This is a genomic window from Variovorax sp. Soil_C_17, from assembly GCF_057657265.1.
Genome location: NZ_JBDGIT010000014.1, coordinates 1 through 53,498, shown reverse-complemented (window position 1 = coordinate 53,498; position 53,498 = coordinate 1). Strand labels below are relative to the sequence as shown.

Here is a 53,498-nt window from a genome sequence, read left to right as displayed (position 1 = left end):
CTGGATGTTCATATATGGCAAGAGTTCATGGAGCGACCGCAGCGAAAGTCAGGTCTTGGCCGGCTGCGGCCCGCCGCGGTAACAACGAACCTGCCTGCCATCGAGGACCTGCGCTCGACATCGGCTCCCGCACGGTCTTGTCGCCGCGATGCAACTGGGACGCGTCGTCGGCCAACAGCGCACGCGGTGGTTTCGACACGGCGTGGAAGAAACCTGCAAAGCCCCGCATTCATGTCATCGTCTCGTCCGCAACCACCTGCATCGGGAAAGCTTGGAGAGGAGGCCAGCTTGAGCATTTGCCGACAAGGAGCGCGCATGCTTCAGGTAGGCAGAACGTTGCACGATCAACTCTGCTGCAAGCGCCCCGAGATTGTGGTCGTTGTACTCCCAGACGGCATGGACAACGAAGTTTCCTGGCCTCTTTGAGTCAGGCCTCGGAGTCATCTGCAGGTTTGTCGCTCCCATGCGCTCCAGCAAGTCCATTCTTGACTGGGCGACCTTCAAGCCGTTGCCGTGCATCTCTACCTCACGCGTCAGGGTGAAGTAGATGGCCTGCACGCTTGGGAAACGCTCCGCAAGAAACGCCGTGATCTCGACCAGCATCAGGGGAGCGAAGTGGCGCCGCCGGTTCTTCACGGCCGGGGACGGCGAGAAATGTCCGACGTGCACTTGGGCCCCATCATCGCTGAGTTCGACCGGCGCCAGTGTTCCCAGGAACAGCGTCCGATCGTGGATCAGCATCGGCTCGCCGAGGCTGTAGACCGGCCCAACAGGGCCGGAGATTCGCAGCTTTTCGAAGGGCAATTGGATCGTAGGTTTGTATGCTTGCCGGCGTCGGATCTGAACGCGGTCGCGGCCTGGCTCGCTGTTCGCCCCCATTGTTGAACGGCACCGTCTCCGGCTTGGACTGTCCTCATTGTCTCCCGGGCGCCGGTATCGCAATTCGAGGAACAGGTGCGAAAAGGTGTCGCTTCTCTGCGCACCGGAAGCCCACGGCAGTCGCTCGTAGCGTCCTTGTGCCCAGCGGGTTTCGACGGACAGGTTGCGGCATCCGACATGGCCGAGCTCGCGCAGCCCTTTGCGGGCGGTTCGGTTCTGGGTGCGCAGGATCATGGGTCGGCGGCCAACACCGAGACAGCCCACGCCCCTTGGCCGGCGGCGCCCGCAACTGCGCTCCCAACGGCTCGGCTAAAGCCCCGAGCGCAGTGACGATCACTGCACGCCGCGGCAACGCGATCGGGGCTGGGCGGCTCGGGAGGCGCAGCGGTGCTCTGCTCATGCAACCTTGGCTCGTCCTCGAGTAGGTCAGGCGCCTCCATCGATCCAGAGCCGATCGTGCACCGGCTTCAACGCTTGAACCTCTCTGGCGGGATCGCTCCCTGCCGCTTGATCTTGACCCAGTCTCTCGAGCGAATGCCAAGCAGATAGATGCTGTCTACGCGTTTCGCCACCAGGCCCTCGAGCTTCAGCTGCTTGGCCATCTCGAACAGCTGTTTTCCGTGCTCGGCGTCCACATGGCTCATCGGCAGGATGAAGGGAAGGCCGGCCAACCGCTTCATCATCCTGGCCTTTCGCTTCAGCAGGGGTAGCCGCGTCAGGTCCTTGCCGCCTTCCTCCAGCAAATCGAAGACGCAATAGGTTACGGGGTCTGCGCCTTCGTACCACCTGCGGCGACGGGCTCTGTCCTGCAGCAGATCGAAGTTGCTGCGGCCGAGGTCGTCCAGCACGCACATCTCACCGTCGCATATGTGCGGCCCGCCCTTCACGCTTGCCAGGCTCTTGGCCACCTCGGGGAACCAAGATGTGCAATCGGCACCGTTGCGCGTCTTCATCTGGACAGAGCCCCTGCCAAACTCTGCCAGTACGCGGTAGCCATCGAATTTCAGTTCATAGACCCACTCCTCCTGGCTCCAAGGAAGGAACCGCTCGTCCAGGAGCATCGGGTGGAGGGTGGCGAGCGCCATGGTCATGCCCCGACTGTGCCATGTGAAAACAAAAGTACACAATTCGTAGAAGCCCACGGACCGCAAGTGATGACGCAGGCTTACAGGTCCCTCGCCTGTGCGCGGCGAGCTTGGGCTTTCCGATTGGGAGACACCATGTCCGACGCCCCTATCAAGACGGGCAGAGTTCGAAAGCTGATTTCGCTCAAGCAGCAACAGGAGCGCAGCGACTGGGCCCGCAGCCTGGGCTGCACTGAAGACGAGGTGCAAGAGGCAGTGAGAACTGTCGGCAGATCTGCAGAAGCGGTCCGGCTGTACCTGGTTGCGCGGCGCGGCGGAACCGGTTGAGAGGCCATGTTCGCAGGGTGTGGCGCCCGGACGCTCCTCCAATTGATGGGAAAGGTCCTTGTAGAGGGGATGTTCCCGACGGCGGTGCCCCTGTCGCTGCCGCGCACGCCTTCAGTGCCGGGAGCGAGAAGTCGAGGTCCGTGATTTGAAGGAGAACTCCCATGGTGCTCGGCCGGCCTGTTGAGCTTGGCCGTCAGGCGGTGTGCCGCGACCCACGCGGAAGCGCACACGATCGCTGCCTTTCCGCCACCAAGATTGCGCGAGACTTGGCGAGGCGCATACTGTCGGTCGATCGACGGCCGCAAGGAGGCGACGGTGTTTGATCTTGAAGCGGCCTTGCACCTCGCTCGCCGCCACGTCGCGGATGGTTCTCGACTCGTTGATGAGCAGTCTGCGCGGGTTGCGCGAATGGCCCCCAACGGCGACGAAATAGGGCTCGCCAACGAGTTGCTGGAAACTATGAAATCGATGTTGGCCATGTTTGTTGCCGACTTGGCGCGCCTACAGGCAAAAGCCACCTGAAGGCATTCGAGCTTCCTGGAGCCTAGGCCCGGCGGGCCTACGGTTAGTCAAGACGGTTTCGTGGCACGCACCGCGAGGTGTAGCAGCTGTCGGCTGACGTGACAACAAATCGGGGAGACAAGCCTACAGCCCACGCGCGCTCGCGGCTGCAGATTGGCCACCATGTCGAACCCAACACTGGAGACCTGAATGGCAGACGACAAGACCAAGGTGGGCGGCCAGGATCGCGCCCGTATCAACATCAACGAGGACTACGAGGTCAGGGACTGGTGCAAGTCCCTTGGCGTCACGGAGGACGAGTTGCGCAAGGCGGTCGCGGCCGTCGGCGACCGTGCCGACAAGGTGCGCGAGCACCTGGGCAAGACGTAGTGTCCGACGCCTCGCCCATGGGTTGCGTGATCTGCGCTGGGTCCGGGTGGGTTTGCGAAAACCACACCGACCGGCCTTCGGAGGTGACGACCGAAGGAGGCTGCGACTGCGGGGGCGCAGCGGCGCCTTGCTCATGCAACCCGCACGCGATTTTTGAGTTCGCGGCAGTGGTCGCGTCCGCTGATCCTGAGTCGGTCAACGTCTGGCTGCAATAGCGAAGTGTCGCCCTGCGCCCTGGTGCCAGACAGCTGCCACTCGGACTGTGGCGCCTTGCCAATGGCGTGCCCGGGGCCGTCGACCAAAAAATGGCACACGGTCTCGGCAACACCCTGTGCGGCACTCCGAGACTGCGAGGGCCCTCCGGACGAACGAAAGTTGACGGAGGGCCCTTCGTTATGCAACACCGGCGCTACGCCTCTGGCCGCTAAAAGAGCGAAGGCTGGTCTGCCTCCGGCGGCGTCTTCGGCTTGGCCCGCTCCGGCTTTGGCTTCGGCGGCCTTGGCGGGTCGGGCGGCGCCGGGCCGGCGTCGAAGAGTTCGGCTGGCGCGAGCTTGAGCAGCAGCTGCGCCTGCTCCACGGTGCCCCCCAGCCATTGGTCGAAATCAGCAGCCTCGATCGGGATGACCGATCGCTTGTCCTGCAGCTCCAGCGGCAGCTTCTGCTTCGTCTTCGGGTCCACCTCGGGCTTGTGCATGCGGCCCATGAGCGGGTGCGCGTCCGCGTTGATCGTGAGTAGGGTGTAGCTCTCGTGCGCCTCGCCCGTGGTCTTGTCGGTCCAGATGCTCCACAGGCCGGCCAGCCCCCAGGGTTGCCCGTCGGCGCGGCGGAAGCGCCACCACTCGCACCTGGGGAGCGGCCGCTCGTAAGGCCCCCAGTACGGCTCGTCGAAGCTCACCGCCGGGATGATGCAGCGCTGGCCCCGTTTCCACGGGTCCTGGTAGCTGGCCTTGTCGAGCAACTCCTCGCTGCGGGCGTTGTTGGTCGGGTACGTGAGCTTCGGTTCCTTGGCGAACCAGGGGATCAGCCCCCACTGTCCGACCACGAGTTCGCGCTCGTAGCCTGTGGCGTCGCGCCGCCGACGGATGAAGGGCCCAGGTGTCCGGGGGAAGATGTCGCGCGCGCACGGCGGGGCTTGGCGCGCGCCGACGTGCCAGAAGCGCTCGATCTCCTTGATCTGCGGACTCTCGTACCGATTGCACATGGCCGGAATGTAGCGGCTCAAAAAGGCAGCGGGCGAACCGGCCCGAGCCAGGCCACGGCTGCGGCGTCCGGCGGCATGGATCGCAGCCGCTCGTCGCGTTGCAGAGGGTCCACGGTGCGCCACTGTTGCTGCAACCGGTGCGCGCAGGCGGCGATCCAGAGCTCAGGAGGCGTCTCGTCCATGCCCCGAATCATAGTAGAAAGCTGTATATTTAACCAGTGTTCTACGACGTGACGTTCCTTCGCCGACAAGGCCTTCGCCTGAAGCGCTCCGATCTGGAGCCGCCCCTGCGCGGCACCCTGCGCATCACCGAGATGGACCGCGCCACCAACAACAGCAAACGCAACCTGCTGAGGGTCACTCTCTGGGCGGCCTTCGAGACCAGCCGCATGCGCAACCGGGCGTCCATGAGTGACCCCGTCCTGCTCCCGACGTGGGTGACGGCCTGCTCATTGCCGGCATTGAGCTCCAGTCCAAGGGTGACAAGATCTGGGAGCATCGCCAGATCTGGCTGTGCCGACCCACCATCGAACCGGAGCGGCCCTGACGCCGTTTCCCCAATCATGAATCACGATCTATTTGGCGACGCATCGTCCCTGCTGCGCGTGCCCTCCTGGCTCGGCCGCGAGGTCGCGGAGGAGATTCAGCTGCCGTTCATGCCGGGTGACTACATAGTGATCCCAGGTGACGATCGCTGGACAGTCACCTGCCTCAAGACCGGAGAGACCATCTACCGCGGCATCGGACCCGTCGAAGTCTTGCGTTCGCCCGGGCCGTGTTGAGAAGGAGGAAAGGCAATGCGACCCAATGCGCCGGCCACAGCCTGCGGCCAGCAGCTCTTGCACAGCCAGCAATGGCGGTTGGCCTTCACCAACGAATGGTGTCGCCTGGCCGAGGGCCGTGCGGATCTTGAGCAGACCGCCGACGCCGCGCTCGAGCTCTACACCGCCCACGGCGCGCGCAACCCCGAGGAGGTCGCTCGCGAGGAATGGGGCATGCCTGGCTGATCACGACCACTGCCCGCTCAACGATTCTCCGCCGCGGCATCGGCGTCCCCCGCCCCTGTCCCGATTTGATCGTGGCGCGTCGCTGACGGCTCTTCGAGTGGCTGCCGGAATGTCTGGTGGTGAACTCGCCAGCCGGGCACAGATTCGCGATCATTGTTGTCTCGCGTCGAGCACGGCCTCGTCACTCCGTCGATCGGACTGCTTGCACTGGAAGGAGACTTTCCCCGTGACCCTGGAACCCCCTCAAGCCGGTCCCTTCGACGATCCCGAGCCGGCCGAGCCGTTGCGTCATCCGCTACGACAGATCCTGCTGAACGAACTCACACGGCCATCTGCCCTCGAACAAGCGTCCGCGGCCTGGAGCCCCGTTCTTTCCAAGCTCCTGTCCGGCGCGGCACCTTCGGCTTTGGAGGCTCTCCTCCAGCAAGGCTGCAAGGCAGCCACTGCGGCGTCCAGCCGTCCTTGGGTGGTGGCGCATGAGCATTTCGCACTGCTGTTCGCCGAAGCACCTTTCGTCAAGGGGATGCCAGCGAAAGAGCACCAGGCGGCCGAACTGCTGATGGGGGCGCACCTGGCCGAGTTCGCAACGTTTTTCCCGAATGTGTTCTTTGCCTACAAGGGCGCTGGCGACGCCAGGGAATAGAGCTCGCCGCTCCCTCTTCGCGCGAACTCGGTCGTCGTCGTGAACCGGATGTCTCCGAAGGCGGAGGCGGTGCGACGGGCCGTGTCGTCAATGTCGGCTGAGGAGATATCGACATCGAAGTGGGCGTCATGCGGTTCACACAGCGTGTGTTCGAACGGATCAAGGGCTATCGGATCAACTTCGGCGGCGTGCTGGTCAGCTCCGACTTGCGGCGTGGTGCTTGACGCTCATCTATCCAGTGGGTGCCAGGGCCGAACACTTGAGTTGCGGCATCGACAAGCACGTTGAGGTTCATCCGATTTTCGCGAGTGTTGGGCATCCAAGGCCCGCAGCCACCACTCGCGTGGTCCGTACGGTCGACCCTCGTCGGGTCCCATCGCAGGCGGATCTCCTTCATGTGCCTGATTCTTGCACTCACAAGTAATGTCAACCTGCGCCAGCACGGCTGGGCAAGTCGCTTCAGCAAGCACGGCCCCGCGGTGCCGCCCATCAGCGCGAGGGCTCCTTCTCCGCGCGACCGGAATATTAATAAGCTAACGGAATCCCCACTAGTAATTGCCTGCATTCCCAACACCCCATCGCATCCAAAAAGTCTCCAAACACTCCCCGTTCGCCGTTAGCGTGTTTTATGCTTCGGGCATGGCACCCCGCAGTTCTTCTCTTCCCCTGTTCGATGACTCGCGCCCTTCCGGGCATGTGGCCGCCTTTCAGCAGGCCTTCGAATCGTGGTTAGCCGATCAGCGCGGCACGGGATCGCTGCGACAGGCCGGCTCGATCTCCGTCTACCGCGACATGTGGGAGGCCTTCGCGGCCTGGTGCCTGGGCCAGTCGCCGGCGGTGACCCTGGCCTCCCTGGGCCTGGAGGACTTGCAAGCCTTCCAGGCGGCGCGCTTCGGGCGCAAGACCTCCGATCTGTCGCTCACACCCCGCTACGCCCTGCGCCTGATGCGTCTGATCGATCGGGTGCTGCGCCACCATGCGGCGCAGACCGATGCCGTGGCCAACACCGCCGCGGCCGACTGGATCTCGGTCAATCCCGAGGTGCGCTATGCCGATGCAGCGCACTCGGATCCCCTGCCCGAGTACCTCTCGGTGGCCGAGACCAGGCAGCTGATCGCTTTCCTCTCGGCAGCGCGGCCGCGCCCGGGTGCTGCACGGCGGGATGCGCAACCGACCCTCACCTGGCAGGAGGTGCGCAACCGGGCCTCTGTGGCGCTGCAGCTCGGCGCCGGGCTGACACCGGGAGACGTGCGGGCGCTGACCTTGGATTCGCCGATTTCCCAGGATGGACGGGTCCGCGAGCGACCCTGGAAGATTCATGTTCCGGGCGACGGCACCTCCCCGGCGCGCGAGACACCGGTGGCACCCTGGGCGGCCGAGCTGTTGCAGCACTGGCTCACCGTGAGGAGGGAGGCCGGCATCGCAGGCCAGTTCCTGTTTCCCTCGACCCGCGCCGGCAAGCCGTGGCTCAAGGACTCACAGTACCAGTGCGCCAGGCGCGTGCTCGAGGAAGCCGGTGTCGATTCGCGCGAGGGCGGATCGTTTCGCCTGCGGCACACCTTCGCCCTGCGGCAGCTGCGCCGCGGGACGCCACCGGACCAGGTGGCGCGCTGGCTCGGCATCGAGCCCGAAAAGATGAAGCGCTATGAGCGGCTCGTGGCGGCACCGGCGGAGGTGGTTTGACAGGTTCAGGGGATGAACCCGATCAATTCGGTGTGAGACCGCAGGGGCGTGAATGCGGGGGCCCTGGTGGCCATCATGGGTAACCGCCAGCGACTCAGCAAGGTCTTCAGCGAGACCTCGCTCGGCTCGCAACCGGCTCGGCGTTGATCCCATTCAAAGACTGTTGAGGCGTTATCGCGGAATCCACCTTCCTCGCCGCAGCCTTCCCCCGAGCATAGGCCGTGGGCTCGTTTGCCGAAGGCCCGCGCGTGCGGGCAGGCTGGAGTTTGCTGGAAGTCTCCAACGTACGAACGCTGCGAGCCATGTCGCCCGACTCTGAACCATTCCCGAGGCGATGGCGACGCGCCTCGTCCAGTGCTTCCCGTTCCGCCAGCGGCTGCCTCCACCCGTTCCCATCCCGACGATTTGAGTAGACCAGCCGGTCGGCGCCGTCAACGACGGCCGCGCGTTCGTTCGGCTGCGTGCTGCGCGACGAGGCGGACGCCATGAACCCTTGCGCAGCGCCAACGGTAACCTGTCCTCCGGCCGACGCGCGTCGCCGCCGCCTGTCGGGTTCAGACAAGAGCTCAGCATCGCGTCGAGCAGGCTCGGCGCCCTGCCCTGCCCTGCGCCCTGTGGGGCTGTTGGCCAGTGACGGCTCGACAGCGTAGGGCTCAAGCGGCCGCTGCTTCGGCTGATCGGATGCCATCGGATTCGCTAGCCCGATCCTCTGCACCGACCAGGTCCGTGCGCAAGGTGTTGAGCATGCCGGCGACGTCCGCCATGGAGACATCCGTGCGCAGGCCGATGGCCACGTCCTGGAGCACGCGCTCGATGGAAGCCATGCCCTTCGCGGCGCATGTAATGGAATCGACCCGGGGTGCCCTTCGGAGCATCTTCAACTCATCGACGCGGATCTCGATGCCGCGCTGCTCCCGGCCATCCTTGTCGGTCCAGCGCGTCGTGCGTTGCCGGCCTTCGATGTAGACCTCGCTGCCCTTGGTCAGGAACTCGAGCGCGATCTCTGCGAGCCGGTCGAAGCACACGAGCTGATGCCATTCGGTGTGTTCGACCAGTTCACCCGATCCTCGGTCCGTCCAATACTCGTTGGTGGCTAGGCTGAAATTCGCATAGGCGCCTTTGGCGCCCTGTCCGCCTTCCGGGTCGCGGCCGAGCCGCCCGATCAGCTGTGTCCTGTTCATGACGTTTTTCCTTTCGTCATCAACCGGGCCACTTCAGCATGGCCCGGATGCTTGCGCTGATTGACTTCCTACCGCACGACCGACAGCGCATACATCGGGTCGTAGTAGATCGCCGGCACATGCCGTCCCAGCTCCCGATCGAATACCAGTTGCACCACGACATGCACCAGCGTGTGCAGTAGCCGCATGATCTCGTCGAGCGCCAAGCTCCTGCCTTCATCCGACGCCTTGATCAGCAGCGCGATGCGCACGAACGCCTCCTGCGGCGAGTTCGCATGCACCGTCGTGATCCCGCCGGGATGGCCCGAGTTGAGAACGTTCTGCACGTAGTAGAAGGTCTCGTCACCGCGAAGCTCGGCCAGCAGCACGCGATTCGGTGTCTTGCGCATCACGGCCTGCAGCACCTGCTTGGCCGTGGCGCCCACCACGCGTTCGCCGGCGTGCGCGTCGCGCCGATAGAAAAGCGCCTGCGAGTTCGGGTGGTTGCGAAGCGGCAACTCCGGCGTGTCCTCGACGGTGATGAGCCGCTCCCAGGCCGGGATCAACTCGATCAGGGCCCGGATGAAGGAGGTCTTGCCGCTACCGGTGGCACCGGAGACGACCAGATTCTGGCGCTCCGTCACGACCTGAGAGAGAAACGCCGGCCAGTCGCCGGACCGGCAGAGATCCCAGAGTGCCCCCTGCGCCGGCTCCAGCTGCGCGCACAGCCGCCCGCGCTCCTCCTCGGTGAGTGAGGCCGAGTGCACATGCCGCGTGCGCTCGAAGTAGTGCTGCTCGACGAACTGGCACAGCTCGAAGGACTGGCTCGTGTGCTTGCGCAGGTTGAGATAGATCATCCCGCGCGCGGCCGTCGGCGGCATCGTCATTTCGATCCGCTCGCCCCCCGGCAGATAGGCCGACAGGATCGGATCCCCTTCGTCGAAGGGCTTCTGCGAGAGGTTTGCTAGGAAACTGCCGAGCGCCTGCAGGTACGCGAAGGTGATTGCCGGTGCATCCACCTGCTCCCACACGCCCCGCTTCCAGAGCTGCAGGACACCCGGCGCGTTCACCGCCACCTCGTTGACGAGCGGGTCGGCCAGCCAGGCTTCGAACGCGCGAAGGTGCGCCAGGATCGAAACGTACTTGTCCGTCGCGCCCATATCAATTCGTCGGTGTGGCCGGGCGCAGCTCGTAGACGGTGGAGAAATCGACGTCGCGCGCCACGAAGATCTTGATGATCTCGCCCTGGTTCTTGTACAGGCTCGGGCGCAGCTGGCTGCCCTGCTTGAGCATTTCCTCCACGATCGACTTGGTCGTGCTGCCTGTGCTGTTCAGTTGCGAGAGCGTCCCTTGCGTTCCGATGTTGAAGGTATCGCCGAAGTTGGCACCGGCGGAACGCGATGCGCGCGCATCGTCTCTGGCGATGTAGATCTGCTTGGCGTCCTCGAACAGCGAGAAGAACACCGCCCCGGCAAAGCGCTCGAACCATTTGTTGTCGACATAGCCCGAGGTGCCCGCGCGGCCGAGGGCATCGGTGCCCGGCGAGTTGAGCTGGACCGAGACGAAGTTCGGCGTCACGGCGCGCGACCACAGCGTGAAGATCGCGTTCTGACCCGCCTGGAGGCCCTGCGCGTACTCGCCCTCCATGGTGGTGCCGGCTTCCATCAGCACCACCTTGCCGTCCATCGACATCACCGGCGCACTGAGAATGCATTTGAGAAAACCAGGCTGGTCGGTCAGGATGGCGGTCAGCAGGGTGCAGTCCGGCAGTGTGCCCTTGGCCAGGGTCATGGACGGATTCCGGTTGATGGTGGCGCTGGTGCCGGGAGTGATCGTGGCTGACAGCGCGCTCGCCAAGGCATTCGTGCCGCCCTGCGGCGTCGATGCGCCCGGCAAGCCCGGCGCTGCAGCCGCCGCAAGACCCAACTGCGCAGCAGCGGCTGACGCCGGTTGCGTCACGGCCAGATTGATCGCGCTCTTGCGCCGACGCTCGCGCACGCGCTCTTCTTCCGAAACTCCGCTCGGACCACCGGAGGGCGCGGCATCGCTCTTCTTCTCCGGCTCGGGGCAGTTCAACCCGATCGGAAGCCGCAAGCCACCGGGGCACTCCACGTAGGAAGGCGGCGCCGCCGTCGGCCCGAGGGCCAGCGGGACCTTGACTTCGGGTGCAGCAAGGGGACGCGCATCAAGCTTGGGCTCGCCTTTAGGTGTCGCCTCTGGACCGAAGAGACCGAAGTAGTTGTTCCTGCTGGCGATCCCGAACAGGATCAGCAGCGCCGCCACGGTCGACGTCGCGACCAGAATCAGCTTCTGTCCGGGCGCGACGGCCCGCCTGCGTTCAACCAGGCCTTCACGCTCTTCCTCGGCAACCGGTGCTTCCCGCTTCTGCTCGAACATGGCTAGCCTCCTGGTTCCCGGATCTCACGCTGAACCTTGCCGCTGGCGGTTCCTGTTGGCGAGGACTGGATCGGCACGCTCGGCGACCGGTTGGTAATGCCGGCCACCAGCGCGCCGCGGCGCAGGATGATCCGCTGCACGACACGGTGCAGCACCATGGTGTCCTCCTCGACGTGGTAGTCGACCAAGCTCTCGGTGCCGTCCGGCTCGATCACGAAGGCTGCAGGCAGCGGATTGGCCGCGGAGAACAGCATGAAGGTCTGGCGGCCGTTGTCGTGCATAGAAAGAGGTTGCAGTTCCTTCGGTCCCACGATCCAGTAGTCGTAGTTGAGCGTGCCTTCCTGGGACGATGCCTTCAGGTCCGCCTTGATCTGCCTGCGCTCGGCCTCCTGCCTGGCCAGCGCAACGGACTCGGGCGTGCCGGCCTCCTGTTCCGGGTACTGCAGGCGAACCCAGTAGGCAACATTGCGCGCGGTGCGACTGGTCGTCTTGAGCTGGAACAGGTACGAGCGCCGGTTGGTGAAGATGGTGAGGTTCGTGTCGGCCTTGACGTCCTTGGGCTTGAGGACGAACAGGTTGCCGTTGATGGCCGCGTGCCAGGCATCGCGGTCGCCCATGGCGAAATCCTTGATCTCCTCCTTTTTGCTGAGCTCGATCGTGGTGACCACGCCTTCGGCCGCCGCGATGCGGATGATGTTGTCGCCGATGAACTTCACGGTCTGGATGCGCGCGTCGCCCGCGGACGGCACGGTGCCGATCTCAGCGCGTGCGAGCGCCGCCGAAAGCATCACCACAGCAGCGAGGAGACAAACCGAGCAGTTCATCTGGGAGTCTGTGGCATGCCGAAGTTAGCCGGCGTAATGGAAGCCGCACTCGGGGCCGAGTCGGTTGCCTGTGCTGTAGGCGGCGCTCCGAGCACCTGCGGCACACCCTCCTGGTCGCGGCGATAGTTCATTGCACAGAATCCGAAGGCGTTGACGTGCAGGTCCCGGATCTGGGACGGGACGTTGGACTTGTCGTAGCGAATCGTGAGGGTCGCGATGTATCGAGTTCGCACTGGGGGCGCCACGCCGCGCGTCACGGTCTTCTCGAACCGCACTTGCGCCACGCGCAGCTCGTCCTGGTCCGTGGGCAGAAAGGTGATGCTCTGGATCTCGGCGCGCTCGGAGTCGGTCGGTGTCATCGTCTTCACCGGCGACTGGGCGTTGATCTCAGGATTGAAATAGTTTTCCCAATCGGTGCGCACGGGCCCGCAGGACATGAGGTAAGCCGTCTTGTAGTTGGCCTCTGCTTCCCCGCGCGTAAAGCCCTCGCGGGCGAGCACGTAGCGTGCGACGTCGGACTGCACGATCTTCTGATCCCGATCGCGCCCGATCGACACCGTCTCCCCAGGCGCCTGGACATCGTAGGCACCCGTGGCGTTGTCGACACGGATGATCGCGGGGACGAACTGCTTCAGGGGCAACAGCACCGTGACGCTCAGAACGCTCAAGCCGCAGAGAATCCCGCAGGCCCAGGCGATCTTCGCATTGCGTGATGCCCGGCGCTCCAGGTCGAGCCGCTGCTGGGTGTCCCAGTCCAGCGCCTGCGCGAAGTAGGCTTCCTTGTCGGTCATCGGGTCGCCTTCGCGCTCTGCGACGGGTTGATGGGACGCTCCTCACCGGCCGGCCAGCCTGGCGGCTTAGGCGTTCCGCAGCCGGCGAGGCCGACGATCAGAGCGAAGAGGATGAATTCGACGAAGCGCTGCATCTCGGCCACCTCACTTGGACCCCGAGCGTCTGACAAGCGACCGGGCATGCACGAAGCTTGTGAGTCCGGCGCCGAACGAACCACCGCTTCCGCCTGTCAGCGATGCACACATGACAGGAATCTGGAGGAACATGAAGAACATGGTCAGCGAGATCAAGATGATCGGAATGCAGATCGCCGCCACATTCAGGCCTGCACCGCCGACGCCAACCAGGTTCATGACCATTGCAAGAACTCCCCCACCGCTGCCAGTGCTCCCAAGTTGAGAGTTCAGCTTGCCAACATATGAATTGATGATTCCGATGAACATGAAGATGAAGAGCGCGGTGAACACGTGATAGAAGACGAAGTACAAGGCGGTGTTCAGCCAGGAATGAAAGTAGCTTCTGGTCTGTGGCAGGACCAACGCAAGGACAAAGAAGGGGCCGACCGCCAGCACGAGACTCAAACCCAACTTGGAGAAAATGACCGCGAACAGCGCGGCTGCCAGTAAAAGGTAGGCCGCCGCGATAACGAAAGCTCCCATTACGAACAGCGCAATCGCGGGGCCAATAGCGAGATCCTTCACCAGCCGTGTGCCCGCGGTGAACATGGCTGAGACAAGGTCAACAATCTTTTCGTTCACCTGCCCCAGCAAGTCCGGCGAGCTGCTCGCGGTGCCGCTCATCGCAGTGGTCAGTTCGGAAGGCAAGTTGAAGATCGGCTTTGCTACCCAGCCAAGGTAGCCATTGCCCATGATGTACAGCACCACCATGAAGCCGACAAACTTCAGCAGCCAATCAGTGATTGGGACCGCCACCTTGCCTCCGATGACGAGATAGCACCAGATCAGCATGCAAATGCCAAGGAGAACCCAAGCGATCGGAATGACGTAGCCGGAGATGCCAGCTGCGGCGCCTTCGTAGAACCCGCCCAGCGCGCGCTCGAAGTTGTTGTAGATGTCGCCAATGATGTTGTCGGCCACGCCCCGCCCCGCTCTTCAAGGTTCAGAACCTGATATAGATTGGCTTGCGTAGATCGCGAACGTCATCCTGAACCTTGCATATCGCAAGTCTCTTCCCGTTCTTCTCGACTTCAGAGGTGCAGGCGTTGTTGAGTTCTGTGAGAGGGCCGAGGTTTCCCTTATCTGCCTCTGCCGCGATGGCCTTGGCATCGAACCTGGGTGACTCGGCGACCTCCTGCTTGGTGCAACCAAGGACGACTGCGGCGACAGCGATTGCCGCGAACCCGCGAGCTATATGTTTCATGGACTTAGAACCTGATGCCACCGGCCGCCCCACGGGACATACCGGCGTTGAAATTGTCGATGGCCGACTGCTGTTGCAGCCGACGGTCTGCCTCTTCCATCGCCTGAATGGTCGATAGCTTGATCTGCTCGTTCTGCATCCTCACGGTCTCCACCTGGATGCGCGCCTGCACTTCGTTGATCGCCTTCACGTCGGTCGACGCGTTGATCGACCCGACGAAGGTCTGCAGGTTGCGGATGTTCTCTGCAGCCTTGCGATAGCCCATGTCGCCGATCTGCTTCTGCAACGCGAGCTGCTGCCACTGGCGGTTACAGGATGAGCGCATCGCGGGATCGCTGTTGAGTTCCGCGCAGGATCTCAACTGATTGGCACGCACGATGTCGTTCACCGAACCAGAGATGCCGGCGAACGACCCGCCGCCGCTCTTCATGGCATGCACCGCCCCGACGTAGTCCTGCGGCAGATACTGGTTGAGCAAGTCGTTGTTCATGAGACTGCCGAGGTTTCGCATCCCCTGGAGCGTTCCGTAAACCTGCCTCATCTGGTCCAGCTGCTGTCCCATGGACTTGAGCTGCTCGGTCCATTTCATGATCGTTTCGATCTGATTCACCGTCGCAGGGATGTCGCTGGTGACCGTTACCGGGATCTGGGCCCCGGCACCACCCGCCATACCAAGGCAAAGCACCGCCCCAAGGACCATGTGTTTCGCGTGTCGCACCTGGCGCATCACGCAGTGCGTCATCCAGGAAAGGGGCAGCCTCATCACACTCTCCTCTTCAGAAACAGGGGAAGCCAGTCGGCAGGCTCGGGGCCAGCTTCAGCGATCGCCGCGTGCATGATTTCCACGTTGTCCAGGCTGGCCGACAGCACGGCCAGCATGTCGTCCATGCCGCTGAGGTCCATCCTGACCAGCACCGACTCGGCACCCTTCTTGAGCAGGAACTGCCCCGAGTTCTCCTCGGTGTACTTGATGAGTTGGAACTCGCGCGGCGTGAGCTTAAGGCCGTCGATGTAGTCGGCTTCCTCAGCCTCGCCGTTGGGCAGCAGCAGCTGCGTCGGAAACTGTGACAGCAGCGTGCTGCCGAGCGGCGAGCGGCTGATATCGCTCGGCTCCTGGGTGTCCAGTCCGATCACGCCGTCCTCCTTGCGGATCGTCTTGCCCTTGTTCTCAATGAAGTTCTGCATCAGCGGATCCTTCAGCGCCCGCCAGGCCTCGGCGATGTCGATGATGTGGGGCGCGCTCGACGCCTGCTGCGCGATCTTGTGCGTCAGGTAGCGCAGGATCGGCGTGCGCGCCTCCTCGATGTCGAGGAAGTGGGTCATGTCGAAGCCGAAGGTGTCCGCGCCGGTGAGATCGAACCGGTCGGTCTCGTTGTCCAGCACCCAGGCGAACGCGCCACCGTCGCACCATCGACCGAGGGCGTTGTAGAGGCTGTTCTCACGATGCGTCGGCAGGGCATCGCGAACTCGCGCATAGCGCCGGTGCCGCGGCTCCAGCTCGTAGACCTGCCGGATGCTTCGCAGCAGGTCTTCCTCGTCCTTGTGCGTCATGACGTACTTGCCGTCGAACTGCGCGTTCCAGGACATGATGGAGAGAATCACGGAGATGTTCTCCGGGGTCGGCGCCATCGAGAACGGGTTCATGCCGGTCGGCTCTCCGCCCGCGATCCGGAAGTAGCGCCCGCCCATGGCGCGGATGCAGATCTCCTCACCGCAGTCCTTGTCGAAGCTGAAGATCTTCAGCGGACGCCCGCTGGCCATCTCGCGCTTTCGTGCAAGCAGCCGCAACGCGAGCTTGAGCACCGTCTTGCCACCACCGGAGCGTCCGATGATCTTGTAGTTGCCCAGCTCCTTGCGGTGTGCCCGCTGATGCCCCTCAACTCCATCACCGCTGCGACCTTTCCTTCGATCATTGGCGGCCTCGTCCTCCGGATCGTGACGCGGCGCCGGCTCGTCGTCGTAGTCGAGGCGGATGCCCTGTTCCAGCAGCCGGTTGCGGCTCACATGGAAGTTGAAGAAGTACGGCCCGCCGGCGGCCGTCTTGAGCAGGGCGATCGGCGCGCCCCACTGGCTGCCCTGCGCATTGCCCTTCGGGTGGTTGTGCATCGGGAAGAACTTGGAGAAGTTCTTGCTGCTAATCGGCATCGCGCGGATGCGGCCGTACTTGAAGTTGCCCGGCAAGGTGCTGAAGTACGCGCAAATCAACGCGCCACCGCGCTCGCGCGAAGTGTTCATGCTCTTCTGGTCCAGGAGGGTCACCGCGGCATTGACGTTTTGGTTCAGCTCCTTGATGGTGTCCCCATAGACCACCAGGATCAGCTCGTGCTCGAACATCGAGAACTTGCCGGCCTGCAGCTGTGTGCGGGCCGCGGCGACCTCCTTGAGTTGCTCCTCGTTATCGCTGGTGCTCTTGATCTTGTTGTACTGGGTCTTGAGCAGCGCGTCGGCCTTGTCGAAAGCCATCACGGTCACGGACTGGCTCAGAACGAACTCGAAGGATGATGACAGTAGGCCTTCGAACGCCTTTGCGTCCAGTTGCTCGGCGCGGTACGGCGCCACCAGCGTCAGGGCGGCAGCAAAGCGGGAACCTGCCGCACCCTCGATCTCCACGGTCTCGGCCCCGAAGTTCAGCGCGGCCGCCTGCAGGCTCTGGCTGAGCTCATACGCGCCGAGCCCGATGTGCCGGTCGGTGTTGTTGAGGAGGCGACCGTAGAAGGCGGCGGTGCGCGAACACAGCTGTCCCTCAAGATCGTAGGTGCCGAGTTTCCGGGGGTGGTAGCGCTTCAGGCTGGCCAGCAGCTGCGCCGAGAGCTTGCCCAGCTCGTCGCGCGCGCGCAGGCGCAACTCCGACATGCCTTCGCTAGAGCGCCTGGACAGGCGAATGCTGGTGCGGTCCGCGCGGTTGCCGGCCAAGCGGTACACCGGCGAGACGAAGAGCTGATTCGTGAAATGCTGCTCGCCCTCGAACTTGCGGACGTACTGGCGTGCAAACTCCGCCGACAGGTCATTGTCATAGCGCACACCAGACAGGTCGTAGCGCACGCGCCGGCGCTCCAGGTGCGTCCACAGCGCGACGTTCGGACTGCGAGCCACGTTGTTGATCGCGGAGAACCACTGTTGGTTGAGGTTGTCCAACTCCTTGTGGCCGAGGGTCTCGAACGAGAGGCCCTGCACCGAGAGGGTCTGGGTCAGGTCGCCTTCGTAGGTGATGACCGTGTGCTCGTCGATCTGCTGCGAGTAGGGCAGGCAACTGGCGACGCTGCGCTCGGCTCGCACGTTCGGGACTGCAGACATCACAGCACCTCGAGCCGGTTCACTTCGCGCCTGGACAGGTGCGGGCTGAAGCTCACGACGCCGCTGCCGTGCGTACCCTTGTTCTCGGCGAACCAGCGGAATCGGTAGTTCGCCACCAGGTCGCGCACCCAGAATGGGTTGTCGTTGGTCTTGAGGACCAGGACCAGGTGTAGCGGGAGCAGCAACAGCGTCCAGAAGCCGAAGAGGCGCACGCACAGCAACAGCAACATGCATTCGGCGCCGAACACCGGGAGCGGCACATACGCTTGCAGCACCGGGGCCTGCGGCCCGCGATAGATCACCGCGCGCTCGAGCGCCGGTTCTTCGTGGCGTCCGCTCAATTCCGACATCACCGCTCAAAGGTTGGAGATGCCGGAGGCCGAGCCGCCAACCATGTCCTTGACGAACTGGATGATGGCCACGACGGCGAACGCCAGGCCCGTCGCGAACAAGGCCTGCAAGAAAAGCCGCTTGGGGTCGTCGCGTCCGAACCAGTTGCCCGTGGTCCAGTTCAGGAGCGTCAGCAGGCACGCGATCGCACCGATCACGCCCACCACGCCGTAGATGACATTGAAGATGTTGACCCCCGCCTGCTTCAAGCTCTGCGCGAATGCCGGGCTCGCGGTCAGTGCGACGGCAGTCGCCGCACCTGCGAGTCGCAGCCACGTTGGCGCACGCCGGCCGCGAGCGGGGTCGATGGAATACGTTGCAGTGATGAGCCTGTCGATCATGTGTGCCTCTCTTACGGGTCTGGTGGACGGAATGTGCAAGGACTAGAAGCCGGCTTTGGCGTTCGGCTTCTCGAAGATGTCGAGCGATTCGCCCGGGCGTCGACGAGCGGTGTTTCCGCCCTTGGGCGCCAGCGATGCAACGCCGACTTGGGCGTCATTTGGAGCGGAGACCGCTGTCTGCGATGGCAACGGAATGCCTTTACCGAGTTGCAGCTGTGGTGGCTGGCTGGTCATGTACGCGAAGATCCGGCTCGCATAGTCGTCGCTGATTGAGCGGTCGACGCCGCCGGAGTTGTAGCCGCGCAGCGCCGCCCAGATCGCCGCCACGCCGGAATAGCCGGAGGCCGATGCGCGGTGATAGAAATTCCAGAGAATCTTCTGGCCGATGGCGAGGTTCTGGCAGGCATCGAAGGCCTGTTCCCAGCTCATGCCGTACAGGCCTACGTTGCTCACATGGATCTGAGCGAGGCCGACCGAGAACCTGCGGCCCGAGGCGACCAGCGCGTTCGCCGTGGCGACGGCCTCCTGCAGCGTCTCCGGCTGCTTGACGGTGCCATAGGATCGGTCCATCCCAATCGCCAGGGGCCGGCCAGCCGATTCGGTCCGCACCAGCGCCTGCATCAGGACAGGCGAAACTTGCGGGGCGCATTGTTCAATGAGGGCGACCGAAGGGAACATGCTAACTTTCTGTTGAACTTGTCTTTAAGCTTTGAAAAACTGAATGCTTTTTGAGTAATCGCCAGTCAGAATAAAGAAACGCTATACACTTTCATCGTGGATTTCTTTCCGAAAGGACGTTTGTTGTGTTTTTCAAGACTTTGCGCGCGAATTGGGCGTTGAACAACCGCGTTTACAAATGGAGATAGATTCCGAGAAATGACAACGTTCCAGCCCTCCGAAGAAGGACCTCTATCGCTTGCCGCGCAGATGGTGCGGGCGCTGCTGGAACGCCACGGAATCGCCAAGCATCGCCACTCCTCCTTCGTGGGGGAGTTCTTCAATTTGTCTCGTGCAGCCGCACACCAGCGGGTGAACCGCAGCGCCGCGTGGACGCTGGAAGAGTTGTCTGCCCTGGCGCAGCACTTCGGCGAGACGCTGTCGCATGTCGTCGGCGCGCATGCGACATCGACCTCCAAGCCAGCCACCTTGCGCATCGGCGGTGCGAATGTCGAGTGCCGGATCTGGCTCGCCGAAGGGGCGCCCGATCCGACGACCGACAGTTTCGTCGCCCTCGAGAATGCGGGCGCCTACGCCGTGGTACCGACGACAGCCATTTCTTCGCAGGCGGCCCTGCGCATCGCGCGGGTGGAACTTGTACTTGCCCACCCTTCGAGCTCGACCCTGCGCATCGCCGTGCTCGACGACGAGGAGGATGTGGCTCGTGCGCTATGCGACCAGCTGCGCAGCGCCGGCCTGGAAGCCGTGCCCTACTCGAACGCCCAGGACCTTGTGGCCGCCATCGCCAACACGCCTTACGACGGCTACGTGGTGGACTGGCTGCTGGCCGAAGGCAACGCAGCGCCGCTGCTGGCCACGCTCCGCGGGTTGCAGCAGCCAGCGGCCGTGGTGCTGCTGTCGGGCAAGATGCGCAGCGGTTCGGCCGATCCCGTGGACGTCGCCTCAGCGGCCACCACTTACCGGGTTCAGGTCATCGAGAAGCCGACGCGCCTGCCGCTTCTTCTCTCCGCGCTGGAGAATGATGGCCTGCGCAAGGTGCGCGCTGCGAAAAGTCAGACGTGAGCCCTAGCCGCGCAGCCAGCGACTTCGGCCGCCATCGATGGCGAGCACCTGACCGGTCACATAGGAGGCGTCCAACAGCATCCATTTCACCGCCGACGCGAGGTCCTCGAAGCTGCCAAGCTTGCCCAGGGGAATGGACCGCTTGATCGCTTCACCGCGCTCAGCGTCGCTCCAGGCCTCAGGCAACGGGAGGGCCCCGGGCGCGACCACGTTGCAGCGAACGCGCGGCGCCCACTCCATGGCCAGCGTGATGATCAGCGACTGCAGGGCGGCCTTGGCCACCGTATACCAGAGGTAACCTGCAACGGGCCGATCGACATGGACGTCGGTGACTGCCACGACGGAACGCAGGCCCGGCTTCAATGCGTTCAGGATGGCTGCGTGCGCATGCAAATGCACCGCCAGGTCCGCGGCTTGCCGCTCGCTGTCGCCCAGCTCGCTCGGCTGGTACACGCTGGCATTGCAGACGCAGAACTCCGGCGCCATCTCAGTGAGCCATGCAGGCACGATCACGGCTTCGCTCAGCTCCGCTTCCCAGGCGCGCACGGAGCCTGCTCTTTGATTTCCAAGTTCGGCGCACAAGGAGGTAGCCCGATCACCGGAGCGCGGGGAATGGTGGACCACCACGTTCACCCCAGCGTCGTGCAGCGCGCGAACAACGGCTTCGCCGCCCCGTGCCGTGCCGCCAGTGACAAGGACCCAGCTCATCGGGTCAAAGTCAGGCGCGGCACGTCCGCCCAGGCGTGATGCTTGGTAATCCCCACGCGCGCCGAGACAACGTGCTCCAGATCACGGATGCGGTCGCGGATGGTGGTGGTCACCTGCTCCAGCAGATCCCATCGACGCTCCGCGAAGACTTGGTGCACGATCTGGCGCAGCCGCCCGTAGTCGAGCGTCGCACCGATCTTGCCTTCGCGCGCCGCCGCGTCCGAGTGCCGATCATCGACCTCGACCACCAGCAGCACCGTCAGCGCCTGCTCCCGGCCTCGCTCCGTGGGCGCAATCCCGATCTCGGTGCGCACGTGCAGTTCCATTTCAATTGTTGCCATGTTCGTCAGTCGATAGGTGCCCGGCGGAAGCGCCGAGCCAAGCTGCCATTTTTAACCAGAGTGCTGGCCCCCGCTCACCTGTGCAGCCTCAGACGCTGTGATCGGAAAGCGAACAAAGAAGGTAGCGCCCCCCAGCTTGCCATTCGCCACACCGACCTTCCAGCCAATCGAGTCCGCCAGAAGCCGGACGATGGCCAAGCCCAAGCCACTGCCCTTGGACCGCGCCTGCCCGCGCCGACCCCGCACGAAGGGCTCCCAGATCGCAGCGAAATCCGATTCCGGGATGCCCGGCCCATGGTCGGTCACCCGCACCACCGCCACGTCTGAGGATTCGGGCGCCTCGGATGCCCTGCCCTCCTCCAGCTCCGCGGACACCGAGATCACGTCCTGGCCGCCGTATTTGATCGCGTTGGAAAGGAAGTTGTTGATGATCTGGTGAAGACGGATCGGATCACCCACGACCTCCATTTCGAGCGAAAGGCAGGTTTCCAATGCGAGCTGCTGCCCGGGCCGCGTGGATGCCCGGTGCTCGTCCAAGATCCTCTCCAGCATCGGCACCAGCGCAAACCGCTCGCGCCTGGCCTCATAGGTGCCGCTGACAACCCGCGTGTACTGCGCGATGTCGTCCAGCTGACCAGAGACCTGCCCGATGTTGCGCTCCAGGCTGGCGATCGCGCGTTTGCCATAGTCACCCTCACTCACAAGCGAAAGCGTCTCCACATCGGCCAACATGGTCTGCAATGGGGTGCGCAACTCGTGGGACACCATGCCCAGCAGCGCGACGCGCGCCTGCGCGCTTCTTTGGGCTTCCGCGCGCGCCTCGGCCTCGATGCGCAGGGCATGTTCTTCCTTGCGCAGGATCTGGACGTGGACAAACAGCCCCAATCCGAGCATCGCGAGCAGGGCCAGGCCCACATCCTGGTACGCCCGGGTCGCGCGGCGCTGCGCCTCGAAAGCGGCCTCGAAGCCCACGAGTTCTGCAACCCGAAGATCGTTGGCCATGCTCACCACCATCTGGCTGAGCGGCTCGAGCTCGGCATCGAAGCTTCGATAGCCCGCCAGCGATCCGAGCCCCGCATCCACCACGGCATCCAGCCGGTTGTTCAGCTCTGTCAATGGACCGACGGATTCCCGAAATCCCTGAACCGCCTGCAGGAAAGGCCGCAGCTCCGGCGAGTCCATGAGGATCGAATACTTGGCGTGCAGGACGTCACGCAGAATGATCGAATCGCGCCGGTGCGCCTCCCGCGCATCTGCCTGTTCGGCCAGGTGGTAGCGCGCGATTTCCAGCCGCAAGGCCTGCAGTCCCATCTGATATTGGGCGCCTGCGAAGTAGTACCCCTCTGTGGGCCACGATTCCGGCGGCACGTTGCGCGGCTTCGTTGCCGTATGCAGCACCACCATGCCTAAAAGCGCCGACAAGATGAGCAAGATACCCAAAGGACCGCCGAACTTCAGGACCCACCGCGGCGCGGGTCTGGAGGGGCGCGTTTCCGAAGCCTGCTTCATTTCACGACGATCTTGCACACCATCCAGACGAACTGCGCCTGACCCTTGATGGCGGTGAGCTCTGGGTACTGATCCCGCGGATAAACGAGAAAGACCGGTCCACGCGTTGCGACGACCAGCCTTTCGCCGTTCTGCGTGTGCGCCATCACCGGCCGGTACTTGGTCAGATCCGTCGTCGGAATCGTGATCTCGTACGCGTCGATGGCGTAGAAGCGCATTTCCTTGGCCGCGGAAGGCACACCCGCTGCCTCCAACACCGTGGAGAGTTCGGGACCGACAAACTCGCTACGGGTCGTCCAGGCCGTCGCGGTGACGAGCTTGACCGTCTTGAGCTTGAGGAGGTCTTTCTCACTGAACAGGAAAGAGCCTCGTGGCGAGTTGGGCTTGACTGACCCGCTGATTTCAAGGAGCGCGTCGGTGGGACATGCGTTCGGCGCGCCAGACGCCACGCCCGGCAGGGCGAGCGCCGCGGCCAGCAACCCGATCGAGGCAGCGGGGCGAACGATGGACAGGGGGACACTTTTCATCGCGTAGTTCCTTCGCATGCAGTGTGGATGTCGCGCGCGAGCTGCCGCGCCGAGTACGGCTTCGCACGATAGAAAAGCCGGTGCCGCGCGATGGCCGCTGCCAGCTCCGGATCGGTCGGGACCCCGCCCAAGGCCAGGTTCCCGGAAAGCAGGAAGATCGGGACGTTCTCATTCACGCGATCGGCCCGTAGGCTTCTCACGATGTCCAGTGCTGTGACGTCGCCGAGCAGCCAGTCCAGCACGTAGGCGTCGAAGCGCGTTGTCCGCGTGGCCACCTCGAACGCCACGACACCCGTGAACTCCTGCGCCTGCAGGCCCTCCATCCGAAGGACCGTCGCAATGGCTGCCACGACATCCTCGTCATCGTCCAGGACGGCCACCCGGATCGGTGTGGAAGCTCCCGCAGGGTTCATCCCAGAGGGCTCCTCAGGCATGCGCACGCGCGACCGCGTCGCCATCTTCGATGTGCGCCGGCGCCGTCAAGACAATGCTGTCGCTCCCCCCGGCTTGCAGCCTTGCGCCGATCACGCCCGCGATCGCCTTCGCCGGCAGCAAGCGCTCCGAGAAACCCTGCGGCCAGGGTCCGCCGCCCGCACAGCCCACCCGGAACACGAGCACGGACGCGGCCAGTTCCACGCCATCGACCGCCACGGTCACGCAGCGGCTTCCAGCCAGCTTGCTGAAAGCCCGCACAAGGCGCACGAGCACGCTTCGAATCAGCACGGCATCGGCAACCGCAAAGATGGGCTCGCTCGGCGCTTCGATGGATGCTGTCAATCCCGACTGCGCCGAAGCCACTCTGACCTCCTCCAGCAATTCGCCCACCTCGAACGAAACCGGCTGTGGGGTGAATGCCTGCGACTGGATCAGCAAGAGGGTGGCCAGGTCCGCCATGTGCGCATCCATCGAATGAGTTGAGCGCTGCAGCCGCTCCACAGTGCGCCGAATCCCATCGTCCAGCTGAACGGCATCCAGTCCATCGATCGATGACAGGATCGTTTGCAGCGGTGAGCGCATGTCGTGGACAAGGCAGTGAAGAGCCGCCGTCACATCCACCGACGACGGCTGGACTTCATCAGATGGTCTCGTATCGTTGACTTTGTTCATGGGCGTTCTTTCTCCCTCAGAGTCCCCGTGTCACTGCCGCGGCCGGACGCTGCTGCGCCACAGCGTAGGCCACACCCTGCTGGGCCTGGCCTTGACTCTTGCCCCGTCGCAGCTTCTGCGCGAGGATGGCCTGGGCGGCCTTGGCCGTCCTGGCGCGCAGCACCGCGCCTTCATTCATCGCATCTCTCAGCTCCAGCGCCGCGAACTTCTTCGGCTCGCGACTCATGGCTGCCGCCAGCTTCGAAGCGTCGTCCGTGAAGAGCGTGATGTCATGGCGCGGCCGCGAGATCGCGACATAAAAGACCGCACGGTTGCTGGTGAGACTCTTGGTATTCGCTTCGACCAGCACGCGGTTCTTCGTCAGTCCCTGCGCCGAGTGGATCGTGCTGGCATAGCCGTGCTGCAGATGCAGTGGGCGCCGCCGATCCAGCCGGATATCTGTCTTTGCGCCCTTGAGCGTCACGTGCCTGGCATCCACAGCCCGTACCTCGTAGCGCTCACCATTGGAAACGCCCAGCTTCCTGTTGTTCGCAGTCACCCGCACCCAATCTCCCGGTGCCAGGTCGACCGTCTCGCGCTCGTACAGGCGCAGCATGGAGTTCTCTGCAGGATCGAAGCTCACCTGTTGCCCGTTCTCGCGCTCCACCGTCAGCAGGTTCGTGCGCACATCGTGCGCCAGCACCTTCAGTTGCTCGTCCTTGACGAGCTGAGGGCCGCAGGTGCGCTGCGGCACCACGATCTGCCCCGCCTCGTAGCTCTGTGCGGATTTCAGCTCTGCACGGGTCATGTCCACATTGTTGAGCACCGCCACCTGGTCGCCGTCTTGCAGGGCCAAGCCCTCCCGCACCAACGCATTGATGGCCCGCCGGGCCTCGTTGGTGCCCGCCACGATGAGCGTCTCGCGCCGTTCGGCCTCAGGCAAGGACACGTAGGTGCGCGCCAGGCGTTCGTAGCGGATCACATCGTGCCGCACCTCGACGACGTGAGGCTCAAGCACCTCCACGGCCTGGGGCACCGCGTTGTTCGCCGCATGTACGACCGCCGCCTTGATCGCCTCGTTCTTCTGGCGCTTGATCTCGGTGAGAAAAGCCTTCGTCATCCCGGCATCCTGCAGTTGCTCGAACGGCTTGCCCGCTTCCACCGCGTGGGTCTGCTTGCGGTCGCCGCACAGCACCAGCCGCGCGCCCTGACGCTCCGCGATGGCCATGAGCTTTTCCAGCTGGTGGGCCGGCACCACCCCGGCCTCGTCCAGGATCACGATCGACTTCGCATCGAGGCTTCGCTGCTGACCGACGCGCGCGAGGAAAGACGCCAGCGTCTGCGACTCCATGCCGAGCGTCGCCAGCGCCTCGTTCTGCGAGGCATACGGCGCGAGCCCGATCACGCGATAGCCGTGGCTCCCCGACAGCCGCGCCGTTTCCGCCTTGATCCCCTCCACCGCCTTGGCGAGCATGTGGCTCTTGCCCGTGCCGGCCAGTCCCTGAATGCCCACAAAGCGGTCCCGGGCCGTGAGCACCATCCGGACCGCGTCGCGCTGGCCTGCGTTGAGGTCGCTCGCGGCCAGCATGGCGTCCACCTTCTCGGGCGAGGCCACGGCGGGCAGCACGCCCCGGCCCGCCTTCTCGATGCCGAGAATGCGGGTCTCGCTGCGCCGGGCCTCCGGCGTTGCAAAGCGCGCCTCCGACGGCACCAGCGCGCCGCGCTCGATCGCGGCATCCACCGCCGCCTCGGCCTGCGCCTGAGACTGGCCGCGCGTAGTCATCGTCAGCGCGATCCAGGAGGCCCGGGTGAGTTTTTCGAAGTCGTCATGCCCCTTGAACTGATTGGCCTTGGGATCGCGCGCGAGCTCGCCGGCACTGATGTTGAGGGACCGTGCGGTCTGGTACAGCGGCAGTTCCGGAAGAAGCCTGCCATCCGTCTTCGCCGTCTCCAGGGCGGCCCGGACCTCCAACGTGGTTGTGCGCGTCGCCGCGCGACCGTAGGCCACCTCGAGGAGTTCGGCCCGCGAGAAAATGCCCTGCCGCTCGGCCAAGTGCGCGATGGCGAAGTTGACGGCCTCGTCGGCGGCGCGGCGCGATCGGCTCACACCGGTCAGCTTCTCGCGCGCGGACTCCGTGAGCCGAGCGACCTTCGAGCGGGCTCGACCAGCGACGGTCATACCGGCGTCTGCGTGAGGGCCGAGCTTCGCCTGCAGATCGAGGCCTGCCTCCAGAGCGGTTTGTCGCCAGTGCTCTCGCAACCAGGCCCTGTCGCTCTCGGTCTTCTTGCGTCGGCTGGCGAGCGTGATGACCTGCTTCTGCGCGGTGGTCGCCGTCTCTCGTGCCTGGCCGCGCGCGGCCAGCAGTGCCTCGATCTCGCGGCTGCGCTGGCTGAAGTGCCGGATCACCGCATCGGAGACGTGTGCCAACTCCCAGCCGCCCTTGCGCGTTTCTCGCAGCTCAAAGCCCAGCTTCTTGAGCTCTTCGGCCAGCGTCGCCCGGTAGAAGGCCCCTACCATCTTGACGTTGCGAAGCATGTCCTCGTTCGAGAGGGCACGCCACGCCCCATCCTTGCGCCTCGTCATGTTCATGACGATGGCATGGGTGTGCAGCTGCGGATCTTGCGCGCGTGAGAGCTCGTGCCGGAAGGTCGCCACCACCAAGTTGCCGGTGCGCTCCCGAAAGGAAAGGCCACGAACTTTCTTGCGGGTGGCGGCGAACTCCTGCATCAGCTCCAGGCTCTTTTTCACCGCGGCGTCGTGCGCCGCGATGATGCGCGGGTCTTCCTGCACCAGTGCCTGGATGCTCACGGACTTCGGCGCGCTGAAGGTGAAGTCGATGCCCTTGCGGTCTTCGCTGCCGCGGGTACGGTTCACGCGCAGGCGCTTGCCGTCGGGGAGCTCGCCCTCCAGCAGGTTCTGGAACAGGGCGCGCTCTACGGTCCCGGCCTTGTCCAGGCCCAGTTCGATGACGCCGGCACCGAGCCAGTCGCCCCGGTGACCTTCCTTGCCGTAGTAGTCGTCCGAGGATTCGAAGTAGTGCCCGGCCCGGGTGGCATCGGCAACGAACTTGAAGGAGAGCATGGTGGCCTTCTCCCTTCAGGCGGATGCGGGGGTGGACGCGCCGGCGGTCCCTGTGGCTGCCCGCGCCGTGGCCGCGCTGCCGCCGGTCTGCGTGGCCACTCCCGTCGCCACCGTCCGACCGGCCGAGAACAGCAAGTTCTCCTGCTGGGGCCGATCATTGAAGCCCTCGGCCATGATCATCGGCGCCACCACCACGGGGCGCTTTGCGTACTTGAGCGATACGCGTGCGATCGGGTAGTTGCCCGCCAGCTTCACGTAGCCCGTGAGGTTCTGCAGCAGGTGGAACTCGGCCGGAGACACCAGCCGCTCCGTGTCCTGGCGGTGCGACAGGGTCCCCTTGCTGCCCGCGGTTCCCACCGACACGCTCGGCGCGCGCCGTAGCACGGTGTGCTCGCCCAACCCGCGCGAGAATTCCTCGGCCGTGTAGGTGTCCAGTTCACCGATGCCGCACAGGAAGGAGCTGCGAAAGCAGTTGCGCAGCGTGAGCGCATCGTCCTTGCCGTAGATGTCGTTGAGCTGGGCCAGGGACTGCACACCGGCCATGATTCGCAGACCCTTCTTGCGCCCCTTGGTCGCCGCGTCGATCAGGTAGTTGAGCTTTTCCAGCGAGTCCAGCTCGTCGGCCACCAGGTGGATGCGCCGGTTGGAGTCCTCGGCCATGGACAACACACTCGCGCAGGTGACGTCGGTCCAGCAGGAAATCAGCGGCTTGAGCGCCTGCAGCATGTCCTCGCGCCAAGTGATCCAGAGGTTCCCCCGCCCGTTGTCCAGCCAGTTCCGGAAGGAGAAGTCGCCTGAGGGCAGGTACTTGTGCGGGGTGATGTACTGGGTCAGGACGGTGCGAATGCTCGCGAGCGTGTCCGGCGCGCCGTGGAAGCACCCGGCCGCTGGCGTGCCGGTCAGCAGCGCCTTGAGGTCATCGTTGCTGGCGGTAGTGAGCCAGTGAACGAGGCGCTCGGTGATGCCGGCGCCCTGGCGCAGCAGCACCGTTAGGGTTTCGCTCACGATCGTGCGACCCATGCTGTTCCAGGTCTCCTGCTCGGTGGAGGGGCTGCGGGGGATCAGGCTGATCGCGTACTGCTCGCAGTCGAAGCTGGTGCGGATCTCGTTGAAGATGCTCCAGCCCTGGCTGCGGGCGTCGAAGGGATTGAGGATCACGTCGCCCGGTTGGAAGAAGTAGCGCATCGAGGCCCCGTCCGGGTCGACACAGATGACGCGATCCTGCCGCTCGATGGCGCTCGCCACATAGTCGCTGATGCACACGCTCTTGCCGGTCCCGGTGGAGCCGCCCACAAAAAACTGCGTGTTCTCGACCTCCCGCGGGATCGGGATGGCGGCAAACCGCAGCTGTTTCTTGTCGCGGCCCATGCCTCGGCTCTTCCGGGTCGCCTTCGCCAGCTGGTACTGGCTCACCATCTTGGGCCCGCGCAAGCGGCCGACGAAGACCGATCCTCCGAAATGGTTCGCATAGCGCTTCACACAGACGGCGAACATGACAACACCCAGGACCAAGCCCAGGAAAGGGCCGATCCAGAGCATCGGCAGGAACGGGGTCTGGAGTGCGGCGTGCCAGAGGCCCTTGGCAAAGAGCGATGTCGGCAACCGGTAGTACAGGGCCACGTTGGCGACCCAACCCGCAAGGATGGCGACGAAGACGCTGAGCGCCAGCCACGAGCGCAGGGTGTTGTCGGGGGTTCGGTGGTTGACGTACATGGCCCTTCTCCGATCAGCGGCCCTTCAGGTAACCCTCGATGGCCGAGATGTCCAGTGCCTGGTCCGCCTGAGCCCGGATGCTGTCGCCCACCGACTTGCGCACCATGACGTACAGACCGCACAGGATGCCCAGCAGGAGGTCCGTGTCCTCCCCGGCACCCTGCCCGACGGGTTCGGCCTGCCGTTCGCGAAGGCGCTCGACGCTGGCGTCGATGCGGTTCATGTCGCGACGCAGGTCCTGCAACACGTCCACCTCCAACCGGACTGCGTCGAAGTAGATTCGTTTGATGTGAGTGCTCAGCGCACTGTCTTCCGAGGCGGCGAAGGAACGCTCCAGACAGGCTGCCTCCTCGTCGTTGAAGCGGATCGGAACGTAGCGGGCCATGTGTTACGCCTTTCGGGCCCTTTTCATTCGCAGGCAGCGCGCGAGGTAACACACGCCAAGCCGCCTGTAACACAGCGAAATCCAGTATCCATGCGGGTTTCCAGGCACTTTGTAAGTGCGTATGGTGTATGCCCCCTTAGGCGGGTCGGGAGGCCCCCGAACGCCACCCCAGACGCACCTGAAAGGGCGTCAACTGCCCGGTCGAGCCGCAGGATCGACCGAGAGCGTGACACAAGGCCGAAGGCACTCTGCGGCCAATCCGTAGCCAATGTGTAGTTCATTTGTAGCTTCGCTGTAGCTCGGTTCACGGTCTCGTGTAGCCAAACAGTACTCAACATGTAGCCTTTCTGTAGCTCATCGCGACAATTTCTCAAGACATCTGGTGCAGTCATAAGCCAGAATGTACGCGTCGCTGACTACTTTGACCATACGCCTTGTCCGAAGTCGGAGCTCTGGACCAGCTGCGGTGTCGCACCGCCGAACTCGTCGCGCAGCGCCTGCGCAGCGACGCGGCGGTCGTCGCGCGGCTGGAGATCCTCATCGCGCACGCGGTCCGCCTCGGGTACTCGCATCGCTCGATCCATGAGGCCCTTACGGCCGGTGGCCTCGCCACCAGTTGGACCAACTACCGCATCTCACTGGGGCGCGCCCGCAAGGCGCAGCGAACGCAGGAGCGCGCCGGCGAGTCGCCGGGCGCGACTGCTTCGTCGGTCGGCTGTTCGAAGGAATCGTCCCCGCTCACCGCAGTTGCACAAGATTCGCCAGCACCAGAAACAGGCGGAACCTCATCCACCACCGATGTACTCGCGGCGCTCCAGCGCGCGCGACGCACCGCTTCCAAGGACTACGGGCGCATCGCCCGCGAGCAGTACCGCCAGCGCAACCGCCACCCTTCTGCAAATCCATCCCGCGAGGATCCATCATGAAGATCTGCGTCCTGAACCTCTCCGGCAATGTCGGCAAGAGCACGATCGCCGTGCACCTGCTGGCGGCCTTCACGCCCGGCGCTCGCATCGTGAGCGTGGAATCCATCAATGCAAGCGCCGCCAACGAGGTCGAAGGCCTGGACGTGGAGGAATTGAGCGCAAGCCGCTTCAAGGAGATCTTTCGGGAAATCATGCTCGGCGAGCAGGTCATCGTTGACGTGGGCGCCTCCAACGTCGCGGCCTTCATGAGCGAGGTGAAGCGCTTCATGAGCGCAATCGGGGAGTTCGACCTGGTGCTGGTTCCCACGGTACCGGCGGACAAGCAGCAGCGCGACACCATCGCCACCATCGACTGGTTGCATGAGCTTGGGCTCGATGCCCGCAAGGTACGGGTCGTCTTCAACCAGTACGCCAGCGATGCGCTCGACCCGGTGGAGATCGTCTTTGCACAGGTGGTGGGCTACGCGGCCGCCGACGGCAAGGGCAAGGCCGTCTTCGAGCCGCATGCGGTCATCGACCGCAATGAGGCCTATGAGCTGGCCAAGGAATCGGGCCAGACGGTGCGCGAGTTGGCTGAGGGTGCGACCGACTGGAAGGCGGCGCGCCTGGAAGCGAAGCGCGCTGGTGACATGGAGGCGCTAGAGCGCGCCATGTCCGGCCAGATGACGCACGATCTGGCGGTGACAGCCCAGCAGAACCTCGCGCGCGTACATGCGATGCTGTTCCCCGCAGGGGCAGCGAGCATGAGCGCGCGCGAGGGCGCACCCGAAGCCATTGCTTCCGGAAAGGGCGCATGACTGCCGTGAGCGCCCAGCATGCGGCGCTGCGCATTCTGTTGGAAGACGTCGACCCGCTGGTTCAGCGCGTCGAAGAAGCGGCGCAAACGCTTGCGAAGGTGCGCGAGGAACTGGATGCCGACCTCGACATCCTCGGGCGGCTCGTGCAGCAGTCGATCGACGCGCAGCCCGTGATCCTGGAGGCGGGCCGCAAGCTCAGTGCGTCGGCAGCGAGGATCGAGACGGCGATGCAAGGAAGCGCACTCCCGCCGCACCCGCGCGAAGTGGCCTTAAGAGGCACCGCGCGCTCCCGATCGACAAGCCTTTGGGGCGCCTGCGCGATCAGTGCGGCGGTGGCGGCGGCTCTCATTGGGGGCGTCGCCTGGTTTGGCATGCGGGATGTGCTGGAACAGGCTCGAGTCGGGCGCGCCCTCATGTCAGCTTGGCCATCACTTGACGCAGCCACACGCACCAAAGTTCATGAATTGCTGGGCAAGTCATGACGCTCAGGCCTTGGATTCGCCCTGTCGCGCCGCGGAAAGACGGCCGACGAGGGGAAGCTCGTCGGCCGTGTATCCGGTCAAGGAGATCGATCAGTCCGCGCGCTCGTCGTCCTCAAGGCTGCGGAGCCTTTGCGTCAGCGGGCGCAGCGGCGCCGGCAGCCAGCGCGAGCCTTCCAGCTTCGCGGCGCAATACGCCACCGCATCGGCCTTCTTCATCCTGGCCACCGCCTGGGTGCAATCGATGCCCATGGCTTCCTTGACGGCTTCCAGCGCCTTGGCCTTGCTCACGCTGCCGAGGTAGTTCGCGGCGGTCGGCAACCAGTCGGCCATGTCCAACCCGAGCGCTTCGGCCATCGCATCGCTCTGGTCGTAGCTGCGTTCGCGGCCTGCCACGGCGTCGATGCTGCGAGCGGTGCAGTAGGCGAGCAATTCCATGAGCGTTTCGCGCTCCTGGCCGAGCAGCCAGCGGAACATCGCTTCGGGGTTCCCGGGAAGCCGCTCGCCCCATTCGGCATGCGCCTGCCCGAGCAGGGTGCCTGCGGGTGAGCTCTCGTAGTCGCTCGCCTGCTGCGCCAGCGTGTAGTCGCTCGTGACGCGCACCGACACCTTCACGACATCGTTGCCGCGGCTGTACTGCTCGAAGATGGTCTCGGCCATCCGATGCACGAGCGTGACGAGCGCCACATGCGTGTTCTGCATCAGTGCGGCTTGGAGGGCGGCGGTGCGGTGCGAAGTCAGGTCGCGCATGAGCTTCTCGCTGAACTCCGGGCGCTTTCTGCCGGCTTGGGACCCTTCTGCCTCTCCCGGCTCGTCTTCATGGCCTTCGGAGGCGATGCCGGACTGGCATGCGCCCTTCCCTGCCTTGCGGTCCTCGGCGCGAATGAGCCCGCGAGTGACGGTCACTTTGCCCGCGGAGTCGATGCGCAGCAGCACCCCGGTGCGGGCCATCTGCTGTGGGGTCCATTCCCGCAAGGCAGCACGGGCCGTGTCGATGCGGTCGTCGAGCGCATCCAGTGCGCAGGAAAGGCGTTGTTCCTCGGCCTCGTAGTGGTCGGCGTCCCGGCCGCCCTCTGCGTCGTCTTCCAGCTTCTCGTAGGCCTCGGCCAACCGGTCGCGATCCGCCTCCATCGCCCCGATGGCCTGTGCTTCCGCGGGCGTCGGCGCCCGCTCGGCCTGGACTTCGTGCCCATAGCTGCGCAGGGCGAGTTGATCGCCTTCGGTCAGGCAATCCACGAACATCCACCCTTCGAGGCGAAATTCCTCGGCAAAGCCCCGCAGTTTCTCCATGGCGAGCGTCTGCAAGAGGACCGGGTTGTCCAGGTAGACACTCGATGCGTCGTCGCCGTCGGCAAAGAGGTCACGCCGCACCGCACCGCCCTGGGCCTCGTAGGCCTCGATGCCCACGAAGCGGGCCAGACGGCTGTCGCCCGAGCAGGATTGTTCGGTGATGAGACGGCGAAGGGTCCACGCATTGCGGTCGTAGGGGGGCAGGCCATCCCAGATCGAGTCCTGCGCCGCGTGGTCCTCGATGAGTGCCAGCGCCTGCAACTGGTCCGGCTCGATCTCGTCGGCGCGGTACATGGCAATGAAGCGTGGCGCAAGGCGGGCCAGCTTGAGACGGCGCTCCACCGTCAGCGGCGTGACGCCGAAGCGGCCCGCCACCTGCGCGACCGTGAGCCCATCCTCGACCAGCTTGCGGACGGCCTCCATTTCGTCGGCGGGATGGACGGATAGGCGCGCGGAGTTCTCGGCGAGGGAGACCTCGACGCTGCGCGCATCATCGTAGAGCTTGCACTCCACGGCTTGCGAAGCGGACCACCGCCCTTCGGTGGCCAGAAGCTGCATGGCGCGCAGGCGTCGCCCACCTGCGACCACCGCGTAGCGACCATCGGGATGTTCAACGACGCTCAATCGCTGCAACAACCCTTGCGCTTCGATCAACGCGGCCAGTTCGATCAGGCCTTCTGCGTGATGCACCTTGCGCACATTCGCATCGCTGATGAACAGCCGGTCCAGCGGCACGAGCACATCGCGCCCCATCGGTTCGATGACCTCAGGGACTGGGCCCTTCGCACCGGCCGCCTTCTTTTCCGGCTTGTGCTCACGCGATGCAGCAGCTTCTTTCGGCTTGGCAATGACAGTCATTTCAGATTCCTTTGCAGTTGAAGTTGAGGACATGCCGGGTTCCTAGATTCAGAGCCCTTTGTGAAAGGGTTCCGGTTCGCATCGGCCTCCTACCCGGAGCTGGCCGCCGTTTTCCTGAGTTCTTCGCCCGGTGAACGACAGCGACCGCGATGACGGGGGAGCAAGGGGGAAGGTTTGTAAAGCGAAGCTTTATGAAAACCCCCTTGCAGGCGCAGCCGGTCCCCCGGCAGCGCGGGCGCAGAGTCACCGGCAATGCGAAGGACTCAGGACAACGGCAGCACTGCAGGAGGTCGACGCGGACCGGAACCGCCGCGCGGCGAGCGCCTCTACGCGCCGCAGGCGCGTCTGGCCGAGGATGTCCGCGCCAGGGATGCGCAGGGCTGGCGCAGCCAGTCCCCGAAAGGGGATGAGCGCGAAGGCGCGAACCCGGAGCAGCCCGACAGCGGCGAAGCCGGTGGGGCGCCCACATTCCGCATCACTGCAGGAATGGCACAGACCTTGCAGTTCACCCCATCGACCCTCATCTCTTCCTTCGTCGGCACCGAACGCGCAGCAAGCGAGCGCGCGGCGCCGACAGAGACCTGGATTGAGAAATCATCGATGGCGCGGATTCCAGCCACCAGGCTGGAACGGCGCTTGCAGGAGACGACATGCTGACCACAGATCAGAAAGAAGCCATCCTTCGCAAAGCTGGCGTCGCCGTTCCAGCCTTCCACAGCCGTCCCCGCCCGGTCGACGAGCGCGATCAGCGCGAACGCCGTCGAGTTCTCACGCAGGACCTTGCCGAACACGCCGGACAGCAGGCGGCTGCGGCCGAATGGGCCAAATCCATCGACGCGCTCTACGTCGAGTACTCGGCTGCCCGCGCCGCCAAGAGCCTCAGGGACGCCGAAGAAGCGCGCCAGCTCGGCGCACTGCGCCGAGCGTCGGCACGTTCGACAACATGAACAGGCGCAGCGACACCCCGGCGTCAACCGAGCAGATACCCGCTGACGCCTGACGGGCGCTACATCGTTGTGCGCGGCCGACTCTGGCGAGCCGCCCACCCTGCCCTGGCCCCGCGGGCACGGCAGCGCCTCGTCGACCGGGTGATGGATGCCGCCGCGCACCGGGCATGCTGCGCCAAGCCAGAGCCCAGGTGAACCCCGGCATGACGGCTCTGGGCGTTCTGCGCGCGAGCCAGCGATCAGGCCCAGTTTTTCCAGCCCCGCGTTGAATGACTCCGAGGACCCGCCCCCTACCCGGCCACCAGCGCGCCCAGTGCGACATGATTGACGGTTTCAGCCAAGCGCCGCGCCATCCGCGATGCGCGGGTTCGCGCTTGGAGCTAGCGCTCTGGCCGGATGACGGCTGGCAGTTCCTCATGATCGCGGACGTTCACGGCGATTGGAGGCATCCAGTGCACTTCGCGTGCGCGCATGTCTGCAGGGACGCCTTTGCGCGGCCCGGAAAGTATGGTGTGCCAATGCGCGCGCCGAAAATGCGGCCGAACGGTTGCTCCAGTACCGGTCCCAGCCGAGCTTCCGCACGGGAATTGGGCTGCACGCAGTGCGGCCCCGATCCGCACGCCAAGGTCCCACCGCACCGGCGCAGCTGCAGGAAAGAGGCGTTCTCCCTTGCGCCGCGTGCGGACCGGCACCGGCATTGAAGGCCGCGCAGCAATGCCGCCCTGGCTCATCTCGGCGCCTTGCGAACACACGTAGAGCATCAATGAAAGAATGGGGCCGACAATGGCGCCCACCCGCACGACAAGAGGGGCGTCGGGGACCTTCCCGAGAGACTGCTGCAGCGACGTCAAAAGCGATTCGCCCGAGAGCGGCACCGCCATCGTCAGCATCGAATGATCGCTCAGCGAAAGGTCCAGTTCTCGCTCTGTGTCGAGCAAGAGGTGGAGGACGAGCGGGCCGGCATCGGTCGTGCCAGCTCGCTCCAGGGAGAGCCACACCCCCCGTGCCGCACCTCTCCAAGTGGGAATTCGGCCGAGTTCAAGGTAGATGCACCATTCCGGCCGACGACGCAGGACGTCGACCGGCACGTCCACATCAAGCGGCGTGTCGGTAAGCGCCGCCATCAATGTCGGATCGAACCGATAGATCCCCTTCGTCATGCGCCAGGCGGCGAGCGCCGTGAGCTTCGCGGCGAGCATGGGCTGGTCGCCGGCAATGGGATAAGCCACGGCGGTGGGCGCGAAACACCACGTCGGCCAGTCAGCCACAGTGCGGAACTCCGCGCGCAATTCTTCGATGCGTGTCCACACGCCAGGCATTTCACGCCCGACGAACTCCAGCATCTGCAACGCTGGATGGACGCCGCCATTCGTGATCGTCATGATGAGGATTTCTTGCGTTTGCCCAGGCCGGTTGAACGCTCGGCGACGACGATCATTGTCTTGGAGAAATCCAGTCGTTGTCGATCTTCCCCTCTCGACCTTGCGCCTTGCCTTGATCCGCTGTGGACATGTTGAGCGGAGCGGAGCACGGATCGTTGCTGTTGCTCGGTGCAACCAACACCGATGCCATGACAGGCATCGTGATTGCATCGATCGGCGTCGCGGGACGCGCGACGCCCGGTCCTCGGGCGTGTTCCGAAAGTGACCAGCTGGACCGATTGCTCCGCGACATGGCCCGCGTCGCGACTGGACTTCAACTCGTGATGGCTGCCCGGTTGTGGCCGTCTGTCGGCCTTGATGGCGCGAGCCTCCTCGACCTATGGACTGCTGGGCCTCGCATTCGCCGCGCCTGGCGTTCGATTTGGCGACTACGCTGGCGCGTTGACAGCATCCTTCAATGCCTTGCCTGCCGTGAATTTCGGCGCCTTGCTCGCCTTGATCGTCATTTGCTCGCCGGTCGATGGATTGCGGCCGGTGCGCTCGGTACGGCTCGCCACGCTGAAATTGCCAAACCCGATCAGCTGCACGGTTTCCCCACGTGCCAATGACCGCGTCAGGTTTTCAATTGCCGATTCGAGTACGCGGCCAGCATCAGCCTTGCTGAGGCTGGTGTCCGCAGCGATCGCCGCGATAAGTTCGGTCTTGTTCAAACTGAGGTTCCTTTTGAAAAGATGATGAGGAGCATAGCCATCCGAGCTTGTCGGACGGTGGCTGGAATCAACGTGCCTGGAGTGGGTATGAACAGAAACAAAGCACAGCTTCGACTTGCGGCCTGCAATTGACGAAAGTCAATTGCGAGGTCTCGTTCAGACTTCGCCCGGCAGTAGCCACGCGAGCCACGCGAACCCGACCCCGTGCATAGACCAGAAACCCCTGTACCTCGGTGCGAAAGACGCCCACTGAACTCGCGTAAGCCGGCACCTTGAGGAAGGGGCAACGTGGACCATCATCGGGATGAGCGCACCAATTCCGGATTGCATGCGTACTGCGGAGAAGTCATTGTCTGCGGACACCTGCGGCGCCCGGCAAAAGAATTGGCGGCCAAAGGCCACCCAGGCATGCCGCCACCTTCGTGGCGGCAGTGCTGCATCGAGAACTACGCAGCCGCCGTCGCGGCGACCGCTTCCGGCGTCGAAGGCGCCTGGCTCTGCACCACGGCCGCCTTGCGCGCGGCAGTTCTCGGGCTCGCCTTCTTGCGGCTGGACGCGGGCTTGCGCGCCGCCGCCTTCTTCGCGGTCACGGCAGGTTCCGACCTCGCCACCGTCGTCTTCGGACGGGAGGTATTCTTCGCTGCCTTCGAAGCGCGTACCGCCTTGGCCGCGCGAGCCTCCCTGGCAGGCGACTTCTTCACCGGCGGCTTGACCGCTGGTGTAGATTCCGCAGCGACGGCAGCTCCGGCACGCGGCTTCACAGCCGCCTTCTTGCGCGCGGCCTTCACCGGAGGCGTTGCCGCAACTGCGGGCGCCGCAACTGCAGCGGCTTTCGATGACTTCGCGCCCGTCGAAGCCTTCGTTGCTTTGCCCTTCGCCGAGCCGGTGCCCAACTTGATGCGCTTGGCCGCAGTCGATTTCGCACGCACTTTCGTCGCGGGCGAGGTGGCGACGGGTGCGACGGCTGCTGCCGGGGCCGCTGCGCCGTTCGCAAAACTCTCGAGCGTCCGACCGGCCGCGATGGCTTCGCGCAGCCACGCCGGCCTTGGCCCGCGCCCGCCCCACTGGTTGCCCTGTCCATCGCTGAACTTCGCGCCCTGGGACGCAGCGCCTTGCTCGCCCTTCGTCGCCTTCGAAGCTTTCGACGCCTTCGTCGCCGGCCGCGAAGCAGTGGCGGAGGTCGAGGCGAATTTCAGGTCGCAGGCTGTGAGGCCGTATTTCGCGATTGCTTCGTGATCTTCGCGATGGCGCCTTTGGCTTCAACTTCCAGTAGCTTTTGAGCGGAGGCTTGGAGAGCAGCAATCTCGCGTTCCAATTGGGCGTAGGTCTTGGTCATGAAGAGGTCGAGAGTGGAAAGGCTGGAGTCTAATTAGTTTTGCGCAGGCCAATTGGCCGGCGCTGGGGAATAATTGCAATCCGACCGAACGTGTGCCGACCGACCGACGAACTGATTCCTTCATTCTTCCGGTGGCAATAGCGCCGCGGTGTCCAGCAGCGGCATCTCTCTGGCCAGGATGAACTCGAACGCTTCGCCCGCGTGCCATGCGGCCGTGAATATCGCAGTCCGATCGTTCTTCAGCACCTGCAGCCAGCTGTCGAGGTAGGCGGCGTGCCCCTCGATGGTCGCGTCGATCAGACCGCAATGCCCCATCACGAATGCCGATCCGAGTTCGGCCAGCTTAACCCGGTGATCCGTGATTGGGCCATGTATCACCGTCATGCGGCGGCGAAGCCGACCTTCTCATCGATCGACTCGCACATCTGGCGCATGCTCTGGAGGTGGGCCGTGCGCAGGCACCCCGCCAAAGGGGCGCGATGGGTCATCAGGCGGTACTTCCGGGTAAAGAGGATCAAGGTCTTGGCCTTCGCGACGAAGGGTTCGGCCGACGGCACAACTGTCAGCCTTCAGCTCTTCCGTGCGTCGACGATAGCGGTCACCCGCCACGTCAAGGTTCCCGGGGCCGCGCATCCGTTCGACCCGGAACGGAGCGTATCTGGCTCGTCGTCGAGCCACGAAACGTTCCGTCAACTTGTTCGGTGCCACACCTTGGTGCTGATGAATGGCTTGAGCCGGATGCGGGGTGACTCGCACGTCCGGTTCTTAGGGGGCGGCGGCGCAGCAATGCGCCACTGCTACCCGACGGCGTGGCACTGTGCAGGTCACAGCAAGTCAGCCCCACCTACTGTCTTCCCTCTCTTCGGTTCAGCACGAGGCGAAGCGAGGCGGGTGGTGTCTGGAAGGTGCGCCCGCGATCGGCCGCGTCTGCGAGGACGGATTCGATCCGACACGCTCAGCGCCGGATGCGACGACAGGCCCATGCTCGGGCAGCAAACTGCGGCAGTTGCAGTTCGCAAATGCCGCCAAATGCAGGCGGCACGGTGATGAAGCTGCGTTGCCGCTCATACAACCGGCGCACGACGCTGACCATCTGCATGCGCCCATTGTTCGCGCGGACCAACAACTCGCGGCCGCAGCGCCCAATCAAGGTTTGGCGGTCCGCGGCGGATCGAAATGAAAAGGAAACGCCGGAGCCACGAATTGGCTGGGGCGCTTCTCGCCTCACACCGAAAAGGCGCACCATCGTCAGCAATAGCTACCGTGCACAGCGATTCAAGACTTTCAAGATTCTCCAAACCAAAGTATCAATATCACACTTTCACGAATCAGGATTACAGTGCGAGGTCTTAGTCAATAAATCAGGAACCAAGCAATGGCACAGGGTTACAAGCAACTACAGAAGCAGATCGAGATCCTGCAGAAGCAGGCCGACAAGCTGCGAGCACAAGAAATCGATGGCGTGGTGTCTCGCATCAAGGTCGCTATCGCGCACTATGGATTGAGCGCCGATCAACTGGGCTTCGGCGCTCCATCCGCGGGCAAGAGTAAATTCTCGGCAAAGAGATCCGGCTCGGTCTCCACCATCGCAAAGTACGCGGACGGCGCGGGTCGCTCCTGGAGCGGTCGCGGTCCCCGGCCCGCCTGGTTGCGCGAGGCACTGACCAACGGCAAGTCGCTGCAAGACTTCGCGTCAGCCGCAGCGCCGACCGAAACCAAGAGCGAGACCAAGTCGAAGTTCAAGGCAAAGGCAAAGGCCAAGCGCAAGACCCAGATTCGCTACCGTGACCAGGCCGGCAACGCGTGGAGCGGCATGGGCCCGCAACCCCGTTGGCTCAAGGAAGCCCTTGCCGCGGGAACCTCGCTCGAGCAATTGGCCGCCTGACGAAATTCGCAGCGGCGACCCGCCGCGCATCTGATCGCCAGGCCGCCCCTTCCCGCAAGGGCCGGCCGCAAGGCCCCTACGGTCAAGGCCGGAGCCGAATCTCCGGCCGGGATCAATACGAACTGCGGCAGCGCATCTCGCAGCGACACCGTCTCGACCATCGGCCGGAACCGCAGCAGGTGCCGCGCGTAGCCCCATTGCCGTGGCGCGCCGCCGTCTGCATAGCGTTCGACGGCACAAAGCCCGCGCGAGACGATCTCACGCGTGCTGATGCAGACATAGCGCGGCCCGGTTGATTCGGTGGCATGCTCGGCAAAGGCCGCGGCGACGCGCTCGGCCAGGCGCTCGAGCGATACGGACGTTGCGAACGCAAAGTGGTTGGAAACTAGCTGGGTCATGATGAGCCCTGAAGTGACACAGGCGCAATTGCCTGCGTCACCCCTGGCTCACGCGGCAGCGCAGCGCTCAAGGCCGACGCAGGCGCGCGGCACGCGCCGAGCACGCGAAGCGCGCGCAGGGCCTTGAACGTGAGCACCGCGTGATGCCCTGACCGACACAGGCAAGCCCCCTCCCCTGCCAGTACGACGCGGCAGCGAGCCTGCTCCGGCCGAAGGCCGATGGGTTCAACGCCGCCGCGCGCGAGGTTGCCGGCCGCCAATGGCGACCACCACCGCGTCCTCGCGCAGCAGCGCCGGCGCATCGCGCGCCGGCAGTCCGCCAGGGCGTTGCTGGGTGCCTGCGGTGGTGCCCCGGGTGTCCCCGTTCCAGCCGCTCAGATCCTTGGCGGCCTTCACAAAGCCAAGGCCGGCACGCCCCGCCCGTCATGCAGCGGACGAAGCGCACGCCGTGAACCCGCGGCACATGCCGCCATACCGCTTGAAAGGCCAACCGGTGAGCGCCGATGGGAGCAGCGTCAAGTTGCCGGGAAGCAAGGCGGCTATCGCACGCCGTCCACACCCACGTCGTCGGCGATGCGTTGGATCAACGCTGCACACGTAGCGAGCCGCGCCCGGTCTTCCTCGCCCAGGGCCACGCCATGGGCGAGGTTGCCCGCCGCGACGGCGACCAACATCGCTTCCTCGCGCAGCAGTAGCAGCGCCTCGCGCGCTGGCAGACCGCAAGGTCGCCGGCGCGGCTTCTGCAACGCATCGGCAAGATCATCCTCCCAGGCGCCGAGATCCTTCGCGGCCTCCACAAAGCCCAGGCCGTGCGCGGCCATGTGATAGGCCAGCACATCCCCTCCCCTGGCGCCGCAGCCGGCCATGCAACAAAAGCCGCCGCTTCGGAGGTTCACGCGCATGCTGTCGCTGCCGCCGTGGAAGGCGCAACGTGTGGTGCGCCAGGCGCCGCGGCCCAGCAGCACGAGCCCCTGGTTCTCGAAATAGCCCTGAGGCTCGGGAAGACGATGTCGAACGAGTGCCATGGAGACCTCCATGAGGAACGAAGTGGAAATGCAGCCGCCAACCAGGTGGCGAAACCCTTCGGGAAGGCAGCACCAGGAAGGGGCTGCTTCACCGCAAAGGGGTCTTCGGGTCCAGCCGGCGCTTAGCCGTCGACTGGGCCCGCGGTGGCGAGGCCTGCGCAACTCTCTCAGCCTCCCTTGAGCTGGCGCATCGCGTCGGCCAGCATCCAGAGCGCACGGTTGAGCTTCACGTTCTGGTCGATGCCCTCCACCGGCCGCGTGCGCTGGCGGCGGCCATGGGCCGTCCGGGACGGCAGCCCGCCCTTGGTCAGCGATTCCTGGATTCGGTTGAAGGTGGCCCAGAGATCCGGCTTGTCGTCTTCACGCCGACGCGGTGCGAGGACCTGCACTTCGGTGATGGGCGGTGGCCTTGTGGGGTCGTCGTACTTCAGCGCGAGCGCTGAGCGGGCGAGGATCGTGGCCTCCTCGGGCTCGAGCGTGATCGCCCGCATCGCGTCGCGCTTCTCGCGTACCAGGCCGAAGCCATCAAGGACTTCGTAGGCGCCCTCGATGACCCGCTCGACGATCTGCCCCTTGTGTGGGACGCGAACATCGCGCATGCCGTCGCCGCAGACAATGCCGTTGCAGCAGACAAACCTCAGCATGCCGGAAACCATCTGGTAGCTGCTCGTGCCGTCGTGGGAGTTCAGCAGAACGACCTCGTTGGCCTCGGTGTCGTTGATCTGGGTCGCGTGGCGCAGGCGGATCATGTGCTTCGTGAATTCATGGCGCGATGCGTCGCGAACCCGGGTTTGCGCCACCATGAACGGCGCAAAGCCTTCCTTGCGCAGACTCGTGAGCACTGTCGAGGTGGGGATATAGCTGTACTTCAGCGATCGGCTCGTGTGGGCCGCTTCCGCAAAGATCGATGGCGCCACGCCGCGCATCTGGTCTTCCGTGAGAGGCTCGTCACTGCGCAGGATGGGGGAACGAACGCCGAACTTGGATGCAAGTCGCATGATGGATCTCCTGTAAATAAAGTGCACACCGGGTCCCTAGATTCGGAGCCCAGTGGAGTTGGGTCCGAGGGCGAGTGGCTGGCTCCCGGTGGTCTCGCCGCCGTACTCCCTGAGTTCATCGCCCGTGGAACGGACGCAGACGGGCGGGGCGGCGAGCAAGGGGGAAGGTTTGTAAAGCGAAGCTTTATGAAAACCCCCTTGCAGGCGCAGCCGGTCGCCGCACCGCACGGCTGCAGAGTCCACGGGAAAAGCGATGAACTCAGGGCGTACGGAGAGCACGGCGATGCACTGCCACACGCCCTCGGAGCCGCCGCGCGGCGAGCGCCTTCACCTGCCGCAGGCAGGTCTGATCAGGGGATGTTCCGGGCGCGGCTGCCTCGTGGCGAAGCGCCATGAGGCAGCCGCGCCTTGTCTGTGCTGACGATGAATGAAGGCATTTGTGCGGAGCCGCATGGCAAGCCCGCCGGTGCGGCACGAATCGATCGAAGGCGCGGACTGCTCTACAGTCGTCCCTATGACATTGAGCCGCGGCCTGATCGGCGAATACAAACAGTTCATCGAAGATCTGAGGTGGCGTGTCGCGTCCGCGCGGTTGTCGGCCGCGCGAGCGGTCAAGCGCGACCCGATATCGCTGTGCTGGAACATTGGAAGCGCGATGACGCAGAAGCAGCAAGCCCTGGCTGGGGGCACTGCGTCGTCGAGCAGATTGCCAAATACCTGCGCGCCACGTTTCCTGGCAACCCAGGTTTCTCACTGAGTCCCCTTTAAGCACGGGCAATCGGATGCAACTCGACATCTTTGATGACGGCCGCGAAGTGATGCTGAGGAACGATGCTGTGCATGCGCTCGAGCGGCGCGATGCGTTGGCCGCTCTGCAAGCTTGCGATCGGCTTTCCCAGGAATATCCGGCCGACGACTCCTTGTCATCGCTGCGCGTTCTCACCGGCTACGTCGAGGCCGAAGTCGGCCGCGACGATGCGTTTCGCGACCACGCATCCTTGCGCGAGGCGCGACTGAAGCTGCAGGAAACGATCCATGATGCTGCGCAGCGCACCTTCGGCGGCCCTGCTGCTTCGGCCTGGCTCGCCGTGAGCTGGCAAGCACTCGCACGCCGCGCGGCGTCGCTGGCGTTCGACGCGCGAAATCCGCAGGACCATGCGGCGCCGATGTGGCTGCGTGCAGGCAACTGGGAGCCCGCCGCGCAGGCGGTCGCCACCATCGAATCGTGGCGACGAAAGCCGGCGCCGCTGGCCTGGATGGTCGAGGCCCGCTTGCACCTGTTCGGTCTGCAGGCGACTTGGCCTCTCCTCGCGGAACTGGGGTGGCTGTCGCCAGCGTTGCTCGAGGACGTCGCGCAGCGCTCGCCCGACCCGCTCTTGCCGCAGTTGATGCGCACCTTCGAGGCGAACTTCGAGGCATCCTCCTCGGGCGGTGGCGAGATCTCAGACGTGAGCTGGTTTGCGGCCTGGGTGCTCATCGAGCGCCCCGGTCTTCGAGAGCCACTGGCGCTCGCGCAAGCGTCGCAGCACAGCGCGCCGGAGCAGGCGATGCGTCTGCTGGTGGAACTCCTCGGCCTGGAGCGCCAGGGCCGCCATGCTGACATCGTCGCGCGACGCAAGGTGCTGCGCGACCTCCAGCCCGCGCTCTATGCGGCGTACATGAAAAGTCGCTGACGATGGCGCTGGACGCCGGGACTCGAGTGAACTACTTGCGGCCGGCCCCGCTTACTGCGGCAGTGGCTGCCGATTCGGCAAACTCTGCCGTCAGCGTCAGCCAAGTCTGATAGTCGAACAGGAGAAGCTGCCTCCGGGGGGTTCGCGCACGCGTCGCCCTGACCTTCCGGCGGGCGGCGGCAGGCGCGACTTTCGCATTCCCGGGAAGAGGAAGTTCGAGATTCTTAGGACGATCTTTGGGCATTTCGGAGGGTCGACGTGACGCAGGCAGCGAATGGTAGTCATCCGCTCACACAGTCACGCTTCTCGTGGGGCGTCAGGACGAGTGACCGACCTGCACGCATTCAGGATCCTGGTCCCCTGAAGCTGACACCTTGAACGCGTTGCGCCAGTTTCCGTGCGTCGAGCGAAGTCACCTAGCGGTCGGCCACGCCGACAGATCACCAGGGCGACCTGGGTTCGCGACTCGTGGCACGCCCTGGCGCCGTGAACGCGCTCGGCCGATACACTCAAGCGCATGAACAGTCTTCGCCCTGGGTCGCTTGGCACTTCTAATGTCCCCAGCTGCGAGCGTGAGCAAGGAAGTCACGATGTCTGATCTGGCCGCCATCCCGGCTGACTACGGTCATTGGCTGGCCGAGCTCAAGACACGCATCCATGCCGCTCAACAGCGCGCGACACTGGGGGTGAACCGCGAACTGGTGCTGCTGTATTGGCAGATTGGCCGCGACATCCTGGCGCGTCAGTCAGCCCAGGGCTGGGGTGCCAAGGTGATCGAGCGGCTGGCGCGTGACCTGCTCAGCGCGTTTCCGGACATGAAGGGATTCTCGGCGCGCAACCTCAAGTACATGCGCGCCTTCGCCGAGGCTTGGCCCGACGAAGCATTTGTGCAAGAGGTGCTTGCACAATTACCCTGGTACCACCAACTGGCGCTTCTCGACAAACTCGCCGACAGCGCCGCCCGACAATGGTATGCCGCCAAGGCCATCGAGCACGGGTGGTCGCGCAACGTCCTGGTCATGCAGATCGAAACCGGGCTGCAGACGCGCAGCGGCCAGGCGGTGACCAATTTTGCCCGGCGCCTGCCTGCGCCGCAGTCGGACCTGGCGCGTGAGTCGCTGAAGGATCCGTACCGCTTCGACTTCCTGGGGCTTGGAGAGGCGGCACAAGAGCGCGACATCGAGGGCGCCCTGGTGCAGCACATCACGCGCTTTCTGCTCGAGCTGGGCGCCGGCTTCGCCTACGTAGGCCGCCAGTTGCCGCTGGAGGTCGGTGGCGACGATTTCTTCGTCGACCTGCTCTTCTATCACCTGAAGCTGCGCTGCTACGTGGTGGTGGAACTGAAAGCCGGTGCCTTCAAGCCAGAGTACGCCGGACAGCTCAACTTCTATCTGGCGGCAGTTGATGCGCAGATGAGAGGCGAGCACGATGAGCCCACCATCGGCCTGCTGCTATGCAAGCAGCGCAACCGGCTCGTAGCCGAATACGCACTGCGCGGCATCGACAGCCCGATGGGTGTGGCGGAGTACCGCCTCATCGAGGCCCTGCCAGAGTCATTGGCCGACAGCCTTCCCAGCGTCGAGGACATCGAGCGGGAACTGGGCAGTGCCGAGGGTCCATGAAGGCCCCACGCAATATCTTCTGGTAGCGCTGGTGCAGGAGCGGCGAGGTCCATGCACCGCAATTTGTCTGAAGTTGGCGGTCACTCTCGTCGAATCATCCGTATATTCACATCGTAGGTCGGGCGATTTTCATGAGTTGGGCGCTGCCGCAATGGCGAGCAATTGCTTGTCGGTGGGCTTGTTCCAATTCGGACCATAGGCGCCAGCGGCGTAGAAGCTGACCATCTCATGGCGCACCATGGGGTGGGTCCAGCCCTTCCCCACCAATCGCTGAATCACGGCCGGGTGGGCATTTCGACGCACCAGGTCCTCCTGCAGCCCTTGGACTAGTTCGGCCTGATGTTCCGAGGGCAACGCGGACAGTTCGGCTGCGAGCAGTTCGATGCGCTCCGCAAGCCATTTCTTCTCCCATTGGGCCAGTCTCTCGCTGGACCCCACGTGCACGACTTCCGGCTCCTCGGCCGCCGCGACTTTCTCGATCGCCTCTTCCTGCGCGGCCACATGGCCGGGCAGCACGCTTTTCAAGTAGCGAAGCGGATCGCGCAGTGGCTCCGGAAAGGCGCTGGCCGCGCGCTTCTCGACCGCCTCGATCGCGGTGGCGACGGCAGCATCGCCAAACTCCTCGATCAGCCGCTCGATCCGTGCGTGATCGATGCCGAGCCGCTCCGCGCTGGCCAGAACACCGACATCGACCGGCTCGGCGGCCGAGCGTTGCTGCAATGCCAAAACCCGCTGGGGCTTCTTGCGGACGGTGAACTGAAGGTCCGAAACGAACCGTCCCGACTTGAACTCCACCATCTCGATCTCGATGTCCGCCAGGGCATTGATTTCGGCGAGCGCGGGCCGCAGCGTATCGCGCTTGAAGATGCGGTACTCGAGGCGCTGCAGACGTTCATCGTCGGGCCGCCCCAGCAACACGGGCCGCCACCAGGTCCATGCCTTGCGTGCCGTCTGCCCGACACCCAGATACCGGGAGCAGATCTCGTAGAGCGCCACCGCGGGATGGGAGCCCAATTGCGAGATGACCTCCAGCGACAGCTTTGCAAAGATCTCCGGATCCAGCAGTTCGTTGCGCATGTTCACTGCATACGACCATTCGACAAAGATCTGCCCGCGTTCCTTGGTGAGCCTGGCATGCGACAGCATGCCGCACACATCCCAGGTTTGCCACTCGCCCGCGGTGGGCGACTGCCACTCCACCAGCGTCGTGATCATCGAACGCAAGTGCGTCTTGATGATCTTCATGTCCCCGCTGTTGTAGTCGAGCCCTTTGACGATGTCGGTCAAGGCGGCGCGGAACGTCTCTCGCTCCAGCCCTTGGTTCTGCGCGATGTGAAGCAGCACATTCCATGTCCTGCGACCCAACGCCGTGATCTTGTTGTTCTGAGGCACCAGCGCCAGTGAGAACACGGGCTTGAGCAAGGGCACTGGGCCGCGCGCGGACGTCGACACTTCTCGGCTTGCTCCTGTGACCATGGCCCGACTGTAGCGCAGCGCCGGGTTCATGTGAAACGTCGACTCACTTGTCGCAGTCGCGCTTTCCGCCCACAAGTCACTGTAAAAGCTCCGCTTTCCGCGCCGTGGCGCGATCACCGTCGAGCGCCCAGCTCACTGAAAAAGCTCCGGTGTGGCGGCTTCGCGGGGCCAAGATTCGCCCTTGGGGCGGCTTGGAGGCACGGATTTCCCTCTAACCGTATTCACTCTCCCAGCGGCCTGAATCTGCTCCGCATCCCACCGTATCCACTCAGACATTCACTGGAAAGACTCCAGAGTTCACCGTAAGTTCTCCGAAAGTTCTCTTAAGTCATTGATTTTATTGAATTTATTCTCCATAAAGACTTAAAGGACTTGAATGTATTCGACCTCTGAAAAACCCCAGGCTGGGTTTTTGGAGCTTTTTCAGGAGAACTGATGCGTGGCTTGGACGAAACTTTGGCTGTTTGCGCAAAACACGTCCAACACGCACAATCTCGTCGTCAATCACCAACTCGTTCAATGATGGAAATTCGACCCCAGATCACGCTGGCCAGCGTGCACCAGCAGGCCGAGGATGCGGCGGCCATGTTGTCGAGCATCCGCTCGGCGATGCTGGCACCGATGGTTCGCAAGAACGCGCCGACCTTCAGCGCCGAGCAAGTGGCAACCCTGTGCGAGGCCACCTCGCGAGGTTCATTCGCTCACCGTGTTGCGAGCCGCAAGGATATGCCCTCGGGGACATTAGTGTCCAACGGGCGCAAGAGACTGTTCACCCTGGGCGAGACGCGCCAGTGGGTGCGGGATTACCGCAAGGAGGTGCTGCGTCCGGAGGGCGCCGAGGCGATCACGATCTCCATCGCGAACTTCAAGGGGGGCACCACGAAGACCACGACCGCCATGACGCTGGCGCAGGGGCTCACCCTGCTGGGCCACAAGGTGCTGGTGATCGACACCGATCCTCAGGCCTCGTTGACCACCCTCTTCGGCATCCTCCCTGATGTCGAGATCAGCGCCAAGGACACGATCATGTCGCTGGCCGATGGCTCGTCGATGACGGTGCGGCCGATGATCCGGAACACCTATTGGGACGGTCTGGACCTGGTGCCAGCGGCGAGCTCGCTGTTCGACGCCGAGTTCATGCTGCCCTCCCGGCAAGGCAAGGAGGGATTGTCTGGCTTCGAGTTCTACAAGGTCCTGGATCTCGGGATCGATGACGTCCGGGCGGACTACGATGTGATCATCATCGACAGCCCCCCTGCCCTGTCTTACCTGACGATCAATGCCCTGATGGCAGCGAACGGCATCATCATGCCGCTGCCTCCCGAGACGCTGGACTTCGCCTCGTCCACCCAGTTCTGGTCCCTGTTCTCCGACCTCACCCAGACGATGCTGGAGGGCCGCGGACAAACCAAGAGCTTCGATTTCATCAACATCCTTTTGTCCCGCGTGCCGCCCAAGGCCGGACGCGGTGCGTCGACCACGGCGGATGCCGTGCGCGAATGGATTGGCGCCACCTACAAGGAGAAGGTGCTGCCGCTGGAGATCCCGCGCACGTCGATCGCCTCGCAAAAGTCATCCGGCTTCGGGACCGTCTACGACAGCGAGGCGGGGGATGCCAAGGACAAGACCTACAAGCGGGCCCGGGATGCGTACGACCTGTTCGTACAGCACACCGAGGTCTCGATTCGAAACGCATGGGCCAGGCAGTTGCCGGGACAGGCAGGGGGGTTGTACGGTACAACCCCCCAGCGCGTGGAGGCCTAGCGCTCGTGACGAAGATGATTCAGCGGAACCCGGCCCGCTTCACGGCGCGACAATCGCCGCGGGGGTTGTACCGTACAACCCCCCTGGTTCCAGGAGGCGGACGGCATCAGGTCTGGTCGTGCAGTGGGTCGCACCCCGCTGCTCGGCGATTCATGGCCGGCACGAGAGCCGGACGCAATCCCGGCCACGCGCTGCGCTGCGCAAAGCGTTGGCTAGAACATGAACAAGGAAATCGGCAATGGCAAATAAAGACCTGGTGAAACGCGCATTCAGCGTGACGGCGAATCTCCCCACCACCAGCCAGCAGCGGCAGGACGCCACATCGGCGTCGGAGGCAGGGGAGGGCGCCAGCAAGGGGTCCGAGGCCCCTGCCACCATTGCACAATCCACACTCGGCAAACCGGCCGGATCTCCCATGGCGCCGAAGACCGGGCCCGGCTCGGTGCTTGCCTTCATGGCCGATCAGTCGGAAGTGCACCGCGAGGTCGTGCGCCTTCGCGAGCGGCTAGGGGAGTTCGACGGGGCGCAAGCCGCGAGGCGCATCGATCCGAAGCTGATCAAGGCCTCCGGTTGGGCCAACCGGGACATGTCGCACTTCAAGACGGAGGCCTTCACCAGTCTGAAAGAGGAGATCGCGAGTGCTGGCGGCAACGTCCAGCCGATCAAAGTGCGTCCGATCCAAGGTGCGGCCGCAGGCTCGCCCAGCTTCGAGATCGTCTTCGGCCATCGTCGGCATCAGGCATGCCTGGAATTGGGCATCCCGGTGCTGGCGCTCGTGCAACCCGACATGAAGGACGCTGAACTGTTTGTCGAGATGGAGCGCGAAAATCGGGAGCGCGCAGATCTTTCTGCCTGGGAGCAGGGCGTCATGTACCTGCGCGCCCTGGAGCAGGGCCTGTTCCCGTCAGCCAAGCAGTTGGCCGCCGCGATCGATAGAGACTTGGGCAACATCGGCAAGGCGATGGCCCTGGCCAAGCTGCCGGGCGAGGTCGTGCGCGCGTTCGGCTCTCCCTTGAACCTTCAGTTCCGTTGGGCCACGCCGCTCAAGGATGCGCACCAACGCGATCCTGAGGGATTGTTGGCCGCATCGCGGGAGCTGGCGACCCGGGTCCCCCCGCCTTCGCCGGCGGAAGTCTTTTCCGCACTCACCACGCAGGGCAGCGCCAAGCGGCAAGCGCCAGGAACCACGACGGAATGGAAAGACGACGCCGGCAAGCGCATCGCCTCACTTGTCGTTGACCGGAAGGGGAGACCGACCCTCTCCTTTGATCAACCGATGGGCGAGCCCCAGCGCCGAAAACTGGCCAAGATGATTGACGCCTTCGTTGGTAGCAAAGCTTGATGCTCATCCGCCAAAGGGGTGACGGGTAGTTGGCATTAAGAAGTGAATACTCACACATATATCTTTGCGACGGCGCTGAATTCAAGGGGCCATTAGGACGGCCCCGCGCGCCGTCGCGTACGGTCCTGACCAGGCTTTCACAGCCGCGCAACCAACTGCTCACGCAGCCGAGTCAAAGATCCTGTTGCATCGAAGTCGAAGCCGAACGGGAGCGCACACTTAACGCCTGCAGCGAAACCAGATGCTTAGCAACGCGCTTTAAGCAGCCGAATAACGACTCCATGGCAGCGAGATCGTCGAGAAAAACTCACGTAAAATCAACGAGTTAGGCGCAGTCTCGACACCGTCTTCTTCAGGTTCCCTTTGGGATCATCTAGAATCGCCATTGATGATTATCTGAAATAGGCTGGATTGCTCATAGGGCGCACGCCAACTTGCCAGGCAAGGGCGGGCCGTGTCTTTTTCCGACACACGCGGCTTCGGTGCGAACCGTCCGGCTTTTAATCGGCTATCTTCGTCGTGACATGACCGCCATTCCCACGCCATCTCAGCTCGCACGATTCGACGACGAGGAGCTTGGGCGCCTCGCTTTGAACTGGCGCGGGCGTGCTGGCCATGGTGATCGGGACGCGTTCGGCGTCGCTCATGCGTTGGAAGTCGAATGGCGCCGCCGCCTGCGTGCGAGCCAGTTGGCCCAGTTGCCTGCCGAGCCGGCTGCGCCTCGCCCCTGGTGGAAGTTCTGGCAAATGTCGCCGGCGGGCTCCAGGGGCGGGCCGATGTCCCCCACGTGAAAAAGCCGCCGCCGCGAAAGCTCCATCGCGGGCATTTCGCCTTCATGCGCGCGCTGGCCCAAGGCCTGGATGAGCGCGCCAGTTGGGACCGATACCTGCGCCTCGAAGGCGAACACACCGATCTGCGAACGGTGCGTCGCACGATCGCGTGGATCCGCGACGAGTTCGCGGCCGCAGCACGCCGCGAGCGCAAGCCGGGTACCGCACGGCTGATCCTGCTCGATCCCGATCGCTTCGCGTCGGCGCCGGCCCTCCCGAGCCTGGCCGAGTTCGCCGCCGCGCGGGGCCTGGAGGATTTCTCCGAAGCCGAGCAAACGGAGGCCTATGAAGCGGCCTACCCGGGCGGCGGTGGGGGAGGGCGGGGCGGTGCATCGGCCCGGCCGTCGCGGCGCGCCCGCGTCATCGACCACCAACTGCAGGCACTGCGATGGCTCGAGGGCCTGGTGGTGCAGGACCCGCGGCCCAGCGACGGCGTGGCCACGTGGCTCCATCCAACGCTCGCCGCCCGGCTCGAGCGCGCTGGCGTGCCGACGTTCGTCGCGCTCATCGACCTCATCAATGGGATCGGAGCGCGCTGGTGGGTGCAGGTGCCCGGCATCGGTGAACTCAAGGCCGCCCGGATCCTGGACTGGCTGCATGCCAACGAACAGGTGCTGGGCTTGCGCGTTGGAATCCACGTCGCCAAGCCGCGTTCGCAGCTGACGCCGACCACCCTGGCCGCCGTCGTGCCCGCCGCCACCGCCCTCGTGCCCTATGAGAAATTCGTGCTGCCGGCCGACCTCGATGGCCGGACAGGGCGCTACCGCGCGCCGCACGAGAAGTGCCTGTTGGTGGCCGCCAACGATCACGAAGCGATCGGCGCCTGGCTGGCCTCGCAACGCCCGGGCGATGGCGCAGAGGCGATGTCTTCCACCCAGCGGTCGTACCGCAAGGAGGCCGAACGTCTCTTGCTGTGGTCGATCCTGGAGCGCAGGAAGGCGCTGTCTTCGCTGTCGGCGGATGATGCCAGCGACTACCGAAGCTTCCTCTCCGATCCGCCGGCCACCTGGTGTGGCCCGCGGCATCACCAGCGCTGGTCGCCGATGTGGCGGCCGCTCGAGGGGCCGCTGACGCCGACGGCGCTGCGCCAGGCACTGATCATCCTGAGGAGCCTGTTCGCCTTCCTTGTGGGCCAGCGCTACGTGGTGGGCAATCCCTTCGCGGCCGTTGCGCTGCCGCCGACATCGCAAAGGTCGCTGGGCGCGAGCCGTACCCTGACCTTTGCGCAATGGGGTCACATCGACACCTTGTTGCAGGACCATGTCGACACGGAGGCGAGGCGGCGACTTCGGCGCGGCATGCGCTGGCTCTACGCGACGGGCCTTCGTCTGGCCGAGATCACGCGCGTGAAGTGCGAAGACCTCGAGCAACGCGAATCCAAGTCGCCCGATGGATCGATCGCCACCGACTGGCTGCTGTCGGTGGCCGGCAGGGGCGGGCATCCCCGACAGGTGCCGGTGCCGGCCGAACTGGTCGATGAGCTCGGCGACGAACTGGCGCGGCATGGCTTCGAGCGCCAGGTCGATGCCATCGGCAACCGGGGCATCCACGTGATGGCGCGGTTCGACTCGGGTCTCGACCGGCCGCCAGGGTGGTCGGCTTCCGGGCTGTACCAGGCGATCAAGGCGTTTCTGGCCCGGGCGGCGCAAGGCCTCGACAGCGTCGATGCGCAGCAACTGATAAAGGCCAGCACGCACTGGTTGCGGCTCGCGCATGCATCGCAGGCGCCGCAGGGCAGGGAAGGGCGCGCCCCTGAACCGCTGCACGTCATGCAGAACACGCTGGGGCAGAGCGGCAGGTTGCCAGGCCGACGGCCTCACGCCACCGACTTGAACAACCCGACCAGTTCGTCGATGTCCGTGGGCTTGCTCAACAGGTGATCGAAGGGGCCCGCTTGACGAAGCGCTTCCAGCCGAAGCACCGCTCCGGACAGGGCAATCAGAAGTGGTGGCTGGTCCGGGAACGCAGACTGCAACACGCGAGCCAGGCCTTCTCCATCCAGCTCGGGCATGTCAAGGTCCAGTACAGCCGCGTCGGGACGCTGTGCCAGTGCGAGCGTTGCCGCTGCTCGGCCTTCGTAAGCCACGCTGACACTGGACTCGGGCAGGTACGCAGAAAGAACGGCGCCCAGGAGGTCCGCCGTCTCGCGGTCGTCATCCACCACCAGGATGTGAAGGGATTTGGCCATTTCGTGTCATCCGCAGATACGTTAAAAAGGCCGGTAGATGAACATTGCCACTTTCTTGGAGATCGCATCCGGGCCGATTCTCTCCCCGAACGACACCCAAACTCCCCCGGCTATCGACACGTAAATTCCCCCGCCCCGGCCGTCTGGCCGTGACGGTGTAAGCGGCGCTGGCGTCTGCCGGCAGCTG

At 64.4% G+C, this 53,498-nt stretch carries 58 protein-coding genes and 1 pseudogene; 21 read left to right on the top strand and 38 right to left on the bottom strand.

Features of this window, described 5'->3' with window-relative positions:
- Positions 1-234: 234 nt before the first annotated feature.
- Together AC3A6Y_RS32000 and AC3A6Y_RS31995 are read right to left on the bottom strand one after the other, a co-directional pair.
- The gene (locus tag AC3A6Y_RS32000) at positions 235-1,113 is read right to left on the bottom strand and encodes a hypothetical protein (RefSeq protein ID WP_487872247.1); all 879 of its coding nucleotides are present in this window, start codon (positions 1,111-1,113) and stop codon (positions 235-237) included.
- A gap of 233 nt (positions 1,114-1,346) precedes the next feature.
- Positions 1,347-1,970: an ATP-dependent DNA ligase gene (locus AC3A6Y_RS31995; protein ID WP_487872246.1), complete on the bottom strand. Its 624-nt coding sequence runs from the start codon at positions 1,968-1,970 to the stop codon at positions 1,347-1,349.
- A gap of 129 nt (positions 1,971-2,099) precedes the next feature.
- Here AC3A6Y_RS31995 and AC3A6Y_RS31990 point away from each other — a divergent pair, with 129 nt between their 5' ends.
- The 3 genes from AC3A6Y_RS31990 (at position 2,100) to AC3A6Y_RS31980 (ending at position 3,182) form a co-directional block, all read left to right on the top strand.
- A complete protein-coding gene (locus AC3A6Y_RS31990) occupies positions 2,100-2,291 on the top strand; it encodes a DUF3606 domain-containing protein (RefSeq protein ID WP_487872245.1) in 192 nt (63 codons plus the stop codon).
- A 315-nt stretch (positions 2,292-2,606) separates the two neighbouring features.
- Positions 2,607-2,813 (top strand): hypothetical protein, encoded by a 207-nt coding sequence (locus AC3A6Y_RS31985; protein ID WP_487872244.1) that lies wholly within the window; start codon positions 2,607-2,609, stop codon positions 2,811-2,813.
- A gap of 189 nt (positions 2,814-3,002) precedes the next feature.
- Positions 3,003-3,182: a DUF3606 domain-containing protein gene (locus AC3A6Y_RS31980; protein ID WP_487872243.1), complete on the top strand. Its 180-nt coding sequence runs from the start codon at positions 3,003-3,005 to the stop codon at positions 3,180-3,182.
- 424 nt (positions 3,183-3,606) lie between these two features.
- Here the strand turns inward: AC3A6Y_RS31980 and AC3A6Y_RS31975 are convergent, their stop codons facing one another.
- Both AC3A6Y_RS31975 and AC3A6Y_RS31970 read right to left on the bottom strand, forming a co-directional pair.
- Entirely contained in the window at positions 3,607-4,383 is a 777-nt protein-coding gene (locus AC3A6Y_RS31975; protein WP_487872242.1) for an SOS response-associated peptidase, read from the bottom strand.
- Positions 4,384-4,400: 17 nt separating this feature from the next.
- A complete protein-coding gene (locus tag AC3A6Y_RS31970) occupies positions 4,401-4,565 on the bottom strand; it encodes a hypothetical protein (RefSeq protein WP_487872241.1) in 165 nt (54 codons plus the stop codon).
- Between the two features lie 36 nt (positions 4,566-4,601).
- Between AC3A6Y_RS31970 and AC3A6Y_RS31965 the strand changes: the two genes are divergently transcribed.
- From AC3A6Y_RS31965 to AC3A6Y_RS31955, 3 genes are all read left to right on the top strand, one after another.
- The gene (locus tag AC3A6Y_RS31965) at positions 4,602-5,165 is read left to right on the top strand and encodes a hypothetical protein (RefSeq protein ID WP_487872240.1); all 564 of its coding nucleotides are present in this window, start codon (positions 4,602-4,604) and stop codon (positions 5,163-5,165) included.
- 15 nt (positions 5,166-5,180) lie between these two features.
- Positions 5,181-5,390, top strand: coding sequence for a hypothetical protein (locus tag AC3A6Y_RS31960; protein ID WP_487872239.1), 210 nt, complete (start codon positions 5,181-5,183; stop codon positions 5,388-5,390).
- Positions 5,391-5,616: 226 nt separating this feature from the next.
- On the top strand, positions 5,617-6,033 hold the full coding sequence (locus tag AC3A6Y_RS31955) for a hypothetical protein (RefSeq protein ID WP_487872238.1): 417 nt from the start codon (positions 5,617-5,619) through the stop codon (positions 6,031-6,033).
- Between the two features lie 166 nt (positions 6,034-6,199).
- On the opposite strand, the gene AC3A6Y_RS31950 is transcribed toward AC3A6Y_RS31955, so the two are convergent.
- Positions 6,200-6,430, bottom strand: a complete 231-nt coding sequence (locus AC3A6Y_RS31950) for a hypothetical protein (RefSeq protein ID WP_487872237.1) — start codon at positions 6,428-6,430, stop codon at positions 6,200-6,202.
- 242 nt (positions 6,431-6,672) lie between these two features.
- On the opposite strand from AC3A6Y_RS31950, the gene AC3A6Y_RS31945 reads away from it, so the two are divergent.
- On the top strand, positions 6,673-7,716 hold the full coding sequence (locus AC3A6Y_RS31945) for a tyrosine-type recombinase/integrase (RefSeq protein WP_487872236.1): 1,044 nt from the start codon (positions 6,673-6,675) through the stop codon (positions 7,714-7,716).
- 653 nt (positions 7,717-8,369) lie between these two features.
- Here the strand turns inward: AC3A6Y_RS31945 and AC3A6Y_RS31940 are convergent.
- The 13 genes from AC3A6Y_RS31940 to AC3A6Y_RS31880 all read right to left on the bottom strand — a co-directional run bounded on the left by AC3A6Y_RS31940 (position 8,370) and on the right by AC3A6Y_RS31880 (position 18,972).
- Positions 8,370-8,897 (bottom strand): single-stranded DNA-binding protein, encoded by a 528-nt coding sequence (locus tag AC3A6Y_RS31940; protein ID WP_487872235.1) that lies wholly within the window; start codon positions 8,895-8,897, stop codon positions 8,370-8,372.
- A gap of 68 nt (positions 8,898-8,965) precedes the next feature.
- Positions 8,966-10,036 (bottom strand): P-type DNA transfer ATPase VirB11, encoded by a 1,071-nt coding sequence (virB11, locus tag AC3A6Y_RS31935; RefSeq protein WP_487872234.1) that lies wholly within the window; start codon positions 10,034-10,036, stop codon positions 8,966-8,968.
- Between the two features lies 1 nt (position 10,037).
- The gene (locus AC3A6Y_RS31930; RefSeq protein WP_487872233.1) at positions 10,038-11,273 is read right to left on the bottom strand and encodes a TrbI/VirB10 family protein; all 1,236 of its coding nucleotides are present in this window, start codon (positions 11,271-11,273) and stop codon (positions 10,038-10,040) included.
- A 2-nt stretch (positions 11,274-11,275) separates the two neighbouring features.
- Complete coding sequence (locus AC3A6Y_RS31925; RefSeq protein WP_487872232.1) at positions 11,276-12,097, bottom strand: TrbG/VirB9 family P-type conjugative transfer protein; 822 nt, start codon at positions 12,095-12,097, stop codon at positions 11,276-11,278.
- A complete protein-coding gene (locus AC3A6Y_RS31920; protein WP_487872231.1) occupies positions 12,094-12,888 on the bottom strand; it encodes a VirB8 family type IV secretion system protein in 795 nt (264 codons plus the stop codon). The genes AC3A6Y_RS31925 and AC3A6Y_RS31920 overlap by 4 nt, the downstream gene beginning before the upstream one ends.
- The gene (locus AC3A6Y_RS31915) at positions 12,885-13,022 is read right to left on the bottom strand and encodes a hypothetical protein (protein WP_487872230.1); all 138 of its coding nucleotides are present in this window, start codon (positions 13,020-13,022) and stop codon (positions 12,885-12,887) included. Before AC3A6Y_RS31915 ends, AC3A6Y_RS31920 begins: the two co-directional genes overlap by 4 nt.
- Positions 13,023-13,032: 10 nt before the next feature.
- Positions 13,033-13,986, bottom strand: a complete 954-nt coding sequence (locus AC3A6Y_RS31910; RefSeq protein ID WP_487872229.1) for a TrbL/VirB6 family protein — start codon at positions 13,984-13,986, stop codon at positions 13,033-13,035.
- A 22-nt stretch (positions 13,987-14,008) separates the two neighbouring features.
- On the bottom strand, positions 14,009-14,269 hold the full coding sequence (locus AC3A6Y_RS31905) for a hypothetical protein (protein WP_487872228.1): 261 nt from the start codon (positions 14,267-14,269) through the stop codon (positions 14,009-14,011).
- Between the two features lie 4 nt (positions 14,270-14,273).
- Entirely contained in the window at positions 14,274-15,032 is a 759-nt protein-coding gene (gene virB5, locus AC3A6Y_RS31900) for a P-type DNA transfer protein VirB5 (protein ID WP_487872227.1), read from the bottom strand.
- Positions 15,032-17,563 (bottom strand): VirB4 family type IV secretion/conjugal transfer ATPase, encoded by a 2,532-nt coding sequence (locus tag AC3A6Y_RS31895; RefSeq protein ID WP_487872226.1) that lies wholly within the window; start codon positions 17,561-17,563, stop codon positions 15,032-15,034. The genes virB5 and AC3A6Y_RS31895 overlap by 1 nt, the downstream gene beginning before the upstream one ends.
- Positions 17,563-17,904, bottom strand: a complete 342-nt coding sequence (locus AC3A6Y_RS31890; protein WP_487872225.1) for a hypothetical protein — start codon at positions 17,902-17,904, stop codon at positions 17,563-17,565. Before AC3A6Y_RS31890 ends, AC3A6Y_RS31895 begins: the two co-directional genes overlap by 1 nt.
- Before the next feature lie 15 nt (positions 17,905-17,919).
- Positions 17,920-18,294 (bottom strand): hypothetical protein, encoded by a 375-nt coding sequence (locus tag AC3A6Y_RS31885; protein ID WP_487872224.1) that lies wholly within the window; start codon positions 18,292-18,294, stop codon positions 17,920-17,922.
- A 42-nt stretch (positions 18,295-18,336) separates the two neighbouring features.
- Positions 18,337-18,972: a lytic transglycosylase domain-containing protein gene (locus AC3A6Y_RS31880; protein ID WP_487872223.1), complete on the bottom strand. Its 636-nt coding sequence runs from the start codon at positions 18,970-18,972 to the stop codon at positions 18,337-18,339.
- 198 nt (positions 18,973-19,170) lie between these two features.
- Here AC3A6Y_RS31880 and AC3A6Y_RS31875 point away from each other — a divergent pair, with 198 nt between their 5' ends.
- Entirely contained in the window at positions 19,171-20,034 is an 864-nt protein-coding gene (locus AC3A6Y_RS31875; protein ID WP_487872222.1) for a helix-turn-helix domain-containing protein, read from the top strand.
- Positions 20,035-20,037: 3 nt separating this feature from the next.
- Here AC3A6Y_RS31875 and AC3A6Y_RS31870 read toward each other — a convergent pair whose 3' ends face one another.
- Genes AC3A6Y_RS31870 through AC3A6Y_RS31830 form a run of 9 tightly spaced genes read right to left on the bottom strand, consistent with a single transcriptional unit; the run spans position 20,038 to position 29,385 of the window.
- A complete protein-coding gene (locus tag AC3A6Y_RS31870; RefSeq protein WP_487872221.1) occupies positions 20,038-20,742 on the bottom strand; it encodes an SDR family oxidoreductase in 705 nt (234 codons plus the stop codon).
- Positions 20,739-21,083 carry a dihydroneopterin aldolase gene (locus AC3A6Y_RS31865; RefSeq protein ID WP_487872220.1) on the bottom strand — a complete coding sequence of 115 codons (345 nt, stop codon included), beginning with the start codon at positions 21,081-21,083 and terminating at the stop codon, positions 20,739-20,741. The genes AC3A6Y_RS31870 and AC3A6Y_RS31865 overlap by 4 nt, the downstream gene beginning before the upstream one ends.
- A gap of 51 nt (positions 21,084-21,134) precedes the next feature.
- Positions 21,135-22,592 carry a sensor histidine kinase gene (locus AC3A6Y_RS31860; protein WP_487872219.1) on the bottom strand — a complete coding sequence of 486 codons (1,458 nt, stop codon included), beginning with the start codon at positions 22,590-22,592 and terminating at the stop codon, positions 21,135-21,137.
- Positions 22,589-23,119, bottom strand: coding sequence for a putative pterin-binding protein (locus AC3A6Y_RS31855; protein ID WP_487872218.1), 531 nt, complete (start codon positions 23,117-23,119; stop codon positions 22,589-22,591). Before AC3A6Y_RS31855 ends, AC3A6Y_RS31860 begins: the two co-directional genes overlap by 4 nt.
- Positions 23,116-23,532, bottom strand: coding sequence for a response regulator (locus AC3A6Y_RS31850; protein WP_487872217.1), 417 nt, complete (start codon positions 23,530-23,532; stop codon positions 23,116-23,118). Before AC3A6Y_RS31850 ends, AC3A6Y_RS31855 begins: the two co-directional genes overlap by 4 nt.
- 13 nt (positions 23,533-23,545) lie before the next feature.
- A complete protein-coding gene (locus tag AC3A6Y_RS31845; protein WP_487872216.1) occupies positions 23,546-24,226 on the bottom strand; it encodes a histidine kinase in 681 nt (226 codons plus the stop codon).
- 16 nt (positions 24,227-24,242) lie between these two features.
- Positions 24,243-27,287: a MobF family relaxase gene (mobF, locus tag AC3A6Y_RS31840; protein WP_487872215.1), complete on the bottom strand. Its 3,045-nt coding sequence runs from the start codon at positions 27,285-27,287 to the stop codon at positions 24,243-24,245.
- A gap of 15 nt (positions 27,288-27,302) precedes the next feature.
- Positions 27,303-29,000: a type IV secretion system DNA-binding domain-containing protein gene (locus AC3A6Y_RS31835; RefSeq protein ID WP_487872214.1), complete on the bottom strand. Its 1,698-nt coding sequence runs from the start codon at positions 28,998-29,000 to the stop codon at positions 27,303-27,305.
- A gap of 13 nt (positions 29,001-29,013) precedes the next feature.
- Positions 29,014-29,385 carry a hypothetical protein gene (locus AC3A6Y_RS31830; RefSeq protein WP_487872213.1) on the bottom strand — a complete coding sequence of 124 codons (372 nt, stop codon included), beginning with the start codon at positions 29,383-29,385 and terminating at the stop codon, positions 29,014-29,016.
- A gap of 434 nt (positions 29,386-29,819) precedes the next feature.
- Here AC3A6Y_RS31830 and AC3A6Y_RS31825 point away from each other — a divergent pair, with 434 nt between their 5' ends.
- Genes AC3A6Y_RS31825 through AC3A6Y_RS31815 form a run of 3 tightly spaced genes read left to right on the top strand, consistent with a single transcriptional unit; the run spans position 29,820 to position 31,590 of the window.
- Positions 29,820-30,311 carry a hypothetical protein gene (locus tag AC3A6Y_RS31825; protein WP_487872212.1) on the top strand — a complete coding sequence of 164 codons (492 nt, stop codon included), beginning with the start codon at positions 29,820-29,822 and terminating at the stop codon, positions 30,309-30,311.
- Complete coding sequence (gene stbB / locus AC3A6Y_RS31820; RefSeq protein WP_487872211.1) at positions 30,308-31,108, top strand: StbB family protein; 801 nt, start codon at positions 30,308-30,310, stop codon at positions 31,106-31,108. The genes AC3A6Y_RS31825 and stbB overlap by 4 nt, the downstream gene beginning before the upstream one ends.
- Entirely contained in the window at positions 31,105-31,590 is a 486-nt protein-coding gene (locus tag AC3A6Y_RS31815; RefSeq protein ID WP_487872210.1) for a hypothetical protein, read from the top strand. Before stbB ends, AC3A6Y_RS31815 begins: the two co-directional genes overlap by 4 nt.
- A 90-nt stretch (positions 31,591-31,680) precedes the next feature.
- Here the strand turns inward: AC3A6Y_RS31815 and AC3A6Y_RS31810 are convergent, their stop codons facing one another.
- Positions 31,681-33,735 (bottom strand): ParB/RepB/Spo0J family partition protein, encoded by a 2,055-nt coding sequence (locus AC3A6Y_RS31810; RefSeq protein WP_487872209.1) that lies wholly within the window; start codon positions 33,733-33,735, stop codon positions 31,681-31,683.
- Positions 33,736-33,987: 252 nt separating this feature from the next.
- On the opposite strand from AC3A6Y_RS31810, the gene AC3A6Y_RS31805 reads away from it, so the two are divergent.
- Positions 33,988-34,392, top strand: a complete 405-nt coding sequence (locus AC3A6Y_RS31805; protein WP_487872208.1) for a hypothetical protein — start codon at positions 33,988-33,990, stop codon at positions 34,390-34,392.
- Positions 34,386-34,682 carry a hypothetical protein gene (locus AC3A6Y_RS31800; RefSeq protein ID WP_487872207.1) on the top strand — a complete coding sequence of 99 codons (297 nt, stop codon included), beginning with the start codon at positions 34,386-34,388 and terminating at the stop codon, positions 34,680-34,682. Before AC3A6Y_RS31805 ends, AC3A6Y_RS31800 begins: the two co-directional genes overlap by 7 nt.
- A 380-nt stretch (positions 34,683-35,062) precedes the next feature.
- Here the strand turns inward: AC3A6Y_RS31800 and AC3A6Y_RS31795 are convergent, their stop codons facing one another.
- The 4 genes from AC3A6Y_RS31795 to AC3A6Y_RS31780 all read right to left on the bottom strand — a co-directional run bounded on the left by AC3A6Y_RS31795 (position 35,063) and on the right by AC3A6Y_RS31780 (position 38,494).
- The gene (locus AC3A6Y_RS31795; RefSeq protein ID WP_487872206.1) at positions 35,063-36,064 is read right to left on the bottom strand and encodes an AcrVA2 family anti-CRISPR protein; all 1,002 of its coding nucleotides are present in this window, start codon (positions 36,062-36,064) and stop codon (positions 35,063-35,065) included.
- A gap of 428 nt (positions 36,065-36,492) precedes the next feature.
- Entirely contained in the window at positions 36,493-36,774 is a 282-nt protein-coding gene (locus AC3A6Y_RS31790) for an HU family DNA-binding protein (RefSeq protein ID WP_487872205.1), read from the bottom strand.
- Positions 36,775-37,220: 446 nt separating this feature from the next.
- Entirely contained in the window at positions 37,221-37,970 is a 750-nt protein-coding gene (locus tag AC3A6Y_RS31785; protein WP_487872274.1) for an H-NS family nucleoid-associated regulatory protein, read from the bottom strand.
- Between the two features lie 260 nt (positions 37,971-38,230).
- A complete protein-coding gene (locus AC3A6Y_RS31780) occupies positions 38,231-38,494 on the bottom strand; it encodes a zincin-like metallopeptidase domain-containing protein (protein WP_487872204.1) in 264 nt (87 codons plus the stop codon).
- On the opposite strand from AC3A6Y_RS31780, the pseudogene AC3A6Y_RS31775 reads away from it, so the two are divergent.
- A pseudogene (locus AC3A6Y_RS31775) lies at positions 38,480-38,551 on the top strand (group II intron maturase-specific domain-containing protein); the annotation flags it as partial. The gene AC3A6Y_RS31780 and the pseudogene AC3A6Y_RS31775 overlap by 15 nt on opposite strands.
- A 514-nt stretch (positions 38,552-39,065) precedes the next feature.
- Here AC3A6Y_RS31775 and AC3A6Y_RS31770 read toward each other — a convergent pair.
- The gene (locus AC3A6Y_RS31770) at positions 39,066-39,209 is read right to left on the bottom strand and encodes a hypothetical protein (RefSeq protein WP_487872277.1); all 144 of its coding nucleotides are present in this window, start codon (positions 39,207-39,209) and stop codon (positions 39,066-39,068) included.
- Positions 39,210-39,485: 276 nt separating this feature from the next.
- Here AC3A6Y_RS31770 and AC3A6Y_RS31765 point away from each other — a divergent pair, with 276 nt between their 5' ends.
- Positions 39,486-39,995, top strand: a complete 510-nt coding sequence (locus AC3A6Y_RS31765) for an H-NS family nucleoid-associated regulatory protein (protein WP_487872203.1) — start codon at positions 39,486-39,488, stop codon at positions 39,993-39,995.
- A 623-nt stretch (positions 39,996-40,618) separates the two neighbouring features.
- Here the strand turns inward: AC3A6Y_RS31765 and AC3A6Y_RS31760 are convergent.
- The 3 genes from AC3A6Y_RS31760 to AC3A6Y_RS31750 form a co-directional block, all read right to left on the bottom strand.
- Entirely contained in the window at positions 40,619-40,789 is a 171-nt protein-coding gene (locus AC3A6Y_RS31760) for a hypothetical protein (protein ID WP_487872202.1), read from the bottom strand.
- A 143-nt stretch (positions 40,790-40,932) separates the two neighbouring features.
- Positions 40,933-41,430, bottom strand: coding sequence for a CHC2 zinc finger domain-containing protein (locus AC3A6Y_RS31755; RefSeq protein WP_487872201.1), 498 nt, complete (start codon positions 41,428-41,430; stop codon positions 40,933-40,935).
- Positions 41,431-41,585: 155 nt separating this feature from the next.
- Entirely contained in the window at positions 41,586-42,416 is an 831-nt protein-coding gene (locus tag AC3A6Y_RS31750; protein WP_487872200.1) for a DUF932 domain-containing protein, read from the bottom strand.
- Between the two features lie 514 nt (positions 42,417-42,930).
- On the opposite strand from AC3A6Y_RS31750, the gene AC3A6Y_RS31745 reads away from it, so the two are divergent.
- The 3 genes from AC3A6Y_RS31745 (at position 42,931) to AC3A6Y_RS31735 (ending at position 45,711) form a co-directional block, all read left to right on the top strand.
- Positions 42,931-43,173 carry a hypothetical protein gene (locus AC3A6Y_RS31745; RefSeq protein ID WP_487872199.1) on the top strand — a complete coding sequence of 81 codons (243 nt, stop codon included), beginning with the start codon at positions 42,931-42,933 and terminating at the stop codon, positions 43,171-43,173.
- Positions 43,174-43,198: 25 nt separating this feature from the next.
- Positions 43,199-44,089, top strand: coding sequence for a hypothetical protein (locus AC3A6Y_RS31740; protein WP_487872198.1), 891 nt, complete (start codon positions 43,199-43,201; stop codon positions 44,087-44,089).
- 590 nt (positions 44,090-44,679) lie between these two features.
- Positions 44,680-45,711, top strand: coding sequence for a PDDEXK nuclease domain-containing protein (locus tag AC3A6Y_RS31735; RefSeq protein WP_487872197.1), 1,032 nt, complete (start codon positions 44,680-44,682; stop codon positions 45,709-45,711).
- A 129-nt stretch (positions 45,712-45,840) separates the two neighbouring features.
- Here the strand turns inward: AC3A6Y_RS31735 and AC3A6Y_RS31730 are convergent, their stop codons facing one another.
- Positions 45,841-47,217 (bottom strand): RepB family plasmid replication initiator protein, encoded by a 1,377-nt coding sequence (locus AC3A6Y_RS31730; RefSeq protein ID WP_487872196.1) that lies wholly within the window; start codon positions 47,215-47,217, stop codon positions 45,841-45,843.
- Positions 47,218-47,706: 489 nt separating this feature from the next.
- On the opposite strand from AC3A6Y_RS31730, the gene AC3A6Y_RS31725 reads away from it, so the two are divergent.
- The 3 genes from AC3A6Y_RS31725 (at position 47,707) to AC3A6Y_RS31715 (ending at position 53,003) form a co-directional block, all read left to right on the top strand.
- Positions 47,707-48,951 carry an AAA family ATPase gene (locus tag AC3A6Y_RS31725; protein WP_487872195.1) on the top strand — a complete coding sequence of 415 codons (1,245 nt, stop codon included), beginning with the start codon at positions 47,707-47,709 and terminating at the stop codon, positions 48,949-48,951.
- A gap of 238 nt (positions 48,952-49,189) precedes the next feature.
- Positions 49,190-50,293 (top strand): ParB/RepB/Spo0J family partition protein, encoded by a 1,104-nt coding sequence (locus tag AC3A6Y_RS31720; RefSeq protein ID WP_487872194.1) that lies wholly within the window; start codon positions 49,190-49,192, stop codon positions 50,291-50,293.
- Positions 50,294-51,080: 787 nt separating this feature from the next.
- Positions 51,081-53,003 (top strand): site-specific integrase, encoded by a 1,923-nt coding sequence (locus tag AC3A6Y_RS31715; RefSeq protein ID WP_487872193.1) that lies wholly within the window; start codon positions 51,081-51,083, stop codon positions 53,001-53,003.
- Here the strand turns inward: AC3A6Y_RS31715 and AC3A6Y_RS31710 are convergent.
- The gene (locus AC3A6Y_RS31710) at positions 52,940-53,311 is read right to left on the bottom strand and encodes a response regulator (RefSeq protein WP_487872192.1); all 372 of its coding nucleotides are present in this window, start codon (positions 53,309-53,311) and stop codon (positions 52,940-52,942) included. The genes AC3A6Y_RS31715 and AC3A6Y_RS31710 overlap by 64 nt on opposite strands.
- Between the last annotated feature and the right edge of the window lie 187 nt (positions 53,312-53,498).

What these genes read in the sequence shown, in the direction of transcription:
- AC3A6Y_RS31795 (WP_487872206.1), bottom strand. Translation starts at nt 36,064, where the DNA reads ATGACGATCACGAATGGCGGCGTCCATCCAGCGTTGCAGATGCTGGAG.
- AC3A6Y_RS31960 (WP_487872239.1), top strand. Translation starts at nt 5,181, where the DNA reads ATGCGACCCAATGCGCCGGCCACAGCCTGCGGCCAGCAGCTCTTGCAC.
- AC3A6Y_RS31950 (WP_487872237.1), bottom strand. Translation starts at nt 6,430, where the DNA reads ATGAAGGAGATCCGCCTGCGATGGGACCCGACGAGGGTCGACCGTACG.
- AC3A6Y_RS31730 (WP_487872196.1), bottom strand. Translation starts at nt 47,217, where the DNA reads ATGAACCCGGCGCTGCGCTACAGTCGGGCCATGGTCACAGGAGCAAGC.
- stbB (WP_487872211.1), top strand. Translation starts at nt 30,308, where the DNA reads ATGAAGATCTGCGTCCTGAACCTCTCCGGCAATGTCGGCAAGAGCACG.
- AC3A6Y_RS31800 (WP_487872207.1), top strand. Translation starts at nt 34,386, where the DNA reads ATGCTGACCACAGATCAGAAAGAAGCCATCCTTCGCAAAGCTGGCGTC.
- AC3A6Y_RS31980 (WP_487872243.1), top strand. Translation starts at nt 3,003, where the DNA reads ATGGCAGACGACAAGACCAAGGTGGGCGGCCAGGATCGCGCCCGTATC.
- AC3A6Y_RS31740 (WP_487872198.1), top strand. Translation starts at nt 43,199, where the DNA reads ATGCAACTCGACATCTTTGATGACGGCCGCGAAGTGATGCTGAGGAAC.
- AC3A6Y_RS31865 (WP_487872220.1), bottom strand. Translation starts at nt 21,083, where the DNA reads ATGGCAACAATTGAAATGGAACTGCACGTGCGCACCGAGATCGGGATT.
- AC3A6Y_RS31805 (WP_487872208.1), top strand. Translation starts at nt 33,988, where the DNA reads ATGCGAAGGACTCAGGACAACGGCAGCACTGCAGGAGGTCGACGCGGA.
- AC3A6Y_RS31920 (WP_487872231.1), bottom strand. Translation starts at nt 12,888, where the DNA reads ATGACCGACAAGGAAGCCTACTTCGCGCAGGCGCTGGACTGGGACACC.
- AC3A6Y_RS31870 (WP_487872221.1), bottom strand. Translation starts at nt 20,742, where the DNA reads ATGAGCTGGGTCCTTGTCACTGGCGGCACGGCACGGGGCGGCGAAGCC.
- AC3A6Y_RS31880 (WP_487872223.1), bottom strand. Translation starts at nt 18,972, where the DNA reads ATGTTCCCTTCGGTCGCCCTCATTGAACAATGCGCCCCGCAAGTTTCG.
- AC3A6Y_RS31780 (WP_487872204.1), bottom strand. Translation starts at nt 38,494, where the DNA reads ATGACGGTGATACATGGCCCAATCACGGATCACCGGGTTAAGCTGGCC.
- AC3A6Y_RS31725 (WP_487872195.1), top strand. Translation starts at nt 47,707, where the DNA reads ATGATGGAAATTCGACCCCAGATCACGCTGGCCAGCGTGCACCAGCAG.
- AC3A6Y_RS31770 (WP_487872277.1), bottom strand. Translation starts at nt 39,209, where the DNA reads ATGCAGATGGTCAGCGTCGTGCGCCGGTTGTATGAGCGGCAACGCAGC.
- virB11 (WP_487872234.1), bottom strand. Translation starts at nt 10,036, where the DNA reads ATGGGCGCGACGGACAAGTACGTTTCGATCCTGGCGCACCTTCGCGCG.
- AC3A6Y_RS31945 (WP_487872236.1), top strand. Translation starts at nt 6,673, where the DNA reads ATGGCACCCCGCAGTTCTTCTCTTCCCCTGTTCGATGACTCGCGCCCT.
- AC3A6Y_RS31735 (WP_487872197.1), top strand. Translation starts at nt 44,680, where the DNA reads ATGTCTGATCTGGCCGCCATCCCGGCTGACTACGGTCATTGGCTGGCC.
- AC3A6Y_RS32000 (WP_487872247.1), bottom strand. Translation starts at nt 1,113, where the DNA reads ATGATCCTGCGCACCCAGAACCGAACCGCCCGCAAAGGGCTGCGCGAG.
- AC3A6Y_RS31810 (WP_487872209.1), bottom strand. Translation starts at nt 33,735, where the DNA reads ATGACTGTCATTGCCAAGCCGAAAGAAGCTGCTGCATCGCGTGAGCAC.
- AC3A6Y_RS31745 (WP_487872199.1), top strand. Translation starts at nt 42,931, where the DNA reads ATGACATTGAGCCGCGGCCTGATCGGCGAATACAAACAGTTCATCGAA.
- AC3A6Y_RS31895 (WP_487872226.1), bottom strand. Translation starts at nt 17,563, where the DNA reads ATGTCTGCAGTCCCGAACGTGCGAGCCGAGCGCAGCGTCGCCAGTTGC.
- AC3A6Y_RS31855 (WP_487872218.1), bottom strand. Translation starts at nt 23,119, where the DNA reads ATGAAAAGTGTCCCCCTGTCCATCGTTCGCCCCGCTGCCTCGATCGGG.
- AC3A6Y_RS31815 (WP_487872210.1), top strand. Translation starts at nt 31,105, where the DNA reads ATGACTGCCGTGAGCGCCCAGCATGCGGCGCTGCGCATTCTGTTGGAA.
- AC3A6Y_RS31930 (WP_487872233.1), bottom strand. Translation starts at nt 11,273, where the DNA reads ATGTTCGAGCAGAAGCGGGAAGCACCGGTTGCCGAGGAAGAGCGTGAA.
- AC3A6Y_RS31860 (WP_487872219.1), bottom strand. Translation starts at nt 22,592, where the DNA reads ATGAAGCAGGCTTCGGAAACGCGCCCCTCCAGACCCGCGCCGCGGTGG.
- AC3A6Y_RS31765 (WP_487872203.1), top strand. Translation starts at nt 39,486, where the DNA reads ATGGCACAGGGTTACAAGCAACTACAGAAGCAGATCGAGATCCTGCAG.
- mobF (WP_487872215.1), bottom strand. Translation starts at nt 27,287, where the DNA reads ATGCTCTCCTTCAAGTTCGTTGCCGATGCCACCCGGGCCGGGCACTAC.
- AC3A6Y_RS31995 (WP_487872246.1), bottom strand. Translation starts at nt 1,970, where the DNA reads ATGACCATGGCGCTCGCCACCCTCCACCCGATGCTCCTGGACGAGCGG.
- AC3A6Y_RS31925 (WP_487872232.1), bottom strand. Translation starts at nt 12,097, where the DNA reads ATGAACTGCTCGGTTTGTCTCCTCGCTGCTGTGGTGATGCTTTCGGCG.
- AC3A6Y_RS31835 (WP_487872214.1), bottom strand. Translation starts at nt 29,000, where the DNA reads ATGTACGTCAACCACCGAACCCCCGACAACACCCTGCGCTCGTGGCTG.
- AC3A6Y_RS31710 (WP_487872192.1), bottom strand. Translation starts at nt 53,311, where the DNA reads ATGGCCAAATCCCTTCACATCCTGGTGGTGGATGACGACCGCGAGACG.
- AC3A6Y_RS31905 (WP_487872228.1), bottom strand. Translation starts at nt 14,269, where the DNA reads ATGAAACATATAGCTCGCGGGTTCGCGGCAATCGCTGTCGCCGCAGTC.
- AC3A6Y_RS31875 (WP_487872222.1), top strand. Translation starts at nt 19,171, where the DNA reads ATGACAACGTTCCAGCCCTCCGAAGAAGGACCTCTATCGCTTGCCGCG.
- AC3A6Y_RS31750 (WP_487872200.1), bottom strand. Translation starts at nt 42,416, where the DNA reads ATGCGACTTGCATCCAAGTTCGGCGTTCGTTCCCCCATCCTGCGCAGT.
- AC3A6Y_RS31830 (WP_487872213.1), bottom strand. Translation starts at nt 29,385, where the DNA reads ATGGCCCGCTACGTTCCGATCCGCTTCAACGACGAGGAGGCAGCCTGT.
- AC3A6Y_RS31970 (WP_487872241.1), bottom strand. Translation starts at nt 4,565, where the DNA reads ATGGACGAGACGCCTCCTGAGCTCTGGATCGCCGCCTGCGCGCACCGG.
- AC3A6Y_RS31755 (WP_487872201.1), bottom strand. Translation starts at nt 41,430, where the DNA reads ATGGAGGTCTCCATGGCACTCGTTCGACATCGTCTTCCCGAGCCTCAG.
- AC3A6Y_RS31940 (WP_487872235.1), bottom strand. Translation starts at nt 8,897, where the DNA reads ATGAACAGGACACAGCTGATCGGGCGGCTCGGCCGCGACCCGGAAGGC.
- AC3A6Y_RS31845 (WP_487872216.1), bottom strand. Translation starts at nt 24,226, where the DNA reads ATGAACAAAGTCAACGATACGAGACCATCTGATGAAGTCCAGCCGTCG.
- AC3A6Y_RS31915 (WP_487872230.1), bottom strand. Translation starts at nt 13,022, where the DNA reads ATGCAGCGCTTCGTCGAATTCATCCTCTTCGCTCTGATCGTCGGCCTC.
- AC3A6Y_RS31850 (WP_487872217.1), bottom strand. Translation starts at nt 23,532, where the DNA reads ATGAACCCTGCGGGAGCTTCCACACCGATCCGGGTGGCCGTCCTGGAC.
- AC3A6Y_RS31885 (WP_487872224.1), bottom strand. Translation starts at nt 18,294, where the DNA reads ATGATCGACAGGCTCATCACTGCAACGTATTCCATCGACCCCGCTCGC.
- virB5 (WP_487872227.1), bottom strand. Translation starts at nt 15,032, where the DNA reads ATGAGGCTGCCCCTTTCCTGGATGACGCACTGCGTGATGCGCCAGGTG.
- AC3A6Y_RS31975 (WP_487872242.1), bottom strand. Translation starts at nt 4,383, where the DNA reads ATGTGCAATCGGTACGAGAGTCCGCAGATCAAGGAGATCGAGCGCTTC.
- AC3A6Y_RS31720 (WP_487872194.1), top strand. Translation starts at nt 49,190, where the DNA reads ATGGCAAATAAAGACCTGGTGAAACGCGCATTCAGCGTGACGGCGAAT.
- AC3A6Y_RS31990 (WP_487872245.1), top strand. Translation starts at nt 2,100, where the DNA reads ATGTCCGACGCCCCTATCAAGACGGGCAGAGTTCGAAAGCTGATTTCG.